Raw genomic sequence first — 57671 nt, forward strand, 5'->3', positions numbered from 1 at the left:
CCTGTCGACCAGGAGAGCTCCATACAACCCAAGGTCCAGTTGCCAGACTGGATGAACAAGGCCGGTGACGCCGAGCGCTTTGTTCTGCGTGACCTCACCTTGCAACTGGCTGGCTTTATGCAGCGCAATAAAGGTCGAATGTACAATAGCGGTATTGCCGACATCCGCTCCTTTGCCTTGAAACAGTTCAACGATAAATTACCTTCGCCTAGATCCTATACCGCCGAGGACTTGGAAGTTGTCTTCAAGGTTCCGGTGGGCAGCTTAAACAGCGGCTATATCGAACGCGAACGCATGAGCCTGAGCGACATGCTTTTACGAAACCTATCGGGTCTGCCTGCCGGGCAAATTGAAGTCTTTTACACACCGGGGAATGTTCGGATAACCGAGCTTGAAAAAGAGGGAGTCCTCAAGCAACTTGTCCAAGACCTTGATGTTGGCAAAAACTACGGTGAACTGCTAAAGCGTGAACTGCTCGACAACCCAGCCACTAAAGCTGAAAGACTGTCATTGTTTGCCCAACAGGTTCCGATCGATCTACAGATCAAGGCGCTTGAACTGGCCATCAAGGGAGAATCTGGTTTCGATGCAACCGGATTCAGGTTTCTCAGGGAAATATTGAGCCCAGAACCAGGAAAAAAGACCGCTGGCACGCAAGAAATAGTCATCAGGCCGTTGGCATTCGACAGAAAGACAGACGGCAAGATCGATGTGGTTGAGAGCATGTACCTGATTGAGCCCAAGGATCCCAGTACAGGCCCCCATATTCTTTATCGCCCGCTGATTGCCGATGCTCCCTTGATGCAATTTCCCTCTCGCGAGGCATTGATGGACGCGATTCAGAAGCCGGGCAAGTTGCAGCAAGATATTTTGGCCTGGTTTCCTGACGATACGACTCGAAAGATCTACACAGGCAGCGGCTTTACCCATCCCAACCTGGTTATTTTCGGCTTCAACACCGGAGCCTTTTTTACCAGCTCTGCCCCGGCCAATCCATTGGCCTCAGAGGGCTTTAAGACAGCCGAAACGTTGCAGCAAAAACTGCAGGACGGCCAGTTGATGAGTTACTTGTACGAATCCAATGCTCAAAGCCTGTTGACGTTGGCCGACGCACAATCGACCTCCGACGAGGAAAGCCGTTGGGTGTCTCTCAAGGAGGGTGGCTACCTGCTGCTCAACGCGGTATTGCCTGCGCTGCGTGGCCCTGGCGCCTCTATCGGGCTGGCGTTGCAGTTTGAAAGTATCTTGAATGACCTTGAGACATTGAGCGGCGATGATAAGAGGAAGAAAGAAGCAGCCACTGCGGACCTGCTGGTCAACCTTGCCAATTCGCTGGCTCATTTTCACTCTCGGCCACACACCACGTCGCCCAAAACACACTCGACCGGGCAGCTAACCGAGAGCCGGCTTTTATCGCTGGAGCCCCTGCCAAGACCACCTTCAAGCAATCGGATTCGGCTGGGAGGGCCTATCGCAGACGTCACGCCTATCGACGGAGATGTCCAGACTTTTGTCGACACTTACAACGGCGCCGAGCGTATCAACATCCTTGCTCACGGCAGTGAGCCTTCGCCTGGTCAACCGGTAAGCGTTGTAGGGGAAAATTCGGTGAGTTACTCCGCAGAAGATATTAATAACGAGCTCCTCGCGCGCGGAATCGATATCCGAGACTATGCGAATGCGCGGGCCCTGTTCTGCTATTCCGGGCACGGCGGCTCGCAGTCATTCGCGTCGACTTTGCACTCAATCACCGGCGTACCGGTCAAGGGATATGAAGGGCAGATAATTACCGAGATCACCAATGGTGAATTCCCCGACGATGTCTACCAAAAAGCCTTGGAAACCTACACGGCTAAATTCCCTCGCCTTGCCAGAGAGGATATAGGAGAGCTTGCGGAAATCGATCTGTATGAAAATTATGTCAATAAAGACATTTTAGTCAGCTTGGATAAACAGCATGGCACCCCGGTTGAGGTGAATATCGGAAGTGTCGAGCACCCCGTTTACACCACGATGAAGGTCGACTACCGGCCTGTCCGCTTCGGCTCTTCCAAAAATCAACCGCCCTCTAAAAAACCGTTTGATGCCGAGCAAGAGCGCGGACCGGTCGAGACGCCAGAAAGCCTGCCCGCAGAGAAGACAGGCGAGGTGATCAGCGTACCCAAGCCGCAGAAAGTTGAAGTCTTGATGGGGTACTCCCATACGATTGAAGGTGACAGCTCGGTACTCTCAACGCGTAGCCTGACTGACTGCTCCGCCCTCGCCGTCCTGACAGATTTGAAAGACGGTATCTACCAGACGCGAACCTTGATGCACTTGACCGGTAGTAATCTGGATTATGGTTTATTGGATCAGGATGCTTATCAGGTACTGGAGGCCTTGAATGAATCTTTGAACAAGGGCGGAAAGGTAATATTCGTGGGGGGTGTTGATTCTGATTCCACAGTTGGGATGGGAGTCGTCCTGGGGCAAGAACATGAGGGTAAAAAGCCGCTTTTGGAGATCCTGAGAAAGCCCGGCGTGGAGACCACGATAGCCAGCTCGGTCGGTGTGGATATCAACGCGGACGGCACATTCAAGTTGATCGAGGGTACCGGCAAGGGCGTTTTCAATCCGCAAATGATCAGGAGCGTGGTGGGCTTCGCTCAAGATTAACAAGCCCGCCACCTGTAGAGGCTGACTCCGACAACTCCTGCCCGGAAGCAGTATTTTTCACCCGTCGTGGCAACACAAAGGAATAGGTGGCTGTGGTTTAATCACAGTTTTTGCCCTGCTTTTAAAGGAACGTTTGTCGATGAATCAGCCCGCCACTAAAGTCCTGGTTATTGGCTATGTCTGGCCAGAACCCCGCTCCTCGGCGGCCGGTGGGCACATGATGCAAATCTTGCAAAGCTTTCTGGACCAGGGCTGGGACATTACCTTCAGCAGCCCGGCGACTATTGGCGAGCACAAGGCTGACCTGCCGGCACTGGGCATTCACGAATGCGCCATCGAGCTCAATAGCAGCAGTTTCGATGATTTTGTCTGTGAACTGGCACCTGATATCGTGCTGTTCGACCGTTTCATGATGGAAGAGCAATTTGGCTGGCGCGTGGAAAAGTATTGCCCCAATGCCTTGCGCGTGCTGGAAACCTCGGACTTGCAAAGCCTGCGGGACGCCCGTCAGCAGCGCCTCAAGGATTACCTGAAGCACGACCCGGCTGCCGATGACTTCAGCCCGCTGTTCGCCCCGGCGCTGGACGAAGAGTTCCAACGGATGGCCGATACTGACCTGGCCAAGCGCGAGATCGCGGCGATTTACCGCTGTGATATCAGCCTGGTTATCTCTGACGTGGAAATTCGCTTGTTGACCGAGCACTTCAAGGTGCCCTCCACCCTGCTCCACTGGTGCCCGCTGATGCTCGATCCGCCAACCGCACCGTTTGCTTCTTTTGAAAAGCGTGCGCACTTCTTGAGCATCGGCAACTTTCGCCATGCACCCAATTGGGATGCGGTGCTATGGATGAAGAACAGCGTCTGGCCGCTGATCCGCCAGCAATTGCCCGGCGCACAACTGCATATCTATGGCGCCTACACTCCGCCCAAGGCCACCGCACTGCACAATCCGACCCAAGGCTTTCATGTGATGAACTGGGCCGAAGACGCCCTGCAGGTGCTGACAGCGGCACGTATCTGCCTCGCGCCGTTGCGCTTTGGTGCCGGAATCAAGGGCAAGCTGATGGACGCCATGCTCTGTGGCACACCCAATGTCACCACGCCAATCGGCGCCGAGGGCATGGGTGGCGATCACCCCTGGCCCGGTATGATCGAGAACAGTGCCAGTGCCTTGGCGACAGCGGCGGTTGCCTTGTATCAGGATCAGGAACGCTGGACGCAGGCCCAGGAAGACGGCCGCCGACTGTTGGCGCGCCGTTACGCGCAGGACATACATGGGCCAGCGCTGGTAGAACGTCTGGAACACTGCCGAAGCGAACTGGCCCTGCATCGACGCACCAACTTCACCGGCAGCATGTTGCGTCATCACCTGCATAAAAGTACCCAGTACATGGCACAGTGGATCGAAGCGAAGAACCGCAACGTTTGATCAGCAGATGCTGGCGAGGTGACACGCAAAGGGCGCATTATTCTTTTCGCAACCACCATAAAGCGACTGCAGCATGACCCGAGCAGCGAGAATTACCGATCCTTCCTACGAGTTGATGGACGATCACAACGGTCTTTCCATCATCTATCGCCAGCACGGCTTTCCGTGCCCCCTGGTGCGCTGGCATTTCCACAAGGAATACGAGCTGCACTTGATCGTCGCCAGCTCCGGCAAGGTGTTTATCGGCGACTATATCGGCAACTTCTATCCGCAAAGCCTATTTCTCACCGGCCCTAACCTGCCCCACAACTGGATAAGCCAGGTGGCGGAAGATGAAGTAGTGCCCAAGCGCGACATGCTGGTGAACTTCACTGATGAGCTGCTGGACGGCGGCAGCCAGATTTTCACCGAACTCAAGAGCCTCGCCCCACTGCTGGAGCGGGCGCAATACGGTATCGAGTTTCGGTGCAAACACACCATCGCCCAGGCCATGAACTTGATGCAGCGCATTGAAGACACCAAAGGCATGGCACGCCTGGGGCACTTTTTCATTCTGCTGGAGGTGCTGGGGGCTTGTGAGGATTACCAGTTGCTGTCCGGCGGCACCACCGCGCAACTGGCGGATGAGCACAGCATTGACCGCACCAACCGGGCGGTGGACTACATCTTTGCCCACTACGCACGAGAATTACCCCTGGAGGAAGTCGCCGAACACTTGGGGATGAAACCCACGTATTTCTCTCGGGTGTTCAAACAGGCTACAGGTCGCACCTTTATCGAGTTCGTCAATCGACTGCGGATCAGCAAGTCCTGCGAATTGCTGGCCGATGGTGACAAGGCAGTGACGGATGTGTGTTTTGAGTCGGGGTTCAACAACATCTCCAACTTCAACCGGCGCTTTCAGCAGCTCAAGGGCATGACGCCCTCCCATTACCGGCGGTTGGCGGTACAGCGATTGACCGAGCAGAATCTCGCGTAGCCGCTGCCCCGACGCGAGACTGCGCTGGTTGTAGCCGCTGTCGAGGAACGAGGCTGCGATGGGCTGCGCAGCAGCTCCAACACCCCCAGTGCAAAAAAGTATCAGTCCCAGTGCTCCCAAGGATTTGTCACCGCGCCATTTGAAGGCTGTAATCAACGCACACTCTCCCAGCTGTCATGGGAGACACAACAACAATAACTGTCCTTCTGTTGCCCCTGGCGCAGAAATGGAGTGCGCGATGAAGTTCACAGCAAAAGCACTGCTTGCCTCTACTTGCATAACTGCATGCATGACCCTCAGCACCGTCAGTCTTGGCGCGCAAACCCTGACCATTGCCACTGTCAACAACAGCGATATGATTCGTATGCAAAAGCTGTCGAAAACCTTCGAAGCCGAGCATCCGGACATCAAGCTGAACTGGGTGGTTCTCGAAGAAAACGTCCTGCGCCAACGTTTGACCACCGACATCGCCACCCAGGGTGGACAGTTCGATGTATTGACCATTGGCATGTACGAAGCCGCACTGTGGGGCGCCAAAGGTTGGCTGGAACCCATGAAGGACCTGCCTGCGTCCTACGACTTGGACGATGTTTTCCCTTCCGTGCGCGACGGCCTTTCAGTCAAGGGATCGCTGTATGCCCTGCCGTTCTACGCCGAAAGTTCCATCACCTACTACCGCGCCGACCTGTTCAAGGACGCAGGGCTGACAATGCCCGAACATCCTACCTGGACGCAGATTGGCGAGTTCGCCGAAAAGCTCACAAACCGCGACAAGGAACAATATGGCCTGTGCCTGCGAGGCAAGGCCGGTTGGGGTGAGAACATGGCGCTGGTCACCACTCTGGCCAACGGCTATGGGGCACGCTGGTTCGATGAAAAATGGCAGCCTGAATTCAACGGCCCCGAATGGAAGGATGCGCTGAACTTCTACGTCGACAATATGAAGAAATCAGGCCCGCCGGGAGCCTCCAGTAACGGTTTCAACGAAAACCTGGCGCTGTTCAACAGCGGCAAGTGCGCAATTTGGGTCGATGCCAGCGTCGCCGGCTCATTTGTCACCGACAAGTCCCAGAGCAAGGTCTCCGAGCATGTCGGCTTTGCCTTTGCCCCCCACGAGAAAACGGACAAAGGTACCTCATGGCTGTACTCCTGGTCCCTGGCCATCCCGACCAGTTCCAAGGCCAAGGATGCTGCCAAAGAGTTCAGCGCCTGGGCCACGTCCAAGCAATACAGTGCCCTGGTCGCCAAGACCGACGGCGTCGCCAACGTACCGCCTGGCACGCGCAAGTCGACCTATAGCGATGAATACATGAAGGCTGCGCCGTTCGCCAAGGTAACCCTGGAGTCGCTGAAAGTCGCCGACCCGACCAAGCCAACCCTCAAGCCTGTGCCTTACATCGGCATCCAGTTGGTGACGATTCCTGAGTTCCAGGCAATTGGCACCCAGGTGGGCAAGTTCTTCGCTGGCGCACTGACTGGCCAGCAGACTGTGGACCAGGCCTTGACCGCCGCGCAGAACACCACTGAGCGTGAAATGAAGCGGGCGGGTTATCCCAAGTAATTTTCGGATACCTGTAGCCGCTGCCACCAGGCTGCGATAGACCGCGAAGCGGTCCCCCAGGGACCGTATCGCAGCCTCGTACCTGGGCCGCGGCCACAGGGGTTTTGTTGCACCTGCACCTGCCTCTAATCGGTCTTGATCACCATGAATACTTCCACTGTCCAAGTGCAAACCGCTACCCCGGAAAAGGCGCGTAAAAGCCGCCTGATCAACCCCGGCTGGTTCCTCGTCAGTCCCTCGGTGGCCTTGTTGCTGCTGTGGATGATCGTACCGCTGGGCATGACGCTGTACTTTTCATTGATCCGCTACAACCTGCTTTACCCTGGCGAAAACCAATTTGTCGGCCTGGAAAACTTCGCCTATTTCATCACCGATTCCGGCTTTCTGCCCGGCGCCACTAATACCTTATTGCTGGTGGGCAGCGTATTGCTGATCAGTGTGGTATTGGGCGTGTTGATCAGTGCCCTGCTGGAGGCCAGTGAGTTCTTCGGTCGAGGCCTGGTGCGGGTGTTGTTGATTTCACCGTTTTTCATCATGCCCACCGTTGGTGCGCTGATCTGGAAGAACCTGATTTTCCATCCGGTGTCGGGAATTCTCGCCTCGGTGTGGAAACTCTTTGGTGCCCAACCGGTGGACTGGCTGGCCCACTACCCACTGCTGTCAATCATCATCATTGTGTCGTGGCAATGGTTACCTTTTGCGATCCTGATCCTGATGACCGCCATGCAGTCCCTGGACCAGGAGCAGAAAGAAGCCGCTCGTCTGGATGGTGCCGGCGCCATTGCGATCTTCTGGCACCTGACCCTGCCCCACCTGGCGCGCCCCATCGCCGTGGTGGTGATGATCGAGACCATTTTCCTGCTCTCGGTGTTCGCCGAAATCTTCACCACGACCAACGGTGGCCCCGGCTACGCCTCGACCAACCTCGCCTACCTGATCTACAACCAGGCGCTGGTGCAGTTCGATGTGGGCATGGCCTCGGCCGGCGGCTTGATCGCCGTGGTCATCGCCAATATCGCGGCGATCATTCTGGTACGAATGCTCGGCAAAAACCTGACTGACAAGCCTTGAGGGCCGCGCCATGACACTTCAACAATCTCGCCGCCTGCAAAGCCTGTTGCTCGGCACCCTGGCCTGGGCCATCGCGATCCTGATTTTCTTCCCGATCTTCTGGATGGTGCTGACCAGTTTCAAGACCGAAATCGACGCGTTTGCCACCCCGCCGCAGTTCATCTTCACGCCGACGCTGGAGAACTACCTGCACATCAACGAGCGCAGCAACTACTTCAGCTACGCCTGGAACTCGGTGCTGATTTCCTTCAGCGCCACCGCCTTGTGCCTGCTGATCTCGGTACCGGCGGCCTACTCCATGGCCTTCTACGAAACCAAGCGCACCAAGGGCACCTTGTTGTGGATGCTGTCGACCAAGATGCTGCCACCCGTGGGCGTGCTGATGCCGATCTACCTGCTGGCCAAGAGCTTTGGCCTGCTGGATACGCGGATCGCGCTGATCATCATCTATACCCTGATCAACCTGCCGATCGTGGTCTGGATGGTTTACACCTACTTCAAGGACATCCCCAAGGACATCCTGGAGGCCGCCCGCCTGGACGGTGCCACGCTGTGGCAGGAAATGGTCCGGGTGCTGCTGCCGATTGCCAAAGGTGGCCTGGCCTCCACCGTATTGCTGTCATTGATTTTGTGCTGGAACGAGGCGTTCTGGTCGCTGAACCTGACCTCATCCAACGCCGCGCCGTTGACCGCGTTGATCGCTTCCTACTCTAGCCCCGAAGGTTTGTTCTGGGCCAAGTTGTCCGCCGTGTCGACCCTGGCCTGTGCGCCCATCCTGATCTTTGGCTGGATCAGCCAGAAGCAGTTGGTCCGCGGTTTGTCCTTCGGCGCTGTGAAGTAAGGGCCCTTACCCAACTTCTGGCTCTTTATAAAAAATTGTATGGAGGCCCATCATGGCCAACCTGAAAATCAAGAATCTGCAAAAAGGCTTCGAAGGCTTTTCCATCATCAAAGGCATCGACCTGGAAGTGAACGATAAGGAGTTCGTGGTCTTCGTCGGTCCGTCGGGCTGCGGTAAATCCACCCTGCTGCGCTTGATCGCCGGCCTGGAAGAAGTCAGCGAAGGCACCATCGAACTGGATGGCCGCGATATCACCGAAGTAACCCCGGCCAAGCGTGACCTGGCGATGGTGTTCCAGACTTATGCCCTGTACCCGCACATGAGCGTGCGCAAGAACATGTCGTTTGCCCTTGACCTGGCAGGGATCGACAAGAAAATCGTCGACAGCAAAGTCAGTGAAGCGGCGCGCATCCTGGAGTTGGGCCCACTGCTGGAGCGCAAACCCAAGCAGTTGTCGGGCGGCCAACGCCAGCGAGTTGCCATCGGTCGCGCCATTGTCCGTAACCCGAAGATTTTCCTGTTCGACGAACCGCTGTCCAACCTTGATGCCGCCTTGCGGGTGCAGATGCGCCTGGAACTGGCGCGCCTGCACAAAGAGCTGCAAGCGACCATGATCTACGTGACTCACGATCAGGTCGAAGCCATGACCCTGGCCGACAAGGTAGTGGTGCTAAATAGCGGCCGTGTCGAACAGGTCGGCTCGCCTCTTGAGCTGTATCACCAACCGGCCAATCTGTTTGTCGCGGGTTTCCTCGGTACACCGAAAATGGGCTTCCTCAAAGGTAAAGTCACCCGTCTTGAGGCTCAGGGTTGCGAAGTGCAGCTGGATGCTGGCACCCGTATCAGCCTGCCCCTGAGCAGCGCGACCTTGAGTGTCGGCAGTCCGGTGACCCTCGGTATTCGCCCGGAGCACCTGGAAATCGCCTCCCCCGGCGACACCACCCTGACCGTCACCGCCGACGTCGGCGAACGCCTGGGCAGCGACACCTTCTGCCATGTCATTACCTCGAGCGGCGAACCGTTGACGATGCGTATTCGTGGTGACATGGCCAGCCAATATGGTGAAACGTTGAGCCTGCACCTGGACCCTGGCCATTGCCACCTGTTCGATGCCGATGGCGTCGCAGTAGCCCGTCCACTGCGCGCTGCGGCCTGATTTCGCGAGAACTCCTTGATGAAACTGAATAAGCAAAACCTCACGCAACTGGCGCCTGAAGTGCAACTGCCGGCCTATGCCATTGCCGATACGTCCCAGGGCATCGTCCATATTGGTGTTGGCGGTTTCCACCGGGCCCACCAGGCGTATTACACCGACGCGTTGATGAACACTGGCGAGGGGCTCGACTGGAGCATCTGTGGTGTAGGCCTGCGCGCTGAAGACCGTAAAGCCCGGGACGACCTGGCCGGCCAGGATTATCTCTATACTTTGTATGAACTGGGCGATACCGACGACACCGAAGTCCGGGTCATTGGCGCCATCAGCGACATGCTGTTGGCCGAAGACAGCGCGCAGACGCTGATAGACAAGCTGGCCAGCCCGCAGATCCGTATTGTCTCGTTGACCATCACCGAAGGCGGCTACTGCATCGATGACAGCAACGGCGAGTTCATGGCTCATCTACCCCAGATCCAGCATGACCTGGCTCACCCTGGCGCACCGAAAACGGTGTTCGGTTTTATCTGCGCCGCGCTGACCCGGCGTCGTGCTGCCGGTACTCCCGCGTTCACGGTAATGTCTTGCGATAACCTGCCCCACAACGGTGCTGTCACGCGCAAGGCCCTGCTGGCCTTCGCCGCGCTGCACAACGCCGATCTGCATGACTGGATCAAGGCCAACGTCAGCTTCCCCAACGCCATGGTCGACCGTATTACCCCCATGACCAGCACCGCTCATCGCCTGCAATTGCATGACGAACACGGTGTTGATGATGCCTGGCCAGTGGTTTGCGAGCCCTTTGTGCAATGGGTGCTGGAAGACAAATTTGTCAATGGCCGCCCGGCCTGGGAAAAGGTCGGTGTGCAGTTCACCGACGACGTAACCCCTTACGAGGAGATGAAGATCGGGCTGCTCAATGGCAGTCACCTCGCGCTGACTTACCTGGGGTTTCTCAAAGGTTATCGGTTTGTCCACGAGGCCATGAACGACCCGCTGTTCGTGGCCTATATGCAGGCCTATATGGACCTGGACGTGACCCCGCAACTGGCGCCCGTACCCGGCATCGACCTGACCCAATACAAGCAGACACTGGTGGAACGCTTCTCCAACCAGGCAATTGCCGACCAGTTGGAGCGGGTGTGTTCCGATGGGTCGTCGAAATTCCCCAAGTTCACCGTGCCGACCATCAATCGATTGATTGCCGAGGGTCGTGAAACCGAGCGTGCGGCGTTGGTGGTGGCCGCTTGGGCGCTGTATCTGAAAGGCGTGGATGAGAACGGTGTGACCTACCGGATTCCCGACCCTCGTGCTGAATTTTGCCAAGGGCTGGTGGCCGATGATCGGGTGCTCAGTCGCCGGTTGCTGGGGGTGGAAGAAATTTTTGGCACGGCCATTCCCAACTCACCCGAGTTTGTGGCAGCGTTCGAGCGGTGCTATGAGAGCCTACGCGACCAAGGTGTAACCAAAACCCTTGAGCGCTTGCTCATCACCATCAACTGACGAAACGGGATCATCATGTGGGAGCCGGCTTGCCTGCTCCCAGATCGACTGAGTCCTCACTCCAAAAAACACTGCTGAGCAATCCACCATGACCCAGCAAAACCTTTTTCTCGGTATCGACTGCGGCACCCAGGGCACCAAGGCCATTGTCCTCGACGTGACTAGCGGTAAGGTGCTGGGCCTGGGCGCCGCCAGCCACACATTGATCAGCGGAGCCAACGGTTGCCGCGAGCAAGACACCAGTGAATGGCTCGACGCCTTCACCGAGGCCACCCACCGCGCCTTGCAGCAGGCTGGCGTGGATGGCCAGGACATCCTTGGCATTGGCGTGTCCGGCCAACAACATGGCCTGGTGTTGCTGGATGAGCAAGGCCAGGTTCTACGCCCGGCGAAGCTGTGGTGCGACACTGAAACCACTGCGCAAAATGATCGACTGTTGCAGCACCTGGGCGGTGAAAGCGGCTCTTTGGAGCGCCTCGGCGTGGCGATTGCGCCAGGCTACACCGTGTCCAAGCTGCTGTGGACGCGGGAGCAGCACCCGGACATTTTCGCCCGCATCGCTCATATCCTGCTGCCCCATGACTACCTCAACTACTGGCTCACGGGTCGTGCCTGCGCCGAATATGGAGATGCCTCGGGGACTGGCTATTTCAACGTACGAACCCGGGAGTGGGACTTAGCCTTGCTGGGTCATATCGACCCCAGCGGCCGCCTGCAAGCAGCACTGCCCGAACTGATCGAAGCCGACCAGGCCGTCGGCACTATCCAGCCCGCCATCGCCGAACGCCTGGGGATCAATCCCAATGCACGGGTGTCCAGCGGTGGCGGCGACAACATGATGGGCGCCATCGGCACCGGCAACATTGCCCCGGGGGTGATTACCATGAGCCTGGGCTCGTCCGGCACCGTCTATGCGTTCAATGACCAGCCCACTGTCAGCCCACAGGCCTCGGTAGCCACCTTTTGCTCGTCCAGCGGTGGTTGGTTGCCGTTGATCTGCACCATGAACCTGACCAACGCTACCGGGGTTATCCGCGAGTTGTTCGAACTGGACCTGGCTGGTTTCAACGCCCTGATAGCCCAGGCGCCGATTGGCGCCGACGGCGTCAGCATGTTGCCGTTCCTCAATGGCGAACGGGTGCCTGCCCTGCCCCATGCCACCGGCAGCCTGCATGGCTTGACCATGACCAACCTGACTCGAGCCAACCTCTGTCGTGCCGTGGCCGAAGGCACTACGTTCGGCTTGCGCTATGGGCTGGACCTGTTGCGCCAGACCGGCCTGCAAAGCCAAAGCATCCGCCTGATCGGCGGTGGCTCGAAAAGCCCCATCTGGCGGCAGATGGTGGCCGACATCATGAATACCGAAGTGATTTGTACCGAGCAAAGCGAAGCCGCAGCCCTGGGCGCGGCGATCCAGGCGGCCTGGTGCCAGACCGGCGAAAGCCTGGCGCTACTTTGCCAACGCTGCGTCAGTGTTGACCCGGCCAGCCGAACCCTGCCGAACCCTGCCAGCGTCAGCGCCTATCAACAGGCCTATGAGTGCTATCAACAGCATGTGGCATTCCTTTAAGAGCGAACGAATATGTATCTGGTATGTGGCGAAGCGCTGTTTGATTTTTTCAGCGAAGAAGAGGCCGATGGCCCTGCCTCGAAGGTCAATTACAAAGCCATTGCCGGTGGCTCACCGTTCAACGTAGCAGTGGGTTTGCGCCGCCTGGGCATCGATGCAGGGCTGTTTGCCGGGTTGTCCAACGACTATCTGGGGCGCCGCCTGTTGCAAGTGCTGAAGAACGAAGGCGTATGTGAGGACTACCTCCTGGAGTTCTGCGCGCCGACCACCCTGGCGATGGTCGCGGTGGGCGCCAATGGCTCACCGCAGTACAGTTTTCGTGGCGAGGGGTGTGCCGACCGACAGTTGCAACTGGAGCACCTGCCAGCCTTGGGCGCCGACATTCGTGGCTTTCACATCGGTTCTTTCTCCCTGGTGGTACAACCGATTGCCGACACCTTGTTGGCCCTGGTCCGACGGGAAAGCGGCAAGCGCCTGATCAGCCTTGACCCCAACGTGCGCCTGAACCCTGAGCCGAATATTGAATTATGGCGTGAGCGCGTGTCTGAACTGGTCAAGCATGCCGACCTGATCAAGGTCAGCGATGAAGACCTGCACCTGCTATATCCCGACCAGTCCCCGGAAAGCGTCCTGCAAGGCTGGCTCCAGTACCGTTGCCAATTGGTGTTCCTGACCCGTGGCGGTGACGGCGCCACCGTGTTCAGCCGTCAACACGGCAGTTGGTCGGCGCCAGCGGTCAAGGTGGTGATGGCCGATACAGTCGGGGCCGGTGACACCTTCCAAGCTGCGTTGATTGCCTGGTTGACCGAGCAGCAACTGGACTCGGTGGATGGGTTGCACACGCTCTCCCGGGAACAGATCGACAGCATGCTCGGCTTCGCCATTCGCGCAGCGGCATTGACCTGTGCCAAGAACGGGCCCGACTTACCGTATCGGCATCAATTGCCAGCTATTTTTCCTTGAACACACGGGTCAGGCTGGCCCCCAGTACGCCCCCTACCACCGGCGCCAGCCAGAACAACCAGAGTTGGGCCATGTAGGCCGCTCCTGCAAACAACCCGGGGCCGGTACTGCGGGCCGGATTGATAGAGGTGTTGGTCACAGGGAGAGTGACCAGGTGGACCAGCATCAGCGCCAGTCCGACTGCAATGGGAGCGACCCCCTCCAATGCTCCCGGCCCGGTAACCCGCATAAAGATAAAGACATAGAAGAGTGTTGCCACGACCTCGACCACCAACGCTGCCAACAGGCCGTATTGGCCCGGGCTTAACTCACCATACCCATTGGCTACGAACGCACCCATTTCAAAACCCGGCCGCCCACTGGTAACCAAGGCCAGGACAGCAGCCGCCACGATGGCGCCGGTCACCTGCGCAATGATGTAGGGCAGCACTTCGACTCCCGCAATGCGACGTCCAACCCACAAACCAATAGTCACCGCCGGGTTGAAGTGCGCACCGCAAATACCGCCCACGGCGTAAGACATGGTCAGCACCGCCAACCCAAACGCCAAGGCCACGCCGAAAAAACCGATGCCCAGTTCCGGGAACGCCGCCGCCAGGACCGCCGCGCCGCCGCCGCCGAATGTCAGCCAGAATGTTCCGAGAAACTCTGCTGCAATTTTCTGTTGCAAGATCAACCCCACGTCATGCGCATGCCATCATCATTGATGACTCGGCAGGAACGTTAGCAACACTGAGCCCCGTGTACGTATCAGACTTTTCCGATTAGGCAGCTAGAGAAGTAAGCCAGCAGTGAACATACATTCCTGGTTTTTACAGCTGACGCGACCTGACGACGCACACCTGCCCTACCATGAAACCTGTCTGCTAGCACGACAGTGGGAGTGAGACAACTCCCTCACTGCACGTTATGCTTTCGCACTTGAAATCGGCAGAAAGGATTCGCCATGCGGTTCAGTTACTGCACTCTCGCCACATTCACCGCCCTGCTCTGCTTCGCCCTCGCAATTATCTGGGGCTTCAAGCCTGACCTATTGTTATGGTTATGGAGTGTTGAGTACTCAAGCGCCATGGGGCTGGTCGCCCGGCGCAATGCCGCGCTGTTCCTGGCCGTGGGCATCATGTTCTATCGCGCGCGTCACTCCCCGCCCTCGGTAACACGTAAAGCCATGACCAGCGGTTTCGTGACCGGGTGTTTTGTATTGGCGGTATTGGGATTCGGCGAATGGCTCAATGGGCACGCAGGCCCGGGAATTTTGCTGGCGGTCGCCACAGAGGCAGCCTTGGGCCTGGCATTTCTCCAGATCCGCCATTCATCGTTGAAGCAACCTCAAGCGTCCATTTAGTTACCAGGAGCGCTCCCCGCCTCGCTTTAGGGCTGGGGCATGCTGATGCTTGAGGTCTTCACGCAATCCGGTGATCAGGTTGCAAATCGCTCGACTACTGTCGAGTTTGTCGGCGCAAATGCCGGTCACTATCAGGTTCACTCGCTCATGGTCTTTTTCGTCGTAGACCTTGACCGTCAGCGAGGCGTCCTCGGCCTTGATGCACTCGCAGCGCTTGGGCAAAAAACTTCCTTCAATAATGCTGCGTAACTCTAGATCCGAAAGCATGGTCCACCTCTCCTTCCTGACATTTTCATGTTGATTTGATGCGCCATGCCAGCCGTGGACAACGCCCTCAATCATCAAGCCTACGCGGCAATTTATCCCGGTGTTGTATCCTTTTCTCATAAGCAACCCAGATACTTAATATAAGATCCATGGCGTCGCCTTTAAAATGTACGCGTGTTTTATCCGTAACCCCTTACAAGGATGCATCATGATTTCCCCCCTTCATCTCTCCCTCGCAAGCCTCGCTCTGACAGGACTGTGCACCCAGGTCAACGCCGCGAAACTTGAAGACATTGCTCCCTACCCCAAGGCCGACGCGGGTTTCGTGCGGCAGGTGATCCATCTGCCAGTGCAAGCCAACGAAGAGCATTTCAAGGTCGAGATCCTAGCTGGCAAGACCATGAACGTGGACTGTAACCAGCACCGGTTGGGCGGCGTGCTGGAAGAAAAGAACCTCGAAGGCTGGGGCTATTCCTTTTATCGGTTGGAGAAAGTCAGCGGCCCCATGAGCACGCTGATGGGCTGCCCTGACGGCAAGACCCGCAAGGACTTTGTTCCCGTGAAGGGTGATGGTTTTGTGCTGCGTTACAACAGCAAGTTGCCCATCGTTGTATATGTACCAAAAGATGTCGAAGTTCGTTATCGGATCTGGTCGGCGTCGGCCACAGTCAATAACGCAATCGCCGAATAAACGCGCTTAAACGATTAATCCGGTGTGACTGCGTTTTTGCGTGACGACTCATTCGGTGCACGGGCATAGCTCTCGAAGTTGAGCAGGCACCGAAATCAATCACCATCAGGGTCTGGACCTGGGCTTTACGAATGACATATGAAACGTATACGATTCATATATCGACCAGCACAGTGAACCTTATGGGCATCGTCAAGATCACCGACCAATTGCACGAGCAACTCCGCCTGGCCAGCGCCACGATGGACCGCTCCATCAACGCCCAGGCCGAGTTCTGGATCAAGATCGGCCTGTTGGCCGAACTCAATCCCCACCTTGCCTACAATGACCTGATCAACAAGTTGTTGCTGGACAAGCCCGACCTGATCCGAGGGCGTAGCTGATGATCAAGAGCATCGAACAGATCGCCTTGATGCGCGAATCGGGCCGCCTTCTGGCGAAGGTGTTCAGCATGCTCGACGGCTTTGTCGCGGTCGGCCAGTCGACGCTGGAACTGGACACGGCGGTGGAAGCCTTCATCCGACATGAGCTGCACGCCCGTCCGGCCAGCCTGGGGCAATACGACTACCCCTTCAGCATCAACACCTCGATCAATGAAGTGGTGTGCCATGGCATGCCGGATGCCAAGGCCGTGCTCAAGGACGGTGACATCGTCAACATCGACATCACCCTGGAGAAAGACGGTTTTATCGCCGACTCCAGCAAGATGTACATGATCGGCACGGTCACACCCAAAGCCCGGCGCCTGGTAGAGATGACCTTCGAGGCAATGTGGGCCGGGATCCGCCAAGTCCGCCCCGGCGCACGCCTGGGTGATATCGGGCATGCCATCCAGACCCATGCCCAAGGCAACGGCTACAGCGTCGTGCGCGAGTATTGTGGCCACGGCATCGGCCGGCAGATGCACGAAGAGCCGCAGATCCTGCACTTCGGCCGTCCAGGCACCGGCATGACGCTACGCGAAGGTATGGTATTTACCATTGAGCCAATGCTGAACCAGGGCAGCGCGAAGGTCCGCAGCTTGAAAGATGGCTGGACGGTGGTGACCCAGGACAAAAGTTTGTCGGCGCAGTGGGAGCACACCGTCGCGGTAACGGCGCAGGGCTTTGAAGTGCTCACCCTGCAGCAGCAACCCACTGATTAACCCAGCGCCCATGGATTCCAGGGCACGACCGCAATGCCGTTGCAGGAGCGAGCTTGTTCGCGAAAAACCTCAACGATAACCTGTGCATCCTGGATAAACGCGTCGCCTATGCGTTCTTCGCGGGCAAGCACCTGGCGTCCCCCTGAACAGCATTGCAATCAAGGCTAGGGCTGTCGCCTCGGCGTCAGGTTATGGGTAAGATACCGGCCTTTCGCGCAGCCCTTTTCTGCGCTTGCCGAATTAAGTCGATCCCATGCCCTTCGAACTCAGCGTTGACCTCACTACCTTGGCCATCTTGGCCTTCGTCGCTTTTATCGCCGGTTTTATCGACGCGATTGCCGGCGGTGGCGGCTTGCTGACCACGCCAGCGCTGCTTACCGCAGGCATGCCGCCCCATCTGGTGTTGGGTACCAATAAACTGAGCTCGACCTTCGGCTCGGCCACCGCCAGTTTCACTTTCTACCGACGCAAACTATTCCATCCGAGGCAATGGGTGCATGCGATCGTCGGCACCTTGATCGGGGCGCTCATCGGGGCCATGGTCGCCCATTATCTGCCCGCTGAAACGCTGAACAAGATGCTGCCGGTGATTGTTTTCGGCTGTGGCGTGTACCTGCTGTTTGGCGGTACGCCCAAGGCCGTTCTGGACAACGATGCACCGATCAAGAAGAAATGGCAGTCAACCCAGGGCTTTGGCCTGGGTTTCTACGATGGCGTCGCAGGCCCGGGCACCGGGGCATTTTGGACTGTCAGCACTATGCTGTTGCACCCCATCGACCTGGTGAAAGCCAGCGGCGTGGCCCGCAGCATGAACTTCGTCAGTAACGCAGCGGCACTGTCGGTGTTCATCTTCAATGGCTCGGTGGATTGGATCGTCGGCTTGTGCATGGGCGTTTCGGTGATGGTGGGTGCGTTCTTTGGCGCGCGCAGCGCAATCAGCGGCGGCGCCAAATTCATTCGCCCGGTATTCATCATCGTGGTCCTGGGCCTGACCGTACGCCTAGCCTGGCAGCACTGGTTCAGCGTGGCCTAGACGACGGGCCAGGTAGAGGTCGATCAAGTAGCGGGCAATCGAGCGCGACGCCGGTAACGGCGGCAACTCACGGATATTGAACCACTGCGCGTCTTCGATCTCATCGGCCTGGGGCACGATATCGCCGCCGGCGTATTCAGCATGAAACCCCAGCATCATCGAGTGCGGAAACGGCCAGCATTGGCTGCCTATGTACTGGATATTTTTAACCTCCACCTGCACCTCTTCGCGCACTTCGCGGATCAGGCAATCCTCGGCCGACTCACCCGGCTCGGCAAAGCCGGCCAGGGTGCTGTAGACCCCGCTGACAAAGCGCGGCGAGCGGGCCAGCAGAATCTCGTCGCCACGGGTTATCAGCACGATCATGCTGGGCGAAATCCGCGGGTAGCTGCGCAAATCACAGGCCTGGCAGTACATTGCGCGCTCCCGTGGCACCTTGGCCATGGCCTGGCCGCAACTGCCACAAAAACGGTGTTCCCGCGCCCAGGTGCCGATTTGAGCGGCATAGCCCAAGACCTTGTACAAGGTATGATCGCCTTGCAGCATGAACCCGCGCAGGCCTTGCCAACTGCAGCCTGGCACATCGCTGGCCGCGTTGAGTTCCAGCAGGTAGACCGGCTCGCCATCGAGGTGGCCGATGCCATGTTCGGCGAACACCGACAGGTCCTGGCGCTTGAGCCATTCCCTGGGGAACAGTGGCCCGTTGTCATCGTGCAAGAAGCCTTCGCGGCTGCGGGCCACGGCCCATCCGCCCGGGGTGTCATTGTCCAGCAACGTCGTGGTAATCCAGCCTGGGGTCATGTTTGGTCAGTCCACAAATTCGGGTTTCTGCTTGCTCATATGGGCCGCGATGGCCACGCGCAGGTCATTGGATTGCAGCATAGCTGCGTTCCAGGTAGCAACGTAGTCCAGGCCGTCGTTGATCGTATGGTCACGCATGTAGCTGATCATCGCCTTGGTACCGGTCACGGCAATCGGTGATTTGGCGGCGATTGCCCGGGCGATGTCCATCACCCCGGCCAACAGGCTTTGGTAATCGCTGTAGGTGCGGTTGACCAGGCCGATGCTGCGCGCTTCCTCGGCACCAAAGGTGCGCCCGGTGTACGCCAGTTCGCGAAGCATGCCGTCACCGACAATTCGTGGCAGGCGTTGCAGGGTGCCAACGTCGGCGGCCATGCCGATGTCGATTTCCTTGATGGAGAATTGCGCGTCATCGGCGGCGTAACGCATGTCACAGGCACTGATCAGGTCGATGGCGCCACCGATGCAATAACCATGGATAGCCGCCAACACCGGCTTGCGACAGTTGTCGACGGCATTGAACGAAGCTTGCAGTTGCAGGATCTTGCGCCGCAGCAGACGCGCGTTGCGTCCGACATCCTTGCCGAAATCATTGGCCACCGAGGCTAGCATCATCAAGTCGATGCCAGAAGAAAAATGCTTGCCTGCGCCACTCAGTACCACTGCACGCACGGCGTCGGTGTCTTCGATCCATTGGAAAATATCAATGATCTCGGTCCAGAACGCGGCGTTCATGGCATTGATCTTTTCCGGGCGATTGATCTGCACATGGGCGACGTTGCCTGCGAGTTCTACAACAAAGGCTTGGTATTCGGACATGGCAGTGATCCTTGACTGGCGGCTGATAAGGCCCGAACTATATCAAGGGAGTATGACGAGGGGTAAGGCTGTGCATCGGCCAAAAGCGGGACTGGGAATCAGCGGTTCAAGATCCTGGCGACTGCTGCGCCTGCGGTGACAGGATTGACCGTGCTCGGCAGACATTAGTTAGCCTGCTTTCTTTTCCTCCCGGCCCACGCCATCATGCGCTCATCCCTCGCGAACGAACTCTTATGCCTGCCGCCTCCAGTTCCCTGTCGATCACCCTGCAGATCGTCTCCATCGTCTTCTACACCTTTATTGCCTTTATCTGCATTGGCCTGCCGATTGCGGTGATTCCGGGCTATGTTCATGAGCAACTGGGGTTCAGTGCCGTAATCGCCGGTATCACCATTGCTTCGCAATACCTGGCAACGCTGCTCAGCCGCCCCATGGCCGGGCGCATGTCGGACACCGTAGGCACCAAGCGGTCCATTGTCCTCGGCCTGAGCGGCATCTTGCTGAGCGGCGTGCTGACGCTGCTCGCCACCTTATTACAAAGTCTACCGCTGCTAAGCCTCAGTGTATTGATAGTGGCCCGCGTGCTGCTGGGCGTGGCCCAAGGCCTGATCGGCGTGGGCACCATCAGTTGGTGCATGGGCCAGGTGGGCGTCGAGCACACCGCCCGGTCGATTTCCTGGAATGGTATCGCCTCCTATGGCGCAATCGCCATTGCCGCGCCGCTGGGAGTGATGATGGTTGCCGAATACGGCTACAACAGCCTCGGGATCGCCCTGTCAGGGTTGGCGGCCCTGGGCCTGTTGTTGGTTCGTAACAAGCCGTCGGTGCCGGTAGTGCGTGGCGAGCGGTTGCCGTTCAGGGCCGTATTCGGACGTATTGCGCCCTTTGGTGCAAGTTTGTGCCTGGCATCCATTGGCTACGGCACCTTGACGACCTTTATCACCCTCTACTACCTGAGTCGCGGTTGGACCAGCGCCGCGTACTGCCTGACGGTATTTGGCGTTTGCTTCATCCTGTCACGGCTGCTGTTTATCTCCAGCATCCACCGCTTCGGTGGTTTCACGACGGCGATAGCCTGCATGACGATTGAAACCCTCGGGCTGGTACTGCTCTGGCTGGCGCCGTCCACCGGCGTGGCACTGATTGGCGCCGGCCTGACCGGTTTTGGCCTGTCGCTGGTATACCCGGCCCTGGGTGTCGAGGCGATCAAGCAAGTGCCCAACAGCAGCCGTGGCGCCGGGTTGAGTGCCTATGCGGTGTTTTTCGACCTGGCACTGGCGATTGCCGGGCCACTGATGGGAGCCGTGGCACTGAACCTGGGGTATTCGTGGATATTCTTCTGCGCTGCATGGCTCTCGATCAGCGGCCTGGGCCTGACTTTGCTGCTCAAGCGTCGCGCCTACTGATCCACCGCCTGCATACCTGCCTGCGTTTGTGGTGCAAGGGCGTGGCTGAAGAAGCGCCCGGCCTCCTCGATCAGGTTGCGATGAATGCCCTCGCGATCGACCCCCGCGGCATCGGTGCACAGTGCCGGCATGCGCGCCCGCTGATCGTTATCGCAGGGCGCCATGAAAATGAAGTGCCCTGCTCCCGCCAACAGCTTGAAGTCCGGAGGCTGCGGCAACTTGCGTGCCAGGGCGGCGGCGTTCTTGTCTAGTGCTACCAGGTTGTCGCCGTCACCGCTGTAGAGCAGCACCGGAACATGCACATCCGCCAAGGTGTGACGACCAAACATCAGGCTTAACGGGGCCATCAACATCAAGGCATGGATCCGAGGATCGGCCTGGGGTTGCAGGTCATCGCGGTCGACAATCAACTCACCCTTGGCGCTACACGCGTCACGGTCCTGCGGACGTTGTTGGCAATAATGTCGCAGCCGGCCCAGGTCAGGCTTGGCCCCCGCCAGAATCAACGCCGTCTCGCCACCCGCCGAATACCCGATGATGCCCACCTGATCACCATTGACGGCTGGGGACAGCATTGGGTCGCCCAGGGTGGCAGTGATCGCTTCGGAAATCTGGATGGGCCGGCCGTACAAATTGCTCAAGGTGCCCAGGCGGCTGTGGTCTTTGTAGTTGTCACCGGGATGCAGTACCGCCACCACGACAAAACCCTTGCGCGCCAGGGAGGTGGCCAGGTCATGCAAGGCCAGGGGCGTACCGGTGTTGCCATGGGACAGCATCAGCATCGGAAAGCGGCCAATGGCGACCTTCGAGTCCTCGGTGGCCGCAATGCGATAGGCGCCTACTTGAGTCGAGCGCTCGTGAGCGCTGGAGGGGTAAAAAGCGATGGCTTTCATCGGCTGGGCATCCAGCGGATCGAGAAAACTCATGCGATGAAAGCCCGCGTTCCAATGAGAGGTCGACGCGGGGGCGGCGTGCACTGAGCCCAGGCCATCGAGCAACGAAAGAACCAGAACTGCACAAAGACGCATCATGGGGATGTCCACCTTTGCTGCGTGACCATAGGGACGGTTAAACCCATGCCAGCATAACCTGGGTCAAATAGCAGGCAGCGCGAGAACCAAAAAACTCCGTACTCCGGCCGCTTCAGGCCACCAGAATACAGAGTTTAGGCATCTCGAATCAGATGGATATCGAGGGGAGCTGAAATTTACACAAGCCTTACGCAGCAGCGAACAATTGCTCGTTGATGTGCACATTGGCGTCGCTCATCGCCTTGCTGCGCAACTCGTCACCATAAGCCAGGCCATGGGCGCGGACGAATTCGATGTCGGTGATACCGAGGAAGCCCAGCAGAACTTTCAGGTAGTCTTCATGAGCCACGCCAGTGGCTTGGCCGGCGTGCAGACCGCCAGAGGTGGAGACCACAATCACTTTCTTGTTGCCACACAGGCCTTCAGGACCGGCTTCGGTGTAGCGAAAGGTCTGGCCAGCGACTGCGATGCGGTCGATCCAGGCTTTGAGTTGGGTTGGGATGGTGAAGTTGTACATCGGTGCAGCCAAGACCACTGCATCGGCGGCGAGGAATTCGGCCAGGGTCCGCGCGCTCAGGTCGGCTTCATGTTTTTGCACCGCATTGCGCAACTCGGCGGCAGTTCCGAGAGCTCCCAGGGTAGCGCCGGAGAAGTGATCGATGCCTTCGCTGGCCAGGTCGCGGTAGGTCACTTCGACACTTGGTTCAGCTGCCTGCCAGGCCTTGACCACGCCAGCACTCAGTTGGCGGGAAGCGGAGTTGTCACCAAGGATGCTTGAATCGATATGCAATAGTTTCATGGGGGATCTCCAAGTGTGGACCGCCACCGGGCGATCAAGTTGTGATAATCCTACAGATGAAACCAATAGCTGATTAGTCGGTTAAAATGCGATAGTTCGTCCCACTGATAGGACAATAGGCCTTGCATGCAAGATCTCAACGACCTTTATTATTTCGCCAAAGTGGTGGAAGCCGGTGGCTTTGCCGCCGCAGGGCGGCTATTGGGGGTTCCCAAATCACGGCTGTCGCGGCGCATTGCCGAGCTGGAAGAACGCCTCGGTGTGCGCCTGCTGCAACGTACCACCCGACAATTGACCTTGACCGCCGTCGGTGAGCGGTACCTTCGCCATTGCCAGGCGATGCTGTTGGAAGCGGAAATGGCCGATGAGGCGGTGGCCAGCATGTCCAGCGAACCGCGAGGCCGGTTGCGCGTCAGTTGCCCGGCAGCAATGGCCCAACATATGCTTCCGACAGTGGTTGCCAGATTCCTCGCCGCCTACCCACTGGTGCAACTGGAAATGATGGTGGTCAATCGCCGCGTGGACCTGGTGGCTGAGAGCATCGATGTCGCACTGCGTGTGCGTGAACAGGGGGATGAAGACCCATTGCTGGTGACCCGGCGCCTGCGCCAGGCCCAGACGGCGATGGTTGCCAGCCCGGAATTCGTGCGTAATCGCCAGATCAACAGCCTCGAAGACCTCAAGCAGTTGCCCGTACTGGGAGCCCTGGAAGCGGACCGATTGGTGCACCTGCGCATTCTGGACCCGCAGGGTAATGCCCAGGACTTGGTCATGGAGGCGCGCCTGGGCATTGACGATTTTCTGGTACGCAAGGCCTGCGCCATTGCCGGGCTGGGTTTCACCGTGCTGCCAATGATGTACTGCGAAGAGGAGCTGGCCAGCGGGCAGTTGGTGCAACTGTTACCCGAATGGTCTTTACCGGGTGGCTGGTTGCAGGCCGTTTACCCTCACCGCCGCGGCGTATTACCGGCCATACGTGCCTGGATCGATTTTCTGGATGAAGCCTTCAAAAGCTGTGGAGACCGTTTGCTATGAAAATGAGCGAGGAAGACGTTGCCAATTTCTGCCTGAGCCTGCCCGGCGCACGGGAAGACTACAAATGGGGTGGCGTACGGGTGTTCTCAATTGCCGGGAGCAAGATGTTCGCCCTGCAGAACCTGCGGGGCAAATCCCTGGCGTTCAAGGTCGACAAAGAACTGTTCCTTGGGCATGTGGATCGCCCGGGGATTCACCCCGCACCCTACTTGGCGCGGGCGCAATGGATCATCATGGAAACGCCCTACCCTCTGGGCGCTGAAGAACTGCGCGGCCTGCTGCAACGCTCTCACCAACTGGTGGTGAGTAAACTGCCCAAGCGCACGCAGGTCGGCCTGTTGCTAGAACAGGGACAATAACGTACCGCCGAGAAACAGCTGGTCAATCCAGAACACCTGGTGCAGCAGGACGATCCCCCAGAACACCACTTGGTACGACACCTTGCGGGTCTTGTGGCGAAACACTTGCTGGGCAATCAACGCACCCGGCCAGCCGCCCGCGAGCTCCACCGCGTGCAGGACGTTTTCCGGAGTACGCCAACTGTCGGTGCGCGCCTTGCGTTTATCACTCCAGTACAGGAAGAACGCCACAATGCTGACCCCGCTGTACGCCACCAGCGGGATCAACGAGACGCTGCGATACCACAGCAGTGCCGAGCCGAACACCGGCAAGGCACACAGCAACACCAATACCAAAACCTTGAAGCGCGGATGTTGGATGGCTGGATTATTCATGTTCTTCACGCCTGCGCGGCCGCCCAATCGATCCAGCCAAACTGCCAGGTAGCCAGGATCACCAGGCCGAAAACAATCCGGTACCACGCAAAGGCCGCATAGCTGTGGTTGGCGATGAATTTGAGCAGGCCCTTGACCGCAATCATCGCAAAGATGAATGAGGTGACAAAGCCAACGGCAAACACCGGTAGGTCATCGGGCTGAAACAGCTCACGGTATTTGTAGCCCGAATACACCGCTGCACCGACCATGGTGGGCATTGCCAGGAAGAACGAAAACTCGGTGGCGGTCTTGCGCGACAGGCCAAACAGCAGGCCGCCAATGATGGTCGAGCCAGACCGTGAGGTACCGGGAATCATCGCCAGGCACTGCGCAAAACCAACCTTGAGGGCATCTTGCCAGGTAATCTCATCGACGGTTTCAGCGTGGATTTCATGTTGGCGGCGCTCAGCCCACAGCATGATGATACCGCCCACCACAAGGGCCGTGGCCACGGTAATCGGGTTAAACAGATACTCGTGAATCAGGTCGGCAAAAATCACTCCCAACACCACTGCGGGCATAAAGGCCACCAACAGGTTGACGGTAAACCGCTGGGCGTTACGTTGGCTGGGCAAGCCTGTGACCACGTCGAGAATCTTGCGCCGAAACTCCCAGACCACCGCGAGGATGGCACCGAGTTGGATAATGATGTTGAACGCCATAGCCCGCTCACCACCGAACTCAAGCAAGTCGGCGACGATAATCTGGTGGCCGGTGCTGGAGATCGGCAGAAACTCCGTCAGGCCTTCGACAACGCCTAATATCAATGCCTGTGCGGCGGTCCAAAGATCCATACTTCCCCCAAAAGGTCATGCTCGCGGCATGCCTCGTCGATATTTTTTAGTGGTTCACTAACGAAAGGCGCGCTTATACCCCAGCGCAAATGATCAAGACCGAACTGCAAACATTCCGTAAGAAATCAGGCAGGACTCAGGTTTTTTGATTCTGGGCCGAAAGCCTATCAGACAAGCCCGATTTTCGCTTTGCGATATTGAAGTGCGTGTTGATACGGCACTGACCATTATAAAAACACGGAGTGACAGGACCATGAACAGTTTGCGCAATATGTCGATCAGCCGGCGCCTCTGGTTGATCTTGATCGTTGCCGTGTTGATGCTGCTGACCCTGGGCCTGCTGATGCTCAAGCAGATCCATGGCGATCTTTACCAAGCCAAGAGCCAGCAGACCCAACATGTGGTACAGACCGCCAACGGGGTGCTGGCCTATTACCACACCCTGGAAACCACTGGCGTGCTGACCCGTGAAACTGCGCAAAAGCAGGCTTTGAGCGTGATACGCGGACTGCGTTATGACCACGACGATTACTTCTGGATCAACGACCTGACGCCCGTCATGATCATGCACGCGGTCAACCCCAAGCTGGACGGCCAGAACCTGTCGGCGATTCGCGACCCGGACGGTTTTGCCGTGTTCAATGAGTTTGTCACCCTGGCCAAGGCCAAGGGTGCCGGAATGGTCAATTACCGCTGGCCGAAGCCTGGGGCCGAGGCGCCGGTGGAAAAAACATCCTATATCCAACTGTTTGAACCTTGGGGCTGGATCATCGGCTCGGGCGTCTACGTCGATGATGTACAAACCGAGTTCCGTGGCCAGGTATGGAAAGCCTCGATGATGGGTCTGGGTATCGCCGTGATCATGGCCCTGCTTGTGGTGTTGATCGCTCGCAGTATCGTTCGCCCCCTGCAAGCAGCAGTGAGCGCCATGGCCAATATCGCCAGCGGCGAAAGCGACCTGACCCGCAGCCTCGACACCCACGGCCAGGACGAAGTCACCCAACTGGCTCGTCACTTCAATAGCCTCACCACCAAACTGCGCCAGGTGGTCGGCCAGCTACAGGATTGTGCCAATGCCCTCGGCCAGTCATCTGCCGAACTGGGCAGCAACGCCAGCCAGGCCCATGACCGCAGCCAGCAACAATCCCAGCAAATGGAGTTGGTGGCGACGGCAATCAACGAAGTCACCTATGGCGTACAGGATGTGGCCAAGAACGCCGAGCATGCGGCCAGCGAGATGCGCGACGCCCAAGCCCAGGCCGAGCAGGGGCAAGTCAATATCGACGGCAGCCTGCAACAGATTGATCAGTTGTCCGCCACCATCAACCAGGCCGTGGAAGTGATCCGCACCCTGTCCAGCGAAAGTACCCAGATCGGCGGCGTGCTGGAAGTGATCCGCTCCATTGCCGACCAGACCAACCTGCTGGCGCTCAACGCAGCCATCGAAGCGGCCCGCGCCGGTGAGCAAGGACGTGGGTTCGCGGTCGTGGCCGATGAGGTACGACTGCTGGCCCAGCGCACGCAAAAATCCACCGCGCAAATCCAGGCCATGATCGAACGCCTGCAAGGCCATTCGGAAGCGGCGGTCAAGGTCATCAGCGACAGTCACCTGGCCTCACAACTGACGATCGAACAAGCCGGCCAGGCCGGTGCCAGCCTTAACGCCATCGGCCAGGCCTTGCGCAACCTCAATGGCCTGAATGCCTCGATTGCCAGTGCCACCTTGCAGCAGGCCCATGTGGTGGAAGACATCAACCAGAACGTCACCCAGGCAGCCGGGCTTTCCCACGGCACGGAGTTGGCCGCCGAGCAGTCGAGTGTCGCCAGTGCACATTTGAAGGGCTTGAGTGAACAGTTGGGTGGGTTACTGCGCCAATTCAAGATCTGATACATGCCTACAGAACTTCTGAAGGTCCTGCGGCCCTTATCGCAGCCTCGTGCCTCGACAGCGGCTACACAAGCAATCCTTGTAGCCGCTGGAGTAGTCCATGCTCCTATAAAGGTGCCTGTTTGGTTACAATCGGCGCCCTCTCCCACTCCCCAAGGAAACCCCATGTCCGGGCTTGAACTGTTTGCCGCCGCGCTGGGGGTGATCGCCGTCTGGTTGACGGTCAAACAGAACCCCTGGTGCTGGCCCATCGGCCTGGTGATGGTATTGCTGTACACCTGGGTGTTTTTCGAGGTGAAGCTGTATTCCGATATGTTGCTGCAAGTGGTCTACGCCGCCCTGCAACTGTACGGCTGGTGGCAGTGGACCCGGGCCGGTGAGGTCAGGCAAGGCCGTCAGGTCACCAGCCTTGGCCTGCAACCGATCCTTCTGAGCCTGGCCGTCGGCGCCATGGGCAGTCTGCTTCTGGGCGCTGCCATGGCCCACTGGACCGATGCCGCCCAGCCCTGGCTGGACGCCGCCTTGACCGGTTTCAGCCTGGTAGCGCAAATGTGGATGGCGCAAAAGCGTGTGCAGTGCTGGCCGCTGTGGATTGTCGTAGATGTGATCTTTGTCGGCCTGTTCCTCTACAAGGGCCTGTACCTCACCGCTGCACTTTATGCCTTGTTCACCGTGATCGCGGTGCAAGGTTGGCGCGAGTGGCGTGCTGATCCGGCGTTGCGGGCATGAAAGTGGTGGTCATGGCCGGTCCCGAGTCCAGCGGTAAAAGCTGGCTGGCAGCGCAATTGCAGGCACATTTTGGTGGCGTGATGGTCGGGGAATATGTGCGCTATTTCATCGACTACCACCAGCGCGACACCACCCTGGACGATATTCCGGGCATTGCCCACGGCCAACTGGCCTGGGAAGACGCCGCACGAGCGGAACAGCCTGCACTGTTGATTCTCGACACTCACCTGCTGACCAACAAGCTGTGGAGCCTGACGCTGTTTGGCGATTACCCCGGATGGCTCGACAGTGAACTGCTGGCCCGGCACTACGACTTGCACTTGCTACTGTCGCCCGAGGATGTCGGCTGGGCGGAAGATGGGCAGCGTTGCCAGCCGGAACTGGCGGATCGCCTGGCGTTTTTCCAGGCGAGCCGAGCGTGGCTGGAACAGCATCGGCAACCGTTCCTGGTGATTCGGGGCGATTGGGAGGAACGCCGTATCAGGGCATTTGCAGCGGTGGAACAACTGCTGCGAAGGTGATGCACCGACGCTTCTCCCCTCGCCCTATCCGGTTTTATTTATCCTTCTCGCTGATCACCTGCAGTTGGTACTGCGGATCCGCTTTGATCTGCTGCTCGGTAAACGGCAACGGGCTCAACTTCTTCCTGGAGAACGCCTGGGTCTGGTCCTGCGAATACGTGGAGGCCGGGTCGCTGGACACCGAAAACGCCAAGACCCCTTCGGCCTTGGGGCCCTTGTCGTCAAAGGTGACGATTTGCAGGTAGCTGCTGCCACTGATGACTTCACGCTTGCCGTCTTTGTGGGGCACGCTCTGCATCGCGTTATAAATACCCAGCTCTTGCGGCCCGCCGTGAATCGGGGTTTTACCGGACACTTGGATCTCACCCCAGCGACTGTCCTGATTCAACCCCAGCTTGATCACTTCAACTTGCGAGGCCAGCATCGCCTCACGCAACGCCTTGGCCACCGGCGCCCGATCAATGGCCAGCCCCCGCGGTGTGGTGAGCGGTTGTGCCGGATCAAAGTCTACCTGCCACACATCAGGCTCGTGTTGCAGTTGCTTGAACAGGTTGATGAAGTGCACCAGCCCCAGGCCGCTGTCCAGATTGGCGCGCTGGTCCCAGTTTTTCAGGCTGTCGCACACAGGCATCAAGGTGGTGGCATCAGCGCCCAGGTCTTTTTTGCAAAATTGCAGCAGGTCCGGCATGACTTGGCTGGCGAGGTACACCTGGTTATCCATGACCATGCGCTGCAGGTCAGCCGGGGTGATCGGTTGCTTATCCAGTTCCTGCAAGCGCTGCAAGGCGAAACGCGTACGTGCGCCCAAACCGATGCTGTCCTGGCTGATCAGCGGTGAGAACCCTGTCAATGGCGCCCTGGGGTTGACCATCCACGCCGAGTCGTTGGAGTGCTGTACATAATCATTGCGCTCCAATTGCGGCAATTGGTCGGCGGGGAAAATTCCGACCTGGGCGGCACGTGGATCAACGTCCCAGGCACAGGCACTATGAGCGCCGTCGAGCATAATGAATCGCAGGCCAGCGCGAGGGTCACTGCATTGCGCCAGTTTCTTCGCACTGACGTTGGGCACCACCGACAGGTTCATATACAGGCTCTGGCCCTGGTCATCTGCTGCCACGGTGTTGACCCAGGGAATGCCTTGCAGGGTATGTACAGAGGTTTGTAATTCCTTGAGGCTGCCAGCGCGGTTCATCGCGTACCACTGCTGCAATACCCGGTCGTTGCCCAGGTTTGCGTCACGCAGGCTAAAAGCATATTGGCTATTCCAATCCAGCTTGCCCGGCCATTGCACCACGGGGCCAAATTGCGAACTGTAGACCGTGTGCGATTGGCTTTTGCTGCCACCATCGGCGGTTTTCATCTGCACCGTGAGGCTGGTTTTATCCATCGGCACAGACTTGCCGTCCAACAGGTAGCGCGTTGGATCTTTCGGGTCCAGGGTCAAGCGGTACAAGGTGAAGTGCTTGGACGTGTCTACAGTATGAGTCCAGGCCACGTGCTGGTTAAAGCCGATGTTGATCACCGGCAACCCTGGCAAGGCTGCGCCCATCACATCCAATTGACCGGGAATGGTCAGATGCATCTCATAGAAGCGCATTCCACCAACCCACGGGAAATGCGGGTTGGCCAGCAACATCCCGCGGCCATTGAACGAACGGTCACGCCCTACCGCTACCGCGTTGCTGCCGCGATCCAGGGTAAAACGCTGTTGATTGGCGCTCGCAACCTCAAATGCCTGGGGCGCTGGCAGCACACCTGCGGTGCTGTCAGGGGGCCTGGCACCCACCAGGGCCTCGGCGAATTGCCCGACACCGCCTTCCACCAGCAACCGTCGGGTCAATTTGACCAAGTCTTCAGGGGTAATCGCCCGTACCCAGGCGCCTTGACACTGCTCGGGTAGGCCATGGGCGGTGCGCTCCTTCAAATAACGGTTGTAGCCCGCCACGTAGCCTTCGATCCGCTGCTGCATCTGCGGGGTCTGGGCCATCCAGAACGCCGCAACCGCTTGCGGGGTGTTCAGCCAGGTGAAGAACATATCGCTGGTGAGATTGTTGCGCCGCTCCAGAGTGGATTGCTCGGCCCCGAAATACCTGGCGCGCTCACCGTTTACGGTGACCACTTCATTCGCCAGCAGGCACAGATTGTCCTGGGCATAAGCGTAGCCAATGCCATAACCCAGCCCGCGCTCGTTCTTGGCAAGAATATGGGGCACGCCAAAACTGGTACGGCGGATTTCGGTGGGGTTGTCCAGCGGTTGTACTTGAACGCAGGCACAAAGGCTCACACCCAGCAACATCCCCATAAAGGCTGTCTGCGAAAACTGTTTGAAAATACCCACGTGGACTCCTGGCACGTTGATGAAGAGAACAACTTGGGGTGCCTGCCATGACAGCAGGAATGAACCCTTCAAGTAGAGACGTGGCGTTCAGGAGAAATTTAGCGATTGAGGGCCGGTTCTGGTGTCTCGATGTGTCACAGACTTGATACCGACAAAATTTCTACATTGTGCACTTCATGATTTGCACTGCTCGTTCGTCTTATCCACTAAGAGCGCCATCATTTTCCTGATCAGGCTCTGATAAGGAGTTTTTTGCATGTACAGCCCGCAACCGCCCACGGAAGGTCACTCATCGACGCACGACAGCGCTTTTGGCGCCGATGCCACAACGCTCGGCAAGACGCCTGAGCAGCATGGCAACCAGCGTATTCGTCATCTGCTCAAGTGTTTTGGCCTGCGCACCAGCCTGATCCGGCTGAAGGTCATCGATGCCCTGCTCACCGCAGCCAACAACCAGCGCAACCTGGGGGTGCGAGGGGTCCACAGTCATTTGCTGGAACTGGGCATCCCGTTGTCTTTTCTCAGCGTGCGCGAGGTGCTCAAGCGCCTGTGCAGCGAGGGCGTGCTCACCCTTAACGCCGACAAGACCTACAGCCTGCATGAACAGGCTGCCAAGGTCCTTGAAAGCCCAGGGATGTGAGTCAGGCGTTGGGCTTGACCTTGCGGCGCATCACGCCGTTGATCACCACTACGACCACCGCCACGCCAATGGCGATGTATTGGAAGGTTTTTTCGCTGATAGCCCCGGTGTTCTGCAAATAGGACAAGCCAAACATAGTCCCCAGAACCACCAGGGAAATCAGAATCGAGTATTTCAAGCGTTGTTTTTGGGTCATGACCGGTTCCTGAACCTGAAAAATTGTATCCACTGTGTATCGTCAAGCATTCCGGCACCTACCCATCAAGGGGATGTGCCGGGGTTTGCGCGGTCTCATGTTACAGGCGATGAAAAGCTTTGGCTTGTCCGACAGGGCTCAATGATTCGCGCCATGCACCCAGCGCTGATGCAGCCACCGGGCAAACGCATCGAGGGCAAAACCCAGCAGGCCGATCAGCAATACCATCGCCATCAGCTCCGAGTAGGCCAGCCGATCACGGGTGTCGAGGATGTAATAACCCAACCCCGCGCTGACTCCGAGCATCTCGCATGGCACCAGCACGATCCACAGGATCCCAATGGCCAGGCGCACGCCGGTCAACACATGCCCTATCACTCCCGGGATAATCACCCGGCGCAAGGTTTCCCAGCGTGTGGCGCTCAAGCTTTTGCTCAGTTGCAACCAGCGTGGGTCCAACTGACGCACACCGGCGGCGGTATTGAGCAGGATCGGCCAGACAGCCGCGAAGGCCAGCAGGAAGTAGATCGGCTGATCCCCTACCCCCATCAACATCACCACGATGGGCATCCACGACAGCGGCGAAATCATCCGCAGAAACTGGAACGCCGGAGTGGTGGCGGCCTCCAGGTTGCGCGAACGGCCCACCAGCAATCCCAAAGGCACGCCCACCAGCAAAGCCAGGAACAACCCGACAAAGATCCGTTTGAGGCTGACAGCGATGTGCAGGTACAACTCGCTACGCCCCAACAACTCCCACAAACTGGCCAGGGTGGCCGACAACGAGAAACGTGCGGACAAGCCGCCCGCCTCGCCAAACACTTTCACCCCCAGCCACCAAAGCAACAATAGCCCGGCCAATCCGCTCAGGCCGAGCAACCAGCCCGGCCACACTACGGTTTTGCGGTCGTTCAAACGCCAATCTCCTCGCTGCGCTCAAAACTGTCGGCCAAGCCGAAGGTCTTCATGCCGCCCACCGCCTCGATGGCGTGGCGTACGAAGCGGTCATCCACCAGGTCCTTGGCGACAAACGCTGGATCCAGATCAGCCAGAAAGCGCTTGTCGCCCTCGATCAGCGTGTCTTTCAGGCGGCGCACCAGTTCTTCGGTATAGCTGGGGAATGGGTACGGCTGAAAGTCGATACGATGTTCATCCCAATTGGCGTGCTGGATCGCGCCATCAGCCAGGTAAGCGGCACGGTCGCTGGCCGGTGGCGCCAATACTTTGCTCAACACCGGCTCGGCGTGGGGGGTATAGCGGTTAGGGCCGTCCTTGGACAGCAACTTGACCGCCTCTTCGCGGTTATCACGGGTCCAGACCTGGGCCTTGACGATGGCATTGACCACCTTTTGCGACCACTCGGGACGCTGGGTCAAGTCGTGCTCATGCATGAACACTACGCAGCACGCATGATTGCGCCACACATCACCGGTAAAGCGCTGCACCCGGCCGACATTGAGGTTCTCCGCCAGGGCGTTGAACGGCTCTGCGACGATATAGCCGTCGATACGCTTGCTGGCCAGGGCTGGCGGCATGTCTGAGGGAGACAGCACGATCAGGTTGACTTCGTTAGCCGCCAGGGTGCTGCCAGTAGCCCGGCTGACCGGGGTCAGGCCGTTATCACGAAACAGTTGCTGCACCACCACATTGTGGATCGAGTACCAGAACGGGATCGCCACCGACTTGCCGCCCAACTGCTTGATCTCGGTAATCCCCGGCGATACGGTCAGCCCGGAACCGCCCACGTGGTTCCATGCCACCACCTTGGCCGGCACCTTGCTGCCATAGCGCGCCCAGACGGTCATCGGCGACAACAAGTGAATCACGTTGACTTGGCCGGAGATAAACGCCTCGATCACCTGGGCCCAACTGCGCAGCAGCACCGGGCGTTCGGCCTTGATGCCTTCGGCTTCGAACAGGCCGTTATTGTGAGCCACCAACAGCGGCGTGGCGTCGGTGATCGGCAGGTAACCAATGCGCACTGGCGCATCCGGTTCGGCGGCGGCACGGGCTTGAAGGCTGCTCAGCAATGGCAGGGCTCCAGCAGCACTGAGTACGGCCGAGAGTTTGAGAAAATCACGGCGCGAGTGGGTCAGGTCATCCAGACACATGTTGAGGCTCCAATAATTCTGGGGGATGGGGTGAGGCACGGCTCGCTCGCCGCAGGGTTTTGAGAATATCAATGCGCAGTATGCCGATCGCCTCGACCTGTTCTTCACGCGGCTGCGGCAGGTCGATGCGCCACTCCCCCAAGGTTCGCGCCGGGCGGTCACCCAATAGCAGAATCCGGTCGGAAAGCAGCAGAGCTTCATCAATGTCGTGGGTGATCAACACCGCTGCCGAGCCTTGCTCGCGATTGACCTTGAGCAGCAAGTGCTGCATATCGGCGCGGGTCACTTCGTCCAGTGCGCCGAAAGGTTCATCCAACAGCAACACTTGCGGCTGGCGCGCCAGGCAGCGGGCCAGCGCAGTGCGCTGGGCCATGCCGCCGGACAACTGCGCGGGGAATTGCAAGCGGGCATGTTCCAGCCCTACGGCGGCAATCGCGTGGTCAACCCGGGCGCGGCGTTCCTGGTGGCTCAAGTGCGGCTGGCGAGCGAAGTCCAAGCCAAAGGCGACGTTTTTTTCCAGGTTCAACCACGGCAACAGGCTTGGGTCCTGAAACGCCACCACCACCCGTGGATGGGCCCCACTCAAGGGCTCGCCAAGCAACCGAATGCTGCCACCCTGAGGCGCCTGCAAGCCGGCAAGCACTCGCAACAGGCTGGACTTGCCTACGCCGCTGGGGCCGAGGATCGACACCACTTCACCGGGCTGCAGTTGCAGGTTGAAATCTGCCAGTACCGGCCCACTGGCGTAACCCAGGCAAACCCCTTCGGCCTGCAAAACCGCCTGACTCATAAGCCGGCCTGACGTGCCAACTCGGTCCGCAACTGCACCAGGCTCGGCGTGATGATCGGCACAAATGCCGACTCGCGCCAGCGCCGGGAAAAACCACTGCCATGGGCGGTCAGGTAGGCCTTGCCGCCGCTGGCTTGCAACTCCAGGTGCACTGCGCTGGCAGCGGTTTCTGCCAGGGCGATGCGCAGGCGGAACAACGACGCCGGTGCAGTACCGAAGCGAGCGGACAGTAACCCTTGCTTGAGCTCGGTGACCAGATGATTGAGGGTCGCCCGCAGCGCCTCCAGCTCCTCACGCAATACCGTGCGGCTGGACCCAAGGTGATTGGCCACCTCGGCCAGGGAGCGCCGGGCCAGGCCGATGGACATGCCGCACTGCAGGCCGAGGAACGCTGGGCGCACCGCCGGCAGGAATTTACGGGCATCTTCATGAAGCAGCCAATCACGGCTCAGCTCCACGCCTTCCAGGCCAAGTGCAGCAGTGTTGCTCGATTGCAGGCCAAGCAACTCCAGGTCGCGAGAGCGCTGCAGGCCAGCCACCGAATCGGGAATTGCCATGATAAACGGTGCGCCACCGTGGTTATGTTCGATGGCAGCGGCCACCACAAAACCGTTCTTGCGCAGATTCGTCACCCAATGCAGGCGGCCATTGAAGGTCCAGCCGTCATCAGTCGGCTCGGCATTGATCTGCAAGGCCTCGATGCCGGAAAGAAACTTCATTGCATTGGAAAGGCCGGTGGCGCCAGCGAGTTTCCCGCTGAGCAGGTCCGGTAGCAGCTGTTCACGCAGGCGCTCATTGGGGCTTTGCAGCAAGTATTCGATAAACGAGCGCTGGCCCCAGCAGACAAAGGCCGCCGCCAGGGAATGACTGGCCACATCGGCAATCGCCTCTACGGCCCCGGCTACATCGCCGCCAAGGCCGCCCAGGTTTTTTGGCACGCCAATACGCAATACGTTGGCCTCTGCCAGCCGTGGCAGTACTTCCTGTGGATCGCAACTGCCCACATCCAGGGCTTGCGCTTGAACATCGAGCCAGCGGCTCAAGGTAGGGTCAAGCATGGGTGTTTCTCCTTGTTACAGCGTGTTGACCATCGCTGAGGCCAACGTGCAGCTTCTACCTGAGTACATAGAGCATCAGTTTGCAGGTTTTTCCCAACGGTATTGCGCCAGTTCCGGGTTCAGTGGCGTACGGGCAAATACATTGGCGAAGTTGCACAACGTGGCCAGGCTGACACCCAGGATAACTTCCAGGGCATGAGCGTCGGTGTAACCCTCTGCACGGAACTGTTCATAACCAGCGTCGCTGACATCACCACGAGTGGAGATCACTTCCCGGGTAAAGGCGGCCAGTGTCTCATAACGCTCGTTGGGCAACTCGCCACGTTGGCGCAGGGCATCGATGACGTCTTCCGGGAGCTTGGCCTTGTTGCGCGCTACCGCAGTGTGCCCGGCAACGCAAAAATCGCAACCGTGGGTTGTCGCCGCGATCAACTGCACCACCTCTCGTTCCGCCAGGCTCAACTCAGCCTTGGCATTCAGACCGGAAACAGTGATGTAGGTTTCCAGCGCAGCCGGGGCATTGGCCAGCACCGCCAGCAGGTTCGGGATAAAACCTGAGCCCTTGAGGGCGTTTTCGAGGAACGGCTTGGCCGCTTCCGGTGCGGTTTCCAGAGTCAGCATGGGTACACGGGACATGGAGTGTTTTCCTGATTGATTCGTGCCCCAAGTTTGTTGGTTATAAAAAAACCGCTCAATAGTTTAAAGTAGCAATTACTTGCTCTAGAGTCTTTCCATTAGATGAATTCGTCCAATTCGCTTGTCGAGTGGTTATTAGATAGCTTTGAAGTCGACACCAGTCTATTTCATGTCGGTCGTTATTGCGGTGGCTGGCATGCCAGCACCCATGGCGTGGCCAACGCCAGCTTTCACCTGATTGTACAGGGGCAGTGCTGGCTGCACATTGATAGGGATTGCACTCCAATCTTGCTGAACAACGGCGATGCCTTGTTTCTGCTGCAAGACTTCAGTTATCGCTTGTCGGGCGAAGCCACGGCAGCCGCCGCCCAGGAATGCCCGCGCCGCGCGATGCTGCCACTGGATGCCGAGGCTACTGACGGTGTGGGCCTGGTGTGCGGCTTCTTTCATTTTCATTCGGGGCTGTCGGCAATGATCGTTGACGCCCTGCCCAACTGGATCATCTTGCGGGCCGGCGATCCGTCACTGTTGGCGGCGCGCAATCTGTTTGAACTGATTCTGCAGGAGTGCCAGCGCAGACCAGCGCCGTCCTCGGCCCTGCTGGAGCGCCTCTGTCATCTGTTGTTTCTCTATGTCCTGCGCCAACACGTAGTCGACAACGCCGAACTCGGCGGCCTGGCAGCGCTGGCCCGGCAACCGGCGTTTGCCGGCCTGCTGGAGCAACTGATCGCTACACCTGCCGAGCCCTGGACCCTGGAGAGCATGGCGGCGTGCACGGGGTTGTCCCGCTCGGCATTTTTCAAGCGTTTCCATGATCTATCTGGGCAATCGCCAGGGCAGGTCTTGCTGATGATGCGTATGCGCCACGCCTGCCAGTTGTTCAAGAACCACCACACGGTGGCGGATGCTTCCCTGGCCGTCGGATATCAGTCTGTGGCAGCATTTACCCGAGCCTTCCACAAGGTTACCGGGCAGCAACCCGGCGCCTATCGAAGGGCTCAAGGGTAACGCTGCAATAGAGTTTTACTTATCCTGGAACTCCGGTGCGCGCTTGGCCACGAACGCGGCCATCCCTTCCTTCTGATCCTGGGTCGCAAACGCCGCATGGAATACCCGGCGCTCAAAACGCACACCTTCGGACAGGCTGACTTCAAAGGCACGGTTGACGCTTTCCTTGACCATCATGCTGATGGGCACCGATTTGCTGGCGATCAGCGCCGCGACTCGCAATGCCTCTTCCAGCAACTCGTCCGCGGGCACGATCCGCGCAACGATCCCGCAACGCTCGGCCTCCACCGCATCGATGAAACGCCCGGTGAGGCACATTTCCATAGCCTTGGCCTTGCCCACGGCGCGTGTGAGGCGCTGGGTACCGCCCATGCCCGGGAGCACGCCCAGATTGATTTCGGGCTGGCCAAACTTGGCCGTGTCGCCCGCCAGGATGAAGTCGCACATCAATGCCAGTTCACAGCCGCCACCCAAGGCAAAACCGTTGACCGCGGCGATGATCGGTTTGCGGCGATTGGCCACGCGATCACTGTCGCTGAACAGGTCGTCCAGGTAGATCCCTGGATAGCTCAGATCGGCCATTTCCTTGATGTCTGCGCCGGCTGCAAAGGCTTTTTTCGAGCCGGTGATCACGATGCAGCCGATCTCGGGATTGGCCTCCAGGCTGTCCAGTGCCAGGTTCACCTCGCTGACCAGTTGTGCGTTGAGGGCATTCAACGCTTGCGGGCGGTTGAGGGTAATCAGCCCGACACGGCCCTTGACGTCCAGCAAAATGGTTTCGTAACTCATCTAATGCTCCTCAGAGATTGCGTGAAATGACCATGCGTTGAATATCGCTGGTGCCTTCGTAAATCTGGCAGACCCGCACATCGCGGTAGATCCGCTCAAGGGGAAAGTCGCTTAGGTAACCGTAGCCGCCCAGGGTTTGCAAGGCCGCCGAGCAGACCTTCTCGGCCATTTCCGAGGCGAACAGCTTGGCCATGGATGCTTCCACCAAGGCAGGCTTGCCACTGTCACGCAGGGCTGCAGCGTAATGCACCATTTGCCGGGCGACGGCGATCTGGGTGGCCATGTCCGCCAACCGGAAAGCGACAGCCTGGTGCTCGATCAATGGTTTGCCGAAAGTCTCCCGCTCACGGGCGTAATCACGGGCCGCTTCAAATGCCGCCCGGGCCATGCCCACTGACTGCGAGGCGATGCCAACCCGACCGCCTTCCAGGTTGGCCAGGGCAATCTTGTAGCCTTCGCCCTCCTCCCCCAGGCGGTTGGCCACCGGCACCTTCACGTCTTCAAAGAGGATTTGGCAGGTGTCGGACGCATGCTGGCCGAGCTTGTCCTCGACCCTGGCCACCGTGTAGCCCGCCGAGGCAGTGGGTACGATAAATGCACTGATGCCACGCTTGCCGGCTGCCGGATCGGTCACGGCAAACACAATCACGAGGCCGGCGTTCTGCCCGGAGGTGATGAACTGTTTGCAGCCGTTCAATACGTAGTGATCGCCCTCCAGGCGCGCGCGGGTTTTCAGGCTGCTGGCGTCGGAACCGGCCTGGGGCTCGGTCAGCGCGAAAGCACCGAGCATGGCACCGCTGGCCAGGGGCTGGAGGAATTGCTCTTTCTGCTGGTCATTGCCAAATTTAAGGATCGGCACGCAGCCCACGGAGTTGTGTACGCTCATGATGGTCGAGCAGGCGCCATCACCGGCGGCGATCTCTTCCAGGGCCATGGCATAGGCCAGGTAACCGGTGTCGCAACCGCCCCACTGCTCCGGGACCAGCATGCCAAAGAACCCCAGCCCGGCCATCTCATTGATAGCCTCCCTGGGAAAGCGATGCTCACGATCCCACTCGGCGGCGAATGGTTTTAGCCGTTCCTGGGCAAATTGCCGGGCCGCTTCGCTGATTTGCAACTGTTCGTCATTGGGGAGCATGGTGAGTCCTTAGTAGAGGCATTCAACGGCCATGGCCGTGGCTTCGCCGCCGCCGATGCAGATGGCCGCGACACCGCGCTTCAAGCCTTGCTGGCGCAGCGCCCAGAGCAGTGTCACCAGGATCCGTGCCCCGGAGGCACCAATCGGGTGACCCAAGGCGCACGCGCCGCCGTGGATGTTGACCTTGCTGTGGGGAATATCCAGCTTGCTCATGGTCACCAGGCTGACCACGGCAAAGGCTTCGTTGATTTCAAACAAGTCCACATCGCCCAGATTCCAGCCGGTCTTGCTCATCAGCTTGCGAATCGCCCCCACGGGTGCAACCGGAAACAGGCCTGGCTCATCGGCAAAAGCTGCATGCCCATGAATGATCGCCAGCGGCTTGAGCCCGCGCTTCTGCGCCTCGGACTGGCGCATCAACAGCAATGCGGCCGCACCATCGGAAATAGAGCTGGCATTGGCCGCTGTCACCGTACCGCCCTCGCGGAACGCCGGTTTCAGGGTCGCAATCTTGTCCAGCCTGGCTTTCGGCGGTTGTTCATCGTCGCTGATGGTTTTCTGCTCCTTACCGACGGTTACCTGCACCGGGACGATTTCCCCAGCAAAGTTGCCTTCGGTGATGGCTTGCTGCGCACGAGTCAGGGAGGCAATAGCAAACGCGTCCTGGGTTTCACGGGTGAAACCATTATGCTCGGCGCAATCTTCGGCAAAGGTGCCCATCAGGCGGCCCTTGTCGTAGGCGTCTTCCAGGCCGTCGAGGAACATATGGTCGATCACCCGGCCATGGCCCATGCGGTAGCCGCTACGGGCCCGGTCCAACAGATACGGCGCGTTGGACATGCTTTCCATGCCACCGGCGATGACCACGTCGACGCTGCCTGCCAGCAGGGAGTCATGGGCGAGAATGGTCGCTTCCATGCCCGAGCCGCACATTTTGTTGAGGGTGGTGCAGCGGGTCGACTTGTCCAGGCCGGCGCCCAGAGCGGCCTGGCGTGCAGGTGCCTGGCCCAGGCCGGCTGGCAGTACGCAACCGAACAGCACTTCATCCACGGCTTCGCTGGCGATACCGGCGCGCTCAACGGCGGCGCGAATCGCCGCCGAACCCAGTTGCGGCGCGGTCAGGCTCTTGAGATCGCCCTGGAAACCGCCCATGGGCGTGCGTACGGCGCTGACGATAACGATGGGGTCGTGGGTGTGGGGCATGACATGAACTCCTTATTTGGCGGCCATCCGCAAGGCACCGTCGAGACGGATCACCTCGCCGTTGAGCATGCTGTTTTCGATGATATGCCGGACCAGTGCGGCATACTCCACAGGCTTGCCCAGCCGTGGCGGAAACGGCACACCGGCGGCCAGGGATTCGCGTACCTGTGGGGTCATGCCGGCCATCATCGGGGTTTCGAAAATGCCTGGAGCGATGGTCATCACCCGAATCCCGAAGCGTGCCAGTTCCCGGGCAGCGGGCAAGGTCAGGCTGGCAATCGCCCCCTTGGAAGCGGCATATGCTGCCTGGCCGACCTGGCCGTCAAAGGCGGCCACCGAAGCGGTGTTGATGATCACTCCGCGTTCGCCGTCGGCATTGGCTTCGGTTTCAGCGATAACTGCCGCACACAGGCGCAGCAGGTTGAAGCTGCCAATCAGGTTCACGTTGATCACTTGGGCAAAACTGTCCAGGGCATGCGGGCCGCTCTTGCCGAGGATCTTCTCGCCACGCACCACACCGGCACAATTGACCAGCCCATGCAGACCACCGAAAGCGCTAACAGTCGCCTGCACGGCCGCTTCGACGGCGGCTTCCTGACAGATGTCGGCCACGGTGCTGCGGGCCTGCTCACCCAGTTTGCTGGCCTGGGCGGCGACGGCATCGGCGTTCAGGTCCACCAGCATCACTTTGGCACCGGCAGCCACCAGCATTTCAGCGGTGGCCGCACCGAGGCCCGAGGCGCCGCCGCTGACCAGAAAAACCTTGTTCTCAATCTGCATCACTGTTTCCTTGAAAGAGGGATCACACCGCGGCCGCCTGGGCCTTGGCAATTTCCTGGTTACGCAAAATAAAGCGTTGCAGCTTGCCGCTTGGGGTCTTGGGCAACTCGCTGACAAATTCGATTTCCCGCGGGTACGCGTGCGCCGCCAGACGCTTACGCACGTGTTGGCGCAGTTCCTCGGCCAGTGCGGGTTCGGCGCGATATTGCGGGCTGAGCACCACAAACGCCTTGACCAGCTCGGTACGCTCAGGACACGGCTTGCCCACCACCGCCGCTTCCACCACGGCCGGGTGTTCAATCAGTGCGCTTTCCACGTCGAAGGGGCCGACCCGGTAGCCGGACGTGGTGATCACATCATCACTGCGCCCGACAAAGCTGATGCTGCCATCGGGGTTCAATTCCACAGTGTCGCCGCTGAGGTAATACGGGCCGACAAAGGCCTTGGTCTTGACCCCTTCGTAGCCGGCAAACCAGCACATCGGCGACTGGTCGCGGTCAATGGCCAATATCCCCGGCTGGCCGGCGGGTAGCTCCTGATGGTTGTCGTCCAACACCACAATGCGATGGCCCGGCGAGGCAAAACCGGCCGAACCGACGTGCACCGGGTGATCCAGGCCGTGGTGATTGCACAGCACCATGCCCAATTCGGTCTGGCCGTAATGGTCGTGGATCGTGACGCCCAGGTTATCGGCGAACCAGCGGATCACTTCCGGGTTCAACGGTTCACCGGCACTGCTGACAATCCGCAGCCGGCCCTTGATCGAGCGGGCGAACTGTTCGCCGCCGGCAATCAGTAACCGGTAGGCGGTAGGCGAACCGGTGAGGTTAGTGATGCCGTACTTATTGATGACCCGGCAAGTGCTTTCGAGGGTAAACGGGCCATCGTAGAAGGTGATCGGATGGCCCATGGACAAGGGCCCGGTCACGCCAAAATAGATGCCATAGGCCCAGCCCGGGTCAGCGACGTTCCAGAACGCATCTTCGGGGCGCAGGTCTACCGCGTCGCGGGTGTAGCTATGGAACGCGACAATGGCCTTGAGCGGTACCGAGAGGGCTTTCGAGGGGCCGGTAGTACCCGAGGTGAACATCATCAGAAAGGGATCATCGCCTCCCAGCAGCACCGGCTCGCAGACGTTGGAATGATTCGCCAACTCCGCCCAGAAGCTGAAATCGCCACGGACAATGCCTTCACCCTTGATACCGGCGACGGTGACGATCGTCGGGCAGTCGGCCACTTCACTGAGCTTGGGGCGGTTGACTGCATCCGTGACCACCAATGCGGCACCGGAGCTGCTCAAGCGGTGTTCGATGGCCTTGGGCCCGAAGGCGGTGAACAGCGGTTGATAGACCGCACCGATACGCCAGGTGGCGAACACCACGACCAGCAACTCGGCGGTACGCGGCAGCAGGCCGGCCACCTTGTCACCGCGCTTGACGCCCTGGGCCAGCAGGAAATTGGCGAAGCGCGCCGCCTGGTCCTGCAAGTCGCTGAAGGTGCACGTGGCACTGCGGCCATCCTTGCCCTCCCAGAACAGTGCGATACGGCCCGGTAACGCATGCCGGTCGCAGCATTCGACACAGGCATTGAGCCCTTGCAGATTACCGGCCAGCGCGGCATCGACGGTTTGCTGGTAGTGAAACGGGTGAATGGCTGTCGAGTAATCACGCATTGCTTCAAATCCCTCTGTCTTTTTGTTTTAGGGCTGGCTACGTAAACCAGGGAAATAGTCGCTCCAGAGCGCTCGCCGGACAATAGTCAAAGCCTTCAACATGGTTGACTGGTTTGGCCAATCGCGTTGCCTCGGTTTGACACCGGGAGTGGTCTGGCCGAAGCTGATAGCTTTGTAATAGCTGCCCAGCTTTCGGACGCCTGCATGTCAAAATCGCGCCGCTACCCCATCATCGGCTTGTGCGCCCTGTTGTTTGTTGTGCTGCTTACCTGGTATTTCACCCGTACACCCCAGGTGCCCGCCCCTCCTGCCATTGCCCATGGCTATTCCAAGGCCTTGAGGCTAGCCCATAACGGTGAGCCGGGGGCTGCACGGGTGTTGTACCAACAGCTGGAACGCCAGGACTTATCCGATGTACGCCGCGCCGCCCTGCATGCCGAACTACCGAACTACCCCAGCCCCCAGGCTTTGAGGCTGGCGAGCAAGGACTTGGCCAACGAAGCCCCACTGGTCCGCCAAGCGGCCATTCACAGCATTGTCGGGCTGGTGCCCAGCGGCCAACGCACCTTGTTGCTCGGCCCTTTACTGGATGACCCCGAACAAAGCGTACGGTTTGCTGCCGCCAACGCTTTGCTGGGCCTTTCGCCGGACACGTTGGGCTTGTATTTCGGGCCGCTGCAGCAAGTGCTTGATGAGTTCGAAAAACAACTCAAGGACCAACCCGAAACCGCCGAAGGCTGGATTCAACTGGCACGCTTGTACATCCACAGCGTCCGCCTGGTGGAAGCGCAAAACACCCTGGAGCAGGCATTACGCCTGGAACCGGACAATCTGCCCGCCGTCGTGGCACAGATTGAGTTGCTGGATAAGCAAGGCAAGGTCGACGACTCCCGTCAGTTACTGGCCAAACAACTGCAAGCACACCCGGAATCGGCCTACCTGCAGCACGCCCTGGGCATGTGGCTGTTACACCATGGTGAGCGTGAATATGCGCTGCTCGGGTTGTCTAAAGCGGTAGAGCTTGAGCCGGACAATCAGGATTACCGCTATGACCTGGCCACCACCCTGCACGACCAGCAGGAACTGGAAGCCGCCCAGCGCCAACTGGAGGAAATCGTCCAGCGTCACCCAGAGAACCGCAAGGCCCGGGTACTGCTGGTCAACTACTGGAAGGAAAGCGGCCAGTTGCAAAACGTCCAGGTGTTGTTGGCGCAACTGGAGCAGCAGAATCCGGACGACCCGGCATTGCAGCAAGGCCTGTAGTCGCCTCCCAAACGTTGTATTTCCCCCCCACCTTTGCATCAGTCACACGAAAGTGTTGAACCGCCACACGGCCCTACGGTCAAGTGAATATGGCGTGCCCAAGCGGGCATGCACCCTGTTCGTACATGACCCGAGGGCACTTCTTGTCTACATCCAAAGAGCTGTTCACTGCCAAGACCGCAACGGGTATCGAAGGTCTTGATGACATACTTTGCGGTGGGTTATCCCGCGGCCATCTGTTCCTGCTCGAAGGCGAGCCCGGGACTGGAAAAACCACCGTGGCTCTGCAATTCCTACAGGCCGGCGCCAGCGTCGGCGAGCGCTCGCTGTACATTACCCTGTCGGAGACCGAGCACGAGTTGCGCCAGGGCGCCAAGTCCCACGGCTGGGACCTGGATGAGCACATCAATATCTTTGAATTGACCCCGCCGGAAAACCTGCTCAATGCCGAACACCAACAGAGCCTGTTGTATTCCTCCGACCTTGAACTGGGTGAGGCGACCCGACAGCTCTTCGAAGCAGTAGAACGGGTTAAACCAACGCGCGTGGTGATCGACAGCCTCTCGGAAATCCGCCTGCTGGCGCAAAGTTCATTGCGCTACCGAAGGCAGATACTGGCAATCAAGCATTACGTCGTGCGTTACAACGCCACGGTTTTACTGCTGGACGACCTGACGACCGAATCCCTCGATAAAACCGTACACAGTGTGGCCCACGGGGTGATTCGCCTGGAAGCACTGACCCCCGACTATGGGGCTGAACGGCGACGGGTGCGGGTGGTGAAGTACAGGGGCCAGAAGTACCGTGGCGGGTTTCATGACTTCACCATCATGGGCGATGGCGTTCACGTTTTCCCACGCCTGGTGGCGGCCGAACATCGTGGCGACTATAAGCGCCAGACCCTGACCAGTGGCATCCGCGAAATGGATGCCTTGCTCGGCGGCGGCATTCAGACCGGCTCCAGCACCCTGATCCTGGGCCCCGCCGGCACTGGCAAATCGCTGATCTCGATGATCTTCGCCGCCGCTGCGGTGCTCCGTGGAGAAAAGGCTGCATTGTTCATTTTTGATGAAGAGTTAGGGCTGTTGTTCGAGCGCATGAAGAACTTGGGCATCGACCTTGAGGCCCTGCAACAGACCGGCAACCTGCTGATCGAACAAGTGGACGCAGCCGAATTATCCCCCGGAGAGTTCTCACACCGGGTACGACGTTGTGTCGATGAACGCGCAATCAAGACCGTTGTGATCGACAGTATCAACGGCTATCAGAGCGCCATGCCTGAAGAAAATGCACTGATTCTGCACATGCACGAGTTGCTGCTGTACCTCAACCGTCGAGGCGCCGCGACCTTCATGACAGTCGCCCAGCACGGGTTGGTCGGTGATATGCAGGCCCCCGTGGACATCACCTACCTGGCCGATACCGTGATCCTGCTGCGCTACTTCGAGGCACTGGGCAAGGTGCGACGGGCCATTTCCATCATCAAGAAACGTACCGGCAGCCATGAGTCGACCATTCGCGAATACCGCATCGGTGATCAGGGCCTGACCATCGGCGAGCCGCTTGAAGCCTTTCAAGGCGTACTGCGAGGTGTGCCGACTTACCTGGGCGCCGACAGTCCACTGCTCAAGGAAGAGGGTTTGTGAGTGGCCTGCCGGCCGTTTCCGAGCGCGCGATCATCCTCGCCCCCCTGGGACGAGACAGCACCCTGGCACTGCAGATGCTCAACGAAGCAGGTTTCAGTGGTGCGATTGCCAGCCACCTGCCCATGCTCTGCGACGAGCTGGGGCAAGGTGCCGGCCTGCTGATCATTGCTGCCGAAGCGTTACGCGGGGTTGACTTGGAACGGCTGCTCGACTATTTGCAGCAACAGCCTGCCTGGTCTGACCTGCCGATCGTGTTATTGACCCATCACGGTGGCAGCGAACAAAACGCCTCTTCGCACTTGAGTGCGCTGTTGGGCAACATCACCTTGCTGGAGCGTCCCTTTCACCCAATCACTCTGATCAGCCTGGTGACCACTGCCCTGCGCGGGCGACGCCGGCAATACGAGGCCCGTGATCGGCTGATTGACCTGAGCCAAAGCGAATTACGCCTGCAGCGTACCCTGGAAACCCTCGAACAGCAGGTCGAAGAACGCACCGCACAGTTGCGCAACAACGAAGAAGCTTTGCGGCAATCCCAAAAAATGGAAGCCGTGGGTCAATTGACCGGCGGCATCGCCCATGACTTCAACAACATGCTTACCGGTATTATCGGCAGCCTGGAACTGTTGAGGCGGCGCCTGGCCCGGGGCCGTCTCGAAGACCTCGATAGCCTGATTGACCTGGGTGTCACCTCGGCCAACCGCGCTGCCGGCCTGACCCACCGCCTGCTGGCCTTTTCCCGTCGCCAGTCTTTGGACTCCAAGCCTGTACAGATCAACGATCTGGTGAACGCCATGAACGAGTTGCTGCAGCGCAGCCTCAACGAAAGCATTGTATTGGATGTACAGCTTGGCGGGCAGTTATGGATTGCCGAAGCCGACCCCAACCAATTGGAAAGCGCCCTGCTCAACCTGGCACTGAATGCCCGGGATGCCATGCCCGATGGTGGTCGTCTCGTGGTCGAGACCCGCAATCGTCACTTGGAGAGCGTCTTCACTGCGGCCTACGGCACCCTCCCTCCGGGTGACTACGTGGAGTTGAGCGTCAGCGATACCGGCTACGGCATGCCTGAAAACGTAATCAGCCGAGTCTTCGACCCGTTTTTTACCACCAAGCCCATCGGCCAGGGCACCGGACTCGGGTTATCGATGATCTATGGCTTTGCCCGCCAATCCGGTGGTCACGTGACCATTCACAGTGAAGAAGGCACAGGCACCACCGTCAGCCTGTTCTTGCCACGCTATATCGGCGAGGTGATTGCAGACATGCCTCTGAGCCCGGCTTTGTTGCCTGACGCCAATGTGGGTGAAACCGTACTGATCGTAGAAGATGACCCGGCAGTGCGGGTGCTGGTGAGCCAGGTATTGAGTGAGTTGGGTTACGCGTTTGTCGAAGCCGGTGACGCCGACAGTGCGTTGCCGGTTATCCAGTCCGCCCAGCGTATTGACCTGCTGATCAGCGATGTGGGGTTGCCGGGGATGAACGGCCGGCAACTGGCGGAAATGGGACGCCAGATACGGCCGGACTTGAAGGTATTGTTTATCACCGGGTATGCCGAGCATGCAGCAGTGCGCGGTGGCTTTCTGGATCAGGGGATGCAGTTGATCACCAAGCCTTTCACTTTCGAACTGCTGACCGCCAAGGTAAGGGAGATGATCAAGCACTGAAGACAATTATTACCTACAGTTACCCAGAGGGAACCGTCAGGGTTACTTCAGCACCGTAACGCAACCACGTGTAGCTCAGACGCAAGGATGCCTCTGAGTCGCAAACAAATGGACGGTGCGAAAAATACGTTCAAGCCAACAACCGCTGGATATGCTCCTGAAGTGTATCCAGATCAAACGGTTTTGCCAGGATCGGCGCATTGCGGGTGACCGGACTGTCGCAGTCAAGAATCTCCTGCGGATAACCACTGATAAAGATGACTTTCAGCTCCGGTCGCAACTTGAGCGCCGGTTCGGCAATCTGTACGCCGGAAATGCCACCAGGCAAACGATAGTCGGTGATCATCAAGTCCAGATGCGGCTTGGTGGCAAGCACCTCGAACGCCTGTTCACCGTCCTCGGCCTTTAACACCCGATATCCCAAGCCCGATAAGTATTCTCCCAGGACAAACAGAATCGAGGGGTCATCTTCGACGATCAGTACAACGTCTTGTGCATCTTCACTCATGAGAAACCTTTGTCCGGTCAATTGCTGCAGATACGACCATTAGGCCACGCAGAGGTTGCGTCGGATCGGTCCTGGATTTCAAACTCCGCCCTCCAGGGGCAGGCACACGCGAAACAATGCGCCCTCGCCGATCCGACTCTCGACTTCAATCGTGCCGCCGTGAGCCGCGACGATCTGCTCCGAGATAAACAAACCCAGGCCCAGGCCCGCCACCGCATGGTTGGCGGATACTCGCTCGAACTGCTGGAAAATCCGCTTCTGATTGTCTTCGCTGATGCCGATTCCATGGTCTCGCACGTCAATCCGGGCTTCGCCATGCTCGGCGTACACCCGTACGTCCACCGGGCTCTTGGCTCCGTAGCGCAAGGCATTGGTCAACAAGTTGGACACTACCTGCTCAATGCGAAACTCGTCCCAGTTGCCTTCCACAGGCGCTGGTGCATCCAACCGGAGCGAAGACCCGGCCGCCGCCACTTGCGGAGCAAAGTTTTCCAACAGGTTGCACACCAGTTGCGCCAGATCGAAATACCCTGGGCGAATGGACAACTTACCAGTGCGGATCCGCGACACGTCGAGCATGTCTTCGATCAAGCGGATCAGGCTCTGAATCTGCCGCTCGTCACGGTCGACCATGGCGTGCATCTTGTCCAGGGTAAAGGCCGCCGCGTTGTCCCGGGCCAAGTGCATCTTGCGCAACTGGGTTTCCAGGATCAACCCGTTGAGAGGCGTGCGCACCTCATGGGCGACGATCGACATGAAGTCATCGCGCATGCGTACCGCCTGCTCCAGTTCCGCCTGGGTCGCTTGCAGGCGATTGAGCAGCATTTCCTGCTCACGGCGGCTCTGCTCCAGGGCTTCGACCTGCAGCTTCATGGCCTTGCTCTGGCGATACAGGTCGACGAAAACATTGACCTTGCTCTTGACCGCATGAATGTCCAACGGCTTGTGCAGGAAATCCACCGCGCCGCTCTCGTAGCCTTTGAAGGCATAGTTGAGTTCACGGCCAGCCGCACTGACAAACACGATGGGGATGTTCTTGGTCTTTTCGGTGCCGCGCATCAGTTCGGCCAGTTCGAAACCGTTCATGCCGGGCATCTGCACATCGAGAATCGCCATGGCGAACTCGTGTTCCAGCAACAGTGACAACGCCTCGTCGGCGTTCAGGGCCTTGTAGACCTGGCGGTCTTCGCGCTTGATCAACGCTTCAAGGGCCAACAGGTTTTCCGGCAGGTCATCCACGATCAGCAGCTTGGCCTGGCGAGTACTTAACATGGGGAAGGCTCCAGGGAAGCCAGCAAACCGCTAATGCGGTTCAAGGTAAGAATATGATCGGGTGTATGCAGCGCCAGAGCCGCCAGAGGCATTACGGCAACCCGTGCCTCTTCCGGGTCCTGAACCACCGTTGTGCCACCACGTAGCTTGACGTGGGCCAGCCCTTGGGCGCCGTCCCGATTGGCCCCGGTCAGCAGGATCGCCAGCAAACCCGGGCCATAGGTATCAGCGGCTGACTCAAACAGGTAATCGATGGCAGGCCGGGAATGATGTACGCGTTCTTCCTGGCTCAATGATAGGCTGCGGTCGTGCTCCACCGACAGGTGGTAGCCGGGGCTGGCGAAATACAGAGTCGCAGCGCCGATCACTTCCTTGTCCCGGGCCTCCACCACCGTCATCGAGACCCGTCGGGCAAAGACCTCGGCCAAGTGGCTGCTGCGCTCATCCGGCAAGTGCAGCACGACAATGATCGGCAATTGGAACCCTTGGGGCAAAGCACCAAAAATACTCAGTAATGCCTCGACTCCACCGGCGGATGCTCCGACGACAATGGCTTTGATGCCCGCTACGGATACCGGGCTGGCAGCAGCTTTATTCATGATTTTCGGTAGATCCGCTCTTGCTTGACCAAGGGTTCGAATTGCTTGCTGTAAGCGGAAAAGTCCAGGGTTTCCTTTCTGCCCAACACCAGGAAGCCACGATGACAAAGCGATTCATGGAACAGTCCAAAGGCTCTGTTCTGCAAATTTTTATTGAAATAAATCAGCACATTACGGCACGAAATCAATTGAGTCTCTGAAAATACACTATCGGTTGCCAAGCTATGATCGGCAAAGGTCACATTTTCCCGCAGGGTCTTGTCGAAAATCGCGTAATCGTAAGCCGCCGTGTAATAGTCGGCAAACGAACGTTGCCCACCCGCCTGCTGGTAGTTGTGGGTATAGGCCCGGACATTTTCCAGGGAAAAGATCCCCTGCTTGGCCTTTTCCAGAGAGCTTGGGTTGATGTCGGTGGCGTAAATGATAGTGCGCTCCAGCAACCCCTCTTCGCGCAGCAGGATGGCCATGGAATACACCTCCTCGCCCGTGCTGCACCCGGCGATCCAGATCTTGATCGACGGATAGGTCTTGAGCAGCGGCACCACCTCCTGACGGATCGCCAGGAAGTGCGAGGGGTCGCGGAACATCTCGCTGACGGGAATAGTCAGGAACTGCAGCAATTGCATGAACGCCGTGGAGTCGTGCAGCACCCGCTCCTGCAGCGCCGAAATGGTCGCGCAATCGAATTGACGCAAGGCATGGGCCACGCGGCGTTTGACCGAGGCGCCCGAGTAGTCGCGAAAGTCATAGCTGTACTTGAGGTAGATCGCCTCAATCAGCAAGCGCAGTTCAATATCAGTACTTCGGTCCACTTGGCATACTTCCAGTTAAATGCGCTCGATCTTCGGCAACCACACGCGGATCAACGAGAACAGTCGATCCAGGTCAATGGGCTTGGCCAGGTAATCGTTGGAGCCCGCCGCGAGGCAACGCTCCTGGTCGTCTTTCATGGCCTTGGCCGTCACCGCGATGATCGGCAACTTGCGCCAGCGCGGGTCCTGGCGGATCAAGGCGGTGGCCTCATAGCCGTCCATTTCTGGCATCATCACGTCCATCAGCACCAGGTCGATGTCAGCAACTTCATTGAGTTTCTCGATTGCTTCACGTCCGTTACGGCCAATGACCACAATCGCCCCCTTGTGCTCCAGGGCGCTGGTGAGGGCGAAGATGTTGCGTACATCGTCGTCCACCAATAGCACCTTGCGGCCTTCGAAGACCTTGTCGCGGCTGCGGGCGGTCCTGAGCATCTTCTGGCGCTCATGGGACAACTGGGATTCGACTTTGTGCAAAAAGAGCGTCACTTCGTCAAGCAACCGTTCAGGTGAACGGGCACCCTTGATGATGATCGAGCGTGAATACTTACGCAGTTCCGCTTCTTCATCCCGGGTCAGGTTACGCCCGGTATAGACGATTACTGGCGGGAACGAGCAGATGTCCTCGGTAGCCATGCGCTTGAGTAGCTCGTTGCCGAGCATGTCCGGCAGCTTGAGGTCGATGATCATGCAGTCATAGACAGTGCTGCGCAGCAAATCCAACGCCTCCTGGGCGAAGCCTACCGCCGTGATCTCGATATCATCGTCGCCGATCAGGCGGGCAATGCTGTCGCGTTGCAGGTCATCGTCTTCTACCAACAGGATGCGTTTGACCTTTTGCGTCAGTTTGGCTTCCAGGCGGGCAAATACGTCCTTGAGTTCTTCGCGGGTGGTGGGCTTGACCGCATAACCGATGGCGCCCATGTGCATGGCAGCTTCGACGCGGTCTTCCACAGAGATCACATGCACCGGGATATGCCGGGTGCCGGCGTGTTCCTTGAGGCGCTGCAGCACAGTCAACCCGGAATGATCCGGCAGGCGCATGTCCAGCAGGATTGCGTCGGGCAGGTAGTGTTCGGCCAGGTTGTAGCCCTCGTCCGCGCCGTGGGCCACCAGGCAGTGATAACCCAGCTCGTGGGCCAGGTCAAAGAGGATACGGGCAAAGTTCGGCTCGTCTTCCACCACCAGGATGCAGCGGGTGGTGAACGGGGCTTTCTCGCGGTCGTCGGCAAACCGTGGGATCAGCGTTTCGTCGGCCACCGGCAGCGGCGACACCTTGACCGGGGCCAAGGGCTGCGATGCTGCGGCCACCACCCGGGGTTGCTCGATGGCTGGAGCGTCTTGTGCCCGCTCGACGTACTGCTCCGGCAATACCAGGGTAAAGATACTGCCCTGCCCGGGTTCGCTGGTGACGCTGATATAGCCTCCCAACAGCTCGGCCAGATCCCGGGAGATCGACAGCCCCAGACCGGTGCCGCCGTAACGGCGATTGGTGGTGCCGTCGGCCTGGCGGAACGCCTCGAAGATGCTTTCCTGCTGGTCCGGCGCAATGCCGATCCCCGAATCGCGCACGGAAAAGGCAATACCCTCCTCCGGCTGACGGGAGATGGTCAGGCTGACCTGGCCCTTCTCGGTAAACTTGAGTGCATTGGACAGCAGGTTCTTGAGGATCTGCTCCAGGCGTTGGCGGTCGGTAAACAGCATCGGTGGTGCACCTTCCTGTATCTCGACCTGGAACCCCAGCTTGCGGTCCGTCGCCAGCGGCTCGAACATCCCGCGCAAGCCATCCGCCAGGCGCGCCACACGGGTGTTTTCCGGACGCATGTCGAGCTTGCCGGCCTCGACCTTGGCAATGTCCAGGATGTCGTTGATCAGGTTGAGCAAGTCGTTACCCGCCGAGTAGATCGACTCGGCAAACTTGACCTGTTCGGCGCTGAGGTTGTCTTGAGGGTTTTCGGCCAGCAGCTTGGCCAGGATCAACGAACTGTTAAGAGGCGTTCGCAACTCATGGGACATGTTGGCGAGGAACTCGGACTTGTATTTGCTGGAGCGCTGCAATTCGTCGGCGCGATCCTCCAGTTCGACTTGCACGCGGCTGAGCTCAATGTTCTTGTGGTCCATGGCGTCGCGTTGGTCGGCCAGGATCTGGGTCTGTTCGGCCAGTTGCTCGTTGGTTTGCTCAAGCTCGGCCTGCTGGGTTTCCAGGTACGCCTGGGACTCATTGAGGATGCGTGACTGCTCTTCAAGCTCCTCGTTGGCGGTTTTGAGTTCTTCCTGCTGCACTTGCAGCTCTTCGTTAAGCTGCTGGGTTTCGGCCAGCACCTCCTGCAGGCGTTGGCGGTAGCGCGCCGCTTCGATGGACGTGCCGATATTACCGGCGATCAACTCCAGCAACTCGACGTCTCGCTCCTCCAGCGGGCGTAAAAAGCCCAGTTCGAGCACCCCGTTGACTCGATCATCATCACGGGTGGGCACCACCAGCACACTGCGCGGCACCCCGTTGCCCAGGCCGGAACTGACCTTGAAGTAGTCCACGGGCACATCATCCAGGCGAATCAACCGTTGCTGCCGGGCAGACTGGCCGACAATGCCTTCGTCGCTGTAGATCGACTGTGCCTGTTGTTCCTGCTCACGGGAGAAGCCGTAGGCGGCCACGCGCTTGAGGCCACCGTGTTCTTCACGTACATACAGCGCAGCCACCACCGAGCCCATGTATTGGCCTAAGAACTGCAAGATGTTGCGCCCCAACAGGTTCAATGTCAGTTGGCCAAGTACCTGTTCGGCCAACTGAGTCTGACCATTACGTAGCCAGGCTTGTTGTTCCAGGCGCTTGCCAGTCTTCATTTGTGAAGCGAGATTTGTATTGTAACTTGTTGAAAGTAATAGAAAATTTTTCCTGCCTATATAAGCTAGAAAACCACTTAAGCCAAGAACAAACAACAGATAGAGAGTGACACTCAAGACCGTGGTGCGGGTGACGTCTTCATTGCGGGCAATGCGAAACTGTTGCTCCATCACCACCGCCTGGTCGTACTCCTTACGGATTTCGTCGGTCAGACGCTTACCGCGCCCAGCCTGTATGGCAGCCCGGTAATCACCGTTCTGGCGACGCATATCGATCATTTCCTGGGCGTAGCTATTCCACTCGTTCTGCAAAGACTCCAGGCGCTTGAGGCGCTCGACCTGTTCCGGGTTGTCGGACACCAGTTCCTGTACCCCGCGCAGGTCGGAAATGATCCGCGGCTTGGCCACTTCGTACGGGTCAAGGAAATGCTCGTCGCCCGTGATCAGGAAGCCGCGCATGCCGGTTTCCAGGTCAGTGGACAGTTTTGATGTTTCGTTAAGGTTGCTGATTACCCGTTCGGTGTGTTCAACCCACTTGATCACCGATAACAAATAGGTGATCAAGCACACGAAAAACACCGCGCTGAGTACGCCGACACCCAAGGGCAACGCCACATTACGGCTCAGTAGTTTGCGGAAACTGTTTTCATCAATTGATGAAGCGGGAGTCATGGGCGTGCCTTGGCCAGGTGCGGGAAAACGAGGAGTTTGCCGCAAAAACGCAGTTGAGAGCTACGTTTTGCAAAGTCTATGAAGGCAAGGTGCTCAGAAAATGCTTGCGCAACACTCTGTGAGCGGCCTGCATCTATACCGTCACTTACATAGTTGCTGACATATAACCGCCTACCTACAGGAACGGATTTTTCTGTTTTGAGCACTCAGTACGGCGCCTTGGAAACACGGAAGATTCTTTTGGAAGGCGTCTTTTTTCGTCTCGTGCAGGTGAACCGAAATGTCGCTCATACCCAGCCAACCATCTCGTTGCGTCGCAGCCTTCCACATTCTTCCATCAAACATCTCTGCTCCCGATGCCGAAGAGGTCAGGTCTCAAGCTTCCCCACCAATGGTTGGGGTGGGGCCCTCCCTGACACCGAGTAACAGTGCTGCCAACTTGTCGCCCAACAAAGATTTGAAAACACTGTTGGGGGACAATGAGAACGTGCGCGAATTGGCCAAACATCTCAGAGCGTTGGTCTTGCCGTGGTCGAAAGAGACAACCCCCGAACAGGTTTTATACGCGTTAAATCATTGGAGCCTGCTCGCTCATCGAGACTCGACCTACGGGGGCGAACAACTTAGATCTCCCACACTGGCTGCACTCATCCAAAGCTTCGGTCTTGAAAAACCGCGTACATACGATGAGGTCAATGCCTTGGTGCAAGTGCTGGAGCAACGGGCGTCGCTACATCCGCTGGGGGATTTCGGCGCAGGGTTGTCCTGGTCTGTGCCCATGAGTGTGGACCAGCAGACTGAGGTCTTCGAATCCTTCGCCAAAAACCCTGCTGGTCTTCCAGACTTGCCGATCTATAACAGTCATGCAGGAGCCCTAGGCTACCTGATGAACGATCTGGTCTTTTCTGCCGAGGAGTCGCTGAACCCTGTCAAGGCACTGGAGAAAGTCCTCTTATCGCCCAAGGCACAGGCTTTGGGGGAAGCCATCCAGAGCAAATTGGGCGGCATAGCCACACCCATCAGCGTCGCCGAGTATGTATTGACAGCGATTCATCTTGATCTGGATCGCGCTTCTATCAACGAACCTGGCCGCAATAAAGTCGCCGGTTTTGATTTGGCCCACAGCGATTATTGGGGTAAACCCCCGTCAGCCGTGGTCAATGGCCTGCGTAGCCACTTGGAGGGTGACTCCAGCTTATCCCCGGAAGCAGCCACACTGGCCACGCACATTTTGCTGACACGTGTGGCCCCCGAGTATCTGGTCAAGAACATTCCCCCCTCTATCGTCTACGGCAGCCAGGCCTGGGCTAATTTGAGCATGGCGGTAGCCAAGTTGGAGGCCGGTGCGCCAGGGGCCGTGGCGAACATGACATTTGCCCAGGTCATGAAGACCGCGGATGACTCTGACGCCATGGCCCCCGAGTCCGCTCAGAAAGCGGCACTGGTGGACTGGGGGGTGGGCAGTGGTGTCCTGGCCAAAAAAGACGACGGCAGCTACACCCAGGATGATATTGAAAAGCTCAGAACGACGTTCAACCAACAACAGGATGAACGCATCGCCGCCTCCAACTTGTTGAACACCGAAATCCCCAGCCGCAAGGCAATAGCACTGGCCAGACTCAAAGAACGGTTTGGCGAGAATATACCTTTTGAGGAAAAGCTGCTGGAGGCCAAAAGCCCCAGCCAGCCGCATATCGAGCCACTCTACAACCCGAGTCGGCGCCCCGTAGGCCTGTACTCGATGTTGGATATTGCAATGATGGAGTTAGGCAATGTTCGATGGAAAACCAGCGATAATCGTATTCCCGTTGATGCAATCAATGCCCCTCTCAAACTCGACGTCAATAAAACATTCAACGATCAATTCGACCAAGCGGTCGACTCGAAGAAAAGCGGCGTGCACACCAATATCAAGCACCTGATCGCCCAGCTCCCGCTGGTCGACAGGCAAAACCTGGAAAATGGAAAGCTGGAATTTTTTCAGACAAAAACCTACAAGCTGGGCTTGGACTTCACCTCCAAGACCCTTCATGAAAAAGACAACAACCTGTTGGTGAAAAGCGAAGGCGTCAACGGGCAAGTCATTTATGAAATCGACATTAAAAATGGTTCGATCCAACGGGCATCGCCTTGGGTGCTAACACGCAAAAGAGAGCGCAATGCCAATCTTGAGGAGGTGGTAACCCGCTTCACTCCTTCCTCGGCCAGCGAGGCCGTGCTGAGCCAGAAACGGCCAGTCAGCCCGGCGCCCCCTGCGAGTTTCTCCAGCCCTCGAACCGACGCTATCGCCAATGCATTCGTTGAACACCTTGAAATTGACAATCAAGACGTCGTCAAGCAGGCCAAGGGCGCCACGCCATACAGCCTCCAACAAGACTCTGAATGGAAAGTTGCCGATTTCTTTCTGAACTTCATTCCATTGAGATCGGCCATCGTCAATTTCAGCAACGGCAACTATGCCGATGGCGCGTTTGACCTGGCGCTGGATGCATTCAGTTTCGCCACCGTCGGTGCGGGCGCGGCGGCAAAAATCGCAAAAGTCGCAAAATCGACCGTTTCGGGCACCACCAAGGCACTGCAAGTTGCAAAAATCATTGGCGTCAGCACCCTCACCGCCTTGAATCCAGCAGACGGTATCGGAGACATACTTGTAGGTGCTGGCAGATTTGTAGTGTCCGGCGCTAAGCAGGCAGTAAGGGGTGCGAGAGTACTTGGCAATGCGGGCACTTCGTTGCTCGAGGGCATCGGCAAGACTCGGGGTCGCTCAGGCGGCTATGACCTGATCAAGGCCAGTACTGAGCACGGTGTAGCGACAACAGGCACCTTCAAGTTCGCCGGGCAGAATGTCGAAACAACTGCCGTACTGCACAAGGGGGAATGGTATGCCTACGATCCTGGCAAGGGGCTACCCTACGGCTCACCGTTGAAAGGTATTACACCACAGACCTTAGCAGTCGATGGAAATGTCGAAGCTGGATGGTGGGACTTGGTCGCCAGCCTTACGGGTGGTACGAAAAAGGTTCCAGACAAAGAACTTTCCAATAAATTCCAGTCCGCGTTGGACAATGCGATAAATACCAATGTCAACGCCTACAACCGTGGTTTTAACTCAGCGGTTACTTCTGATGTTCCGGGCTACTCGTCGAGCATGGACCTGACAGACCTCATGGAACTGGCGCTGGACCCAAAGCGCACGATAGAAGAAATAGGCTGCCTGGCAAA

52 protein-coding genes (2 of these 52 running past the window's edge) are annotated in these 57671 nt (G+C 58.5%); 27 read left to right on the forward strand and 25 right to left on the reverse strand.

Annotation, left to right across the window (positions count from 1 at the left end):
• The 10 genes from GIR22_RS03385 to GIR22_RS03430 all read left to right on the forward strand — a co-directional run.
• Window positions 1-2655 carry the 3' portion of a dermonecrotic toxin domain-containing protein gene (locus GIR22_RS03385; RefSeq protein WP_154741937.1) on the forward strand. It extends 2364 nt beyond the left edge of the window, so only the last 2655 of its 5019 coding nucleotides appear in the window; its start codon lies beyond the left edge, outside the window; it ends in the stop codon at window positions 2653-2655.
• A gap of 139 nt (window positions 2656-2794) precedes the next feature.
• A complete protein-coding gene (locus GIR22_RS03390) occupies window positions 2795-4084 on the forward strand; it encodes a glycosyltransferase (protein ID WP_154741938.1) in 1290 nt (429 codons plus the stop codon).
• Between the two features lie 73 nt (window positions 4085-4157).
• A complete protein-coding gene (locus GIR22_RS03395; RefSeq protein WP_154741939.1) occupies window positions 4158-5063 on the forward strand; it encodes an AraC family transcriptional regulator in 906 nt (301 codons plus the stop codon).
• Window positions 5064-5301: 238 nt separating this feature from the next.
• Window positions 5302-6624 (forward strand): ABC transporter substrate-binding protein, encoded by a 1323-nt coding sequence (locus GIR22_RS03400; RefSeq protein WP_154741940.1) that lies wholly within the window; start codon window positions 5302-5304, stop codon window positions 6622-6624.
• Between the two features lie 144 nt (window positions 6625-6768).
• The gene (locus GIR22_RS03405; RefSeq protein ID WP_154741941.1) at window positions 6769-7695 is read left to right on the forward strand and encodes a carbohydrate ABC transporter permease; all 927 of its coding nucleotides are present in this window, start codon (window positions 6769-6771) and stop codon (window positions 7693-7695) included.
• Between the two features lie 10 nt (window positions 7696-7705).
• Entirely contained in the window at window positions 7706-8536 is an 831-nt protein-coding gene (locus GIR22_RS03410) for a carbohydrate ABC transporter permease (RefSeq protein ID WP_032886872.1), read from the forward strand.
• A 52-nt stretch (window positions 8537-8588) separates the two neighbouring features.
• The gene (locus GIR22_RS03415; protein ID WP_154741942.1) at window positions 8589-9692 is read left to right on the forward strand and encodes an ABC transporter ATP-binding protein; all 1104 of its coding nucleotides are present in this window, start codon (window positions 8589-8591) and stop codon (window positions 9690-9692) included.
• A gap of 18 nt (window positions 9693-9710) precedes the next feature.
• Window positions 9711-11192, forward strand: a complete 1482-nt coding sequence (locus GIR22_RS03420) for a mannitol dehydrogenase family protein (protein ID WP_154741943.1) — start codon at window positions 9711-9713, stop codon at window positions 11190-11192.
• An 88-nt stretch (window positions 11193-11280) separates the two neighbouring features.
• Entirely contained in the window at window positions 11281-12762 is a 1482-nt protein-coding gene (gene xylB / locus GIR22_RS03425) for a xylulokinase (RefSeq protein ID WP_154741944.1), read from the forward strand.
• 12 nt (window positions 12763-12774) lie between these two features.
• A complete protein-coding gene (locus GIR22_RS03430) occupies window positions 12775-13725 on the forward strand; it encodes a carbohydrate kinase family protein (RefSeq protein ID WP_154741945.1) in 951 nt (316 codons plus the stop codon).
• On the opposite strand, the gene aqpZ is transcribed toward GIR22_RS03430, so the two are convergent.
• The gene (gene aqpZ / locus GIR22_RS03435) at window positions 13712-14395 is read right to left on the reverse strand and encodes an aquaporin Z (protein WP_154741946.1); all 684 of its coding nucleotides are present in this window, start codon (window positions 14393-14395) and stop codon (window positions 13712-13714) included. The two genes, GIR22_RS03430 and aqpZ, sit on opposite strands and share 14 nt — an antisense overlap.
• Before the next feature lie 276 nt (window positions 14396-14671).
• On the opposite strand from aqpZ, the gene GIR22_RS03440 reads away from it, so the two are divergent.
• A complete protein-coding gene (locus tag GIR22_RS03440) occupies window positions 14672-15070 on the forward strand; it encodes a hypothetical protein (RefSeq protein ID WP_154741947.1) in 399 nt (132 codons plus the stop codon).
• Here the strand turns inward: GIR22_RS03440 and GIR22_RS03445 are convergent, their stop codons facing one another.
• Complete coding sequence (locus tag GIR22_RS03445) at window positions 15071-15337, reverse strand: DUF1652 domain-containing protein (protein WP_154741948.1); 267 nt, start codon at window positions 15335-15337, stop codon at window positions 15071-15073.
• Between the two features lie 208 nt (window positions 15338-15545).
• Between GIR22_RS03445 and eco the strand changes: the two genes are divergently transcribed.
• The 4 genes from eco (at window position 15546) to GIR22_RS03465 (ending at window position 18205) form a co-directional block, all read left to right on the forward strand.
• Entirely contained in the window at window positions 15546-16028 is a 483-nt protein-coding gene (gene eco, locus GIR22_RS03450; protein WP_154741949.1) for a serine protease inhibitor ecotin, read from the forward strand.
• A gap of 182 nt (window positions 16029-16210) precedes the next feature.
• Entirely contained in the window at window positions 16211-16411 is a 201-nt protein-coding gene (locus GIR22_RS03455) for a ParD-like family protein (RefSeq protein WP_088424292.1), read from the forward strand.
• Window positions 16411-17172 carry a type I methionyl aminopeptidase gene (gene map, locus GIR22_RS03460; RefSeq protein WP_154741950.1) on the forward strand — a complete coding sequence of 254 codons (762 nt, stop codon included), beginning with the start codon at window positions 16411-16413 and terminating at the stop codon, window positions 17170-17172. The genes GIR22_RS03455 and map overlap by 1 nt, the downstream gene beginning before the upstream one ends.
• Window positions 17173-17425: 253 nt before the next feature.
• Window positions 17426-18205, forward strand: a complete 780-nt coding sequence (locus tag GIR22_RS03465) for a TSUP family transporter (protein WP_154741951.1) — start codon at window positions 17426-17428, stop codon at window positions 18203-18205.
• On the opposite strand, the gene nudC is transcribed toward GIR22_RS03465, so the two are convergent.
• Entirely contained in the window at window positions 18173-19006 is an 834-nt protein-coding gene (nudC, locus tag GIR22_RS03470) for an NAD(+) diphosphatase (protein ID WP_154741952.1), read from the reverse strand. The two genes, GIR22_RS03465 and nudC, sit on opposite strands and share 33 nt — an antisense overlap.
• 6 nt (window positions 19007-19012) lie before the next feature.
• The gene (locus GIR22_RS03475) at window positions 19013-19825 is read right to left on the reverse strand and encodes a crotonase/enoyl-CoA hydratase family protein (protein WP_154741953.1); all 813 of its coding nucleotides are present in this window, start codon (window positions 19823-19825) and stop codon (window positions 19013-19015) included.
• A 233-nt stretch (window positions 19826-20058) separates the two neighbouring features.
• On the opposite strand from GIR22_RS03475, the gene GIR22_RS03480 reads away from it, so the two are divergent.
• Window positions 20059-21231, forward strand: a complete 1173-nt coding sequence (locus GIR22_RS03480; protein ID WP_154741954.1) for an MFS transporter — start codon at window positions 20059-20061, stop codon at window positions 21229-21231.
• Here GIR22_RS03480 and GIR22_RS03485 read toward each other — a convergent pair.
• Together GIR22_RS03485 and GIR22_RS03490 are read right to left on the reverse strand one after the other, a co-directional pair.
• The gene (locus GIR22_RS03485; RefSeq protein ID WP_154741955.1) at window positions 21225-22262 is read right to left on the reverse strand and encodes an alpha/beta hydrolase family protein; all 1038 of its coding nucleotides are present in this window, start codon (window positions 22260-22262) and stop codon (window positions 21225-21227) included. The genes GIR22_RS03480 and GIR22_RS03485 overlap by 7 nt on opposite strands.
• A 187-nt stretch (window positions 22263-22449) precedes the next feature.
• Window positions 22450-23061, reverse strand: a complete 612-nt coding sequence (locus tag GIR22_RS03490; protein WP_154741956.1) for an FMN-dependent NADH-azoreductase — start codon at window positions 23059-23061, stop codon at window positions 22450-22452.
• A 126-nt stretch (window positions 23062-23187) separates the two neighbouring features.
• Between GIR22_RS03490 and GIR22_RS03495 the strand changes: the two genes are divergently transcribed.
• Window positions 23188-24096, forward strand: a complete 909-nt coding sequence (locus GIR22_RS03495; protein WP_154741957.1) for a LysR substrate-binding domain-containing protein — start codon at window positions 23188-23190, stop codon at window positions 24094-24096.
• Window positions 24093-24455 carry an MmcQ/YjbR family DNA-binding protein gene (locus GIR22_RS03500; protein WP_154741958.1) on the forward strand — a complete coding sequence of 121 codons (363 nt, stop codon included), beginning with the start codon at window positions 24093-24095 and terminating at the stop codon, window positions 24453-24455. Before GIR22_RS03495 ends, GIR22_RS03500 begins: the two co-directional genes overlap by 4 nt.
• Here the strand turns inward: GIR22_RS03500 and GIR22_RS03505 are convergent.
• Together GIR22_RS03505 and GIR22_RS03510 are read right to left on the reverse strand one after the other, a co-directional pair.
• Entirely contained in the window at window positions 24438-24830 is a 393-nt protein-coding gene (locus GIR22_RS03505; protein ID WP_154741959.1) for a DUF1294 domain-containing protein, read from the reverse strand. The two genes, GIR22_RS03500 and GIR22_RS03505, sit on opposite strands and share 18 nt — an antisense overlap.
• 5 nt (window positions 24831-24835) lie before the next feature.
• Window positions 24836-25666 (reverse strand): undecaprenyl-diphosphate phosphatase, encoded by an 831-nt coding sequence (locus tag GIR22_RS03510; protein WP_154741960.1) that lies wholly within the window; start codon window positions 25664-25666, stop codon window positions 24836-24838.
• Window positions 25667-25919: 253 nt separating this feature from the next.
• Between GIR22_RS03510 and GIR22_RS03515 the strand changes: the two genes are divergently transcribed.
• From GIR22_RS03515 to GIR22_RS03525, 3 genes are all read left to right on the forward strand, one after another.
• Entirely contained in the window at window positions 25920-27554 is a 1635-nt protein-coding gene (locus GIR22_RS03515; RefSeq protein WP_154741961.1) for a methyl-accepting chemotaxis protein, read from the forward strand.
• A 165-nt stretch (window positions 27555-27719) separates the two neighbouring features.
• Complete coding sequence (pnuC, locus tag GIR22_RS03520) at window positions 27720-28283, forward strand: nicotinamide riboside transporter PnuC (RefSeq protein WP_154741962.1); 564 nt, start codon at window positions 27720-27722, stop codon at window positions 28281-28283.
• Window positions 28280-28804, forward strand: a complete 525-nt coding sequence (locus GIR22_RS03525; RefSeq protein ID WP_154741963.1) for an AAA family ATPase — start codon at window positions 28280-28282, stop codon at window positions 28802-28804. The genes pnuC and GIR22_RS03525 overlap by 4 nt, the downstream gene beginning before the upstream one ends.
• 34 nt (window positions 28805-28838) lie before the next feature.
• Here GIR22_RS03525 and pvdQ read toward each other — a convergent pair whose 3' ends face one another.
• Window positions 28839-31109, reverse strand: a complete 2271-nt coding sequence (gene pvdQ, locus GIR22_RS03530; protein ID WP_154742047.1) for a bifunctional acylase PvdQ — start codon at window positions 31107-31109, stop codon at window positions 28839-28841.
• Window positions 31110-31401: 292 nt separating this feature from the next.
• Between pvdQ and GIR22_RS03535 the strand changes: the two genes are divergently transcribed.
• Complete coding sequence (locus tag GIR22_RS03535) at window positions 31402-31785, forward strand: fe2+ zn2+ uptake regulation protein (protein ID WP_154741964.1); 384 nt, start codon at window positions 31402-31404, stop codon at window positions 31783-31785.
• Between the two features lies 1 nt (window position 31786).
• On the opposite strand, the gene GIR22_RS03540 is transcribed toward GIR22_RS03535, so the two are convergent.
• The 6 genes from GIR22_RS03540 to GIR22_RS03565 all read right to left on the reverse strand — a co-directional run bounded on the left by GIR22_RS03540 (window position 31787) and on the right by GIR22_RS03565 (window position 36576).
• Window positions 31787-31981, reverse strand: coding sequence for a hypothetical protein (locus GIR22_RS03540; protein WP_154741965.1), 195 nt, complete (start codon window positions 31979-31981; stop codon window positions 31787-31789).
• 138 nt (window positions 31982-32119) lie between these two features.
• A complete protein-coding gene (locus GIR22_RS03545; RefSeq protein ID WP_178122075.1) occupies window positions 32120-32875 on the reverse strand; it encodes an ABC transporter permease subunit in 756 nt (251 codons plus the stop codon).
• Window positions 32876-32892: 17 nt separating this feature from the next.
• Window positions 32893-34092: an ABC transporter substrate-binding protein gene (locus GIR22_RS03550; protein WP_154741967.1), complete on the reverse strand. Its 1200-nt coding sequence runs from the start codon at window positions 34090-34092 to the stop codon at window positions 32893-32895.
• Window positions 34079-34882 carry an ABC transporter ATP-binding protein gene (locus tag GIR22_RS03555; RefSeq protein WP_154741968.1) on the reverse strand — a complete coding sequence of 268 codons (804 nt, stop codon included), beginning with the start codon at window positions 34880-34882 and terminating at the stop codon, window positions 34079-34081. Before GIR22_RS03555 ends, GIR22_RS03550 begins: the two co-directional genes overlap by 14 nt.
• Complete coding sequence (locus tag GIR22_RS03560) at window positions 34879-35940, reverse strand: acyl-CoA dehydrogenase family protein (RefSeq protein WP_154741969.1); 1062 nt, start codon at window positions 35938-35940, stop codon at window positions 34879-34881. Before GIR22_RS03560 ends, GIR22_RS03555 begins: the two co-directional genes overlap by 4 nt.
• Window positions 35941-36015: 75 nt before the next feature.
• Complete coding sequence (locus tag GIR22_RS03565; RefSeq protein WP_154741970.1) at window positions 36016-36576, reverse strand: carboxymuconolactone decarboxylase family protein; 561 nt, start codon at window positions 36574-36576, stop codon at window positions 36016-36018.
• Window positions 36577-36678: 102 nt separating this feature from the next.
• Here GIR22_RS03565 and GIR22_RS03570 point away from each other — a divergent pair, with 102 nt between their 5' ends.
• Window positions 36679-37584, forward strand: a complete 906-nt coding sequence (locus GIR22_RS03570; protein WP_154741971.1) for an AraC family transcriptional regulator — start codon at window positions 36679-36681, stop codon at window positions 37582-37584.
• Window positions 37585-37599: 15 nt separating this feature from the next.
• Here GIR22_RS03570 and GIR22_RS03575 read toward each other — a convergent pair whose 3' ends face one another.
• From GIR22_RS03575 to GIR22_RS03595, 5 genes are read right to left on the reverse strand one after another with little or no spacing between them, the layout of a single operon-like run.
• Entirely contained in the window at window positions 37600-38373 is a 774-nt protein-coding gene (locus GIR22_RS03575; protein WP_154741972.1) for an enoyl-CoA hydratase, read from the reverse strand.
• Window positions 38374-38383: 10 nt separating this feature from the next.
• Window positions 38384-39511 (reverse strand): acyl-CoA dehydrogenase, encoded by a 1128-nt coding sequence (locus tag GIR22_RS03580; RefSeq protein WP_154741973.1) that lies wholly within the window; start codon window positions 39509-39511, stop codon window positions 38384-38386.
• 9 nt (window positions 39512-39520) lie between these two features.
• The gene (locus GIR22_RS03585; protein ID WP_154741974.1) at window positions 39521-40714 is read right to left on the reverse strand and encodes an acetyl-CoA C-acyltransferase; all 1194 of its coding nucleotides are present in this window, start codon (window positions 40712-40714) and stop codon (window positions 39521-39523) included.
• Between the two features lie 12 nt (window positions 40715-40726).
• Window positions 40727-41494: an SDR family NAD(P)-dependent oxidoreductase gene (locus GIR22_RS03590; protein ID WP_154741975.1), complete on the reverse strand. Its 768-nt coding sequence runs from the start codon at window positions 41492-41494 to the stop codon at window positions 40727-40729.
• Window positions 41495-41516: 22 nt separating this feature from the next.
• The gene (locus GIR22_RS03595; protein WP_154741976.1) at window positions 41517-43166 is read right to left on the reverse strand and encodes an AMP-binding protein; all 1650 of its coding nucleotides are present in this window, start codon (window positions 43164-43166) and stop codon (window positions 41517-41519) included.
• Window positions 43167-43370: 204 nt separating this feature from the next.
• On the opposite strand from GIR22_RS03595, the gene GIR22_RS03600 reads away from it, so the two are divergent.
• From GIR22_RS03600 to GIR22_RS03610, 3 genes are all read left to right on the forward strand, one after another.
• Window positions 43371-44429 (forward strand): tetratricopeptide repeat protein, encoded by a 1059-nt coding sequence (locus GIR22_RS03600; RefSeq protein WP_154741977.1) that lies wholly within the window; start codon window positions 43371-43373, stop codon window positions 44427-44429.
• A gap of 143 nt (window positions 44430-44572) precedes the next feature.
• On the forward strand, window positions 44573-46075 hold the full coding sequence (locus GIR22_RS03605) for an ATPase domain-containing protein (protein WP_154741978.1): 1503 nt from the start codon (window positions 44573-44575) through the stop codon (window positions 46073-46075).
• On the forward strand, window positions 46072-47742 hold the full coding sequence (locus GIR22_RS03610; RefSeq protein ID WP_178122070.1) for an ATP-binding protein: 1671 nt from the start codon (window positions 46072-46074) through the stop codon (window positions 47740-47742). The genes GIR22_RS03605 and GIR22_RS03610 overlap by 4 nt, the downstream gene beginning before the upstream one ends.
• A 130-nt stretch (window positions 47743-47872) precedes the next feature.
• Here GIR22_RS03610 and GIR22_RS03615 read toward each other — a convergent pair whose 3' ends face one another.
• From GIR22_RS03615 to GIR22_RS03635, 5 genes are all read right to left on the reverse strand, one after another.
• On the reverse strand, window positions 47873-48250 hold the full coding sequence (locus GIR22_RS03615; RefSeq protein ID WP_154741979.1) for a response regulator: 378 nt from the start codon (window positions 48248-48250) through the stop codon (window positions 47873-47875).
• A 78-nt stretch (window positions 48251-48328) separates the two neighbouring features.
• Window positions 48329-49522, reverse strand: a complete 1194-nt coding sequence (locus tag GIR22_RS03620) for a hybrid sensor histidine kinase/response regulator (RefSeq protein ID WP_154741980.1) — start codon at window positions 49520-49522, stop codon at window positions 48329-48331.
• Window positions 49516-50121, reverse strand: a complete 606-nt coding sequence (locus tag GIR22_RS03625) for a chemotaxis protein CheB (protein WP_154741981.1) — start codon at window positions 50119-50121, stop codon at window positions 49516-49518. Before GIR22_RS03625 ends, GIR22_RS03620 begins: the two co-directional genes overlap by 7 nt.
• On the reverse strand, window positions 50118-50933 hold the full coding sequence (locus tag GIR22_RS03630) for a CheR family methyltransferase (protein ID WP_343039634.1): 816 nt from the start codon (window positions 50931-50933) through the stop codon (window positions 50118-50120). Before GIR22_RS03630 ends, GIR22_RS03625 begins: the two co-directional genes overlap by 4 nt.
• A 15-nt stretch (window positions 50934-50948) precedes the next feature.
• Window positions 50949-54449, reverse strand: a complete 3501-nt coding sequence (locus GIR22_RS03635; protein ID WP_154741983.1) for a response regulator — start codon at window positions 54447-54449, stop codon at window positions 50949-50951.
• Window positions 54450-54729: 280 nt separating this feature from the next.
• Here GIR22_RS03635 and GIR22_RS03640 point away from each other — a divergent pair, with 280 nt between their 5' ends.
• Window positions 54730-57671, forward strand: partial view of a hypothetical protein gene (locus GIR22_RS03640; RefSeq protein ID WP_154741984.1) — the 5' portion only. The gene runs 676 nt beyond the window's last position; 2942 of the gene's 3618 nt are visible here — the first part of the coding sequence; it begins with the start codon at window positions 54730-54732; its stop codon lies beyond the right edge, outside the window.

It is taken from the genome of Pseudomonas karstica, assembly GCF_009707515.1.
Classification (GTDB): Bacteria; Pseudomonadota; Gammaproteobacteria; order Pseudomonadales; family Pseudomonadaceae; genus Aquipseudomonas; species Aquipseudomonas karstica.

Coding starts and splice junctions, on each gene's coding strand:
- GIR22_RS03390 (WP_154741938.1), top strand. CDS start 2,795: ATGAATCAGCCCGCCACTAAAGTCCTGGTTATTGGCTATGTCTGGCCA.
- GIR22_RS03395 (WP_154741939.1), top strand. CDS start 4,158: ATGACCCGAGCAGCGAGAATTACCGATCCTTCCTACGAGTTGATGGAC.
- GIR22_RS03400 (WP_154741940.1), top strand. CDS start 5,302: ATGAAGTTCACAGCAAAAGCACTGCTTGCCTCTACTTGCATAACTGCA.
- GIR22_RS03405 (WP_154741941.1), top strand. CDS start 6,769: ATGAATACTTCCACTGTCCAAGTGCAAACCGCTACCCCGGAAAAGGCG.
- GIR22_RS03410 (WP_032886872.1), top strand. CDS start 7,706: ATGACACTTCAACAATCTCGCCGCCTGCAAAGCCTGTTGCTCGGCACC.
- GIR22_RS03415 (WP_154741942.1), top strand. CDS start 8,589: ATGGCCAACCTGAAAATCAAGAATCTGCAAAAAGGCTTCGAAGGCTTT.
- GIR22_RS03420 (WP_154741943.1), top strand. CDS start 9,711: ATGAAACTGAATAAGCAAAACCTCACGCAACTGGCGCCTGAAGTGCAA.
- xylB (WP_154741944.1), top strand. CDS start 11,281: ATGACCCAGCAAAACCTTTTTCTCGGTATCGACTGCGGCACCCAGGGC.
- GIR22_RS03430 (WP_154741945.1), top strand. CDS start 12,775: ATGTATCTGGTATGTGGCGAAGCGCTGTTTGATTTTTTCAGCGAAGAA.
- GIR22_RS03440 (WP_154741947.1), top strand. CDS start 14,672: ATGCGGTTCAGTTACTGCACTCTCGCCACATTCACCGCCCTGCTCTGC.
- GIR22_RS03445 (WP_154741948.1), bottom strand. CDS start 15,337: ATGCTTTCGGATCTAGAGTTACGCAGCATTATTGAAGGAAGTTTTTTG.
- eco (WP_154741949.1), top strand. CDS start 15,546: ATGATTTCCCCCCTTCATCTCTCCCTCGCAAGCCTCGCTCTGACAGGA.
- GIR22_RS03455 (WP_088424292.1), top strand. CDS start 16,211: ATGGGCATCGTCAAGATCACCGACCAATTGCACGAGCAACTCCGCCTG.
- map (WP_154741950.1), top strand. CDS start 16,411: ATGATCAAGAGCATCGAACAGATCGCCTTGATGCGCGAATCGGGCCGC.
- GIR22_RS03465 (WP_154741951.1), top strand. CDS start 17,426: ATGCCCTTCGAACTCAGCGTTGACCTCACTACCTTGGCCATCTTGGCC.
- nudC (WP_154741952.1), bottom strand. CDS start 19,006: ATGACCCCAGGCTGGATTACCACGACGTTGCTGGACAATGACACCCCG.
- GIR22_RS03475 (WP_154741953.1), bottom strand. CDS start 19,825: ATGTCCGAATACCAAGCCTTTGTTGTAGAACTCGCAGGCAACGTCGCC.
- GIR22_RS03480 (WP_154741954.1), top strand. CDS start 20,059: ATGCCTGCCGCCTCCAGTTCCCTGTCGATCACCCTGCAGATCGTCTCC.
- GIR22_RS03485 (WP_154741955.1), bottom strand. CDS start 22,262: ATGATGCGTCTTTGTGCAGTTCTGGTTCTTTCGTTGCTCGATGGCCTG.
- GIR22_RS03490 (WP_154741956.1), bottom strand. CDS start 23,061: ATGAAACTATTGCATATCGATTCAAGCATCCTTGGTGACAACTCCGCT.
- GIR22_RS03495 (WP_154741957.1), top strand. CDS start 23,188: ATGCAAGATCTCAACGACCTTTATTATTTCGCCAAAGTGGTGGAAGCC.
- GIR22_RS03500 (WP_154741958.1), top strand. CDS start 24,093: ATGAAAATGAGCGAGGAAGACGTTGCCAATTTCTGCCTGAGCCTGCCC.
- GIR22_RS03505 (WP_154741959.1), bottom strand. CDS start 24,830: ATGAATAATCCAGCCATCCAACATCCGCGCTTCAAGGTTTTGGTATTG.
- GIR22_RS03510 (WP_154741960.1), bottom strand. CDS start 25,666: ATGGATCTTTGGACCGCCGCACAGGCATTGATATTAGGCGTTGTCGAA.
- GIR22_RS03515 (WP_154741961.1), top strand. CDS start 25,920: ATGAACAGTTTGCGCAATATGTCGATCAGCCGGCGCCTCTGGTTGATC.
- pnuC (WP_154741962.1), top strand. CDS start 27,720: ATGTCCGGGCTTGAACTGTTTGCCGCCGCGCTGGGGGTGATCGCCGTC.
- GIR22_RS03525 (WP_154741963.1), top strand. CDS start 28,280: ATGAAAGTGGTGGTCATGGCCGGTCCCGAGTCCAGCGGTAAAAGCTGG.
- pvdQ (WP_154742047.1), bottom strand. CDS start 31,109: ATGGGGATGTTGCTGGGTGTGAGCCTTTGTGCCTGCGTTCAAGTACAA.
- GIR22_RS03535 (WP_154741964.1), top strand. CDS start 31,402: ATGTACAGCCCGCAACCGCCCACGGAAGGTCACTCATCGACGCACGAC.
- GIR22_RS03540 (WP_154741965.1), bottom strand. CDS start 31,981: ATGACCCAAAAACAACGCTTGAAATACTCGATTCTGATTTCCCTGGTG.
- GIR22_RS03550 (WP_154741967.1), bottom strand. CDS start 34,092: ATGTGTCTGGATGACCTGACCCACTCGCGCCGTGATTTTCTCAAACTC.
- GIR22_RS03555 (WP_154741968.1), bottom strand. CDS start 34,882: ATGAGTCAGGCGGTTTTGCAGGCCGAAGGGGTTTGCCTGGGTTACGCC.
- GIR22_RS03560 (WP_154741969.1), bottom strand. CDS start 35,940: ATGCTTGACCCTACCTTGAGCCGCTGGCTCGATGTTCAAGCGCAAGCC.
- GIR22_RS03565 (WP_154741970.1), bottom strand. CDS start 36,576: ATGTCCCGTGTACCCATGCTGACTCTGGAAACCGCACCGGAAGCGGCC.
- GIR22_RS03570 (WP_154741971.1), top strand. CDS start 36,679: ATGAATTCGTCCAATTCGCTTGTCGAGTGGTTATTAGATAGCTTTGAA.
- GIR22_RS03575 (WP_154741972.1), bottom strand. CDS start 38,373: ATGAGTTACGAAACCATTTTGCTGGACGTCAAGGGCCGTGTCGGGCTG.
- GIR22_RS03580 (WP_154741973.1), bottom strand. CDS start 39,511: ATGCTCCCCAATGACGAACAGTTGCAAATCAGCGAAGCGGCCCGGCAA.
- GIR22_RS03585 (WP_154741974.1), bottom strand. CDS start 40,714: ATGCCCCACACCCACGACCCCATCGTTATCGTCAGCGCCGTACGCACG.
- GIR22_RS03590 (WP_154741975.1), bottom strand. CDS start 41,494: ATGCAGATTGAGAACAAGGTTTTTCTGGTCAGCGGCGGCGCCTCGGGC.
- GIR22_RS03595 (WP_154741976.1), bottom strand. CDS start 43,166: ATGCGTGATTACTCGACAGCCATTCACCCGTTTCACTACCAGCAAACC.
- GIR22_RS03600 (WP_154741977.1), top strand. CDS start 43,371: ATGTCAAAATCGCGCCGCTACCCCATCATCGGCTTGTGCGCCCTGTTG.
- GIR22_RS03615 (WP_154741979.1), bottom strand. CDS start 48,250: ATGAGTGAAGATGCACAAGACGTTGTACTGATCGTCGAAGATGACCCC.
- GIR22_RS03620 (WP_154741980.1), bottom strand. CDS start 49,522: ATGTTAAGTACTCGCCAGGCCAAGCTGCTGATCGTGGATGACCTGCCG.
- GIR22_RS03625 (WP_154741981.1), bottom strand. CDS start 50,121: ATGAATAAAGCTGCTGCCAGCCCGGTATCCGTAGCGGGCATCAAAGCC.
- GIR22_RS03635 (WP_154741983.1), bottom strand. CDS start 54,449: ATGACTCCCGCTTCATCAATTGATGAAAACAGTTTCCGCAAACTACTG.